31 protein-coding genes and 47 pseudogenes (1 of these 78 running past the window's edge) are annotated in these 57671 nt (G+C 70.5%); 9 read left to right on the plus strand and 69 right to left on the minus strand.

Annotated features, from left to right (window positions below; genetic code table 11):
• Positions 1-240, minus strand: a 240-nt coding sequence (locus tag FF86_RS21640) for a DUF3846 domain-containing protein (RefSeq protein ID WP_128423598.1), incomplete at its 3' end; no start/stop codon positions are given.
• Between the two features lie 259 nt (positions 241-499).
• Here FF86_RS21640 and FF86_RS21645 point away from each other — a divergent pair.
• The 3 genes from FF86_RS21645 to FF86_RS21655 all read left to right on the plus strand — a co-directional run bounded on the left by FF86_RS21645 (position 500) and on the right by FF86_RS21655 (position 2576).
• Entirely contained in the window at positions 500-1471 is a 972-nt protein-coding gene (locus FF86_RS21645) for a winged helix-turn-helix domain-containing protein (protein WP_128423599.1), read from the plus strand.
• A 5-nt stretch (positions 1472-1476) separates the two neighbouring features.
• Positions 1477-1884, plus strand: coding sequence for a hypothetical protein (locus FF86_RS21650; RefSeq protein WP_044888764.1), 408 nt, complete (start codon positions 1477-1479; stop codon positions 1882-1884).
• Positions 1885-2024: 140 nt separating this feature from the next.
• Positions 2025-2576 (plus strand): hypothetical protein, encoded by a 552-nt coding sequence (locus tag FF86_RS21655; RefSeq protein WP_044888765.1) that lies wholly within the window; start codon positions 2025-2027, stop codon positions 2574-2576.
• Positions 2577-2904: 328 nt separating this feature from the next.
• Here FF86_RS21655 and FF86_RS54460 read toward each other — a convergent pair whose 3' ends face one another.
• Entirely contained in the window at positions 2905-3645 is a 741-nt protein-coding gene (locus FF86_RS54460) for a hypothetical protein (RefSeq protein ID WP_242419249.1), read from the minus strand.
• Complete coding sequence (locus FF86_RS21665; RefSeq protein ID WP_052681680.1) at positions 3642-4265, minus strand: ATP-binding protein; 624 nt, start codon at positions 4263-4265, stop codon at positions 3642-3644. Before FF86_RS21665 ends, FF86_RS54460 begins: the two co-directional genes overlap by 4 nt.
• Before the next feature lie 205 nt (positions 4266-4470).
• On the opposite strand from FF86_RS21665, the gene FF86_RS67415 reads away from it, so the two are divergent.
• The 5 genes and pseudogenes from FF86_RS67415 to FF86_RS21675 all read left to right on the plus strand — a co-directional run.
• On the plus strand, positions 4471-4557 hold an 87-nt coding region (locus FF86_RS67415; RefSeq protein ID WP_396229999.1), incomplete at its 3' end, for a hypothetical protein.
• A gap of 1 nt (position 4558) precedes the next feature.
• Positions 4559-4664, plus strand: a pseudogene (locus FF86_RS54465) (hypothetical protein); the annotation flags it as partial.
• Position 4665: 1 nt separating this feature from the next.
• Positions 4666-4729, plus strand: a pseudogene (locus FF86_RS67420) (hypothetical protein); the annotation flags it as partial.
• Between the two features lie 31 nt (positions 4730-4760).
• Positions 4761-5328 (plus strand): annotated as a pseudogene (locus tag FF86_RS54470) (DUF5753 domain-containing protein); the annotation flags it as partial.
• 3 nt (positions 5329-5331) lie between these two features.
• Positions 5332-5571, plus strand: coding sequence for a DUF397 domain-containing protein (locus FF86_RS21675; RefSeq protein WP_044888671.1), 240 nt, complete (start codon positions 5332-5334; stop codon positions 5569-5571).
• 288 nt (positions 5572-5859) lie between these two features.
• Here the strand turns inward: FF86_RS21675 and FF86_RS54475 are convergent.
• From FF86_RS54475 to FF86_RS36240, 59 genes and pseudogenes are all read right to left on the minus strand, one after another.
• A partial coding sequence (locus tag FF86_RS54475) for a UDP-N-acetylglucosamine--N-acetylmuramyl-(pentapeptide) pyrophosphoryl-undecaprenol N-acetylglucosamine transferase (protein ID WP_396229995.1) occupies positions 5860-6493 on the minus strand: 634 nt, incomplete at its 5' end.
• A gap of 1 nt (position 6494) precedes the next feature.
• Positions 6495-6996 (minus strand): annotated as a pseudogene (locus FF86_RS54480) (UDP-N-acetylglucosamine--N-acetylmuramyl-(pentapeptide) pyrophosphoryl-undecaprenol N-acetylglucosamine transferase); the annotation flags it as partial.
• Positions 6997-7197: 201 nt separating this feature from the next.
• Positions 7198-8922: a BTAD domain-containing putative transcriptional regulator gene (locus FF86_RS67425; protein ID WP_396230000.1), complete on the minus strand. Its 1725-nt coding sequence runs from the start codon at positions 8920-8922 to the stop codon at positions 7198-7200.
• 1253 nt (positions 8923-10175) lie between these two features.
• Entirely contained in the window at positions 10176-10610 is a 435-nt protein-coding gene (locus tag FF86_RS21690) for a pilus assembly protein TadG-related protein (protein ID WP_044888674.1), read from the minus strand.
• Between the two features lie 113 nt (positions 10611-10723).
• Positions 10724-11056, minus strand: a pseudogene (locus tag FF86_RS67430) (TadE/TadG family type IV pilus assembly protein); the annotation flags it as partial.
• The coding region (locus FF86_RS62945) for a TadE/TadG family type IV pilus assembly protein (protein WP_206778989.1) at positions 11053-11624 on the minus strand (572 nt) is incomplete at its 5' end. The gene FF86_RS62945 and the pseudogene FF86_RS67430, both read right to left, overlap by 4 nt.
• A gap of 174 nt (positions 11625-11798) precedes the next feature.
• Positions 11799-12701 carry a type II secretion system F family protein gene (locus FF86_RS21710; protein ID WP_044888676.1) on the minus strand — a complete coding sequence of 301 codons (903 nt, stop codon included), beginning with the start codon at positions 12699-12701 and terminating at the stop codon, positions 11799-11801.
• Positions 12698-13558: a type II secretion system F family protein gene (locus FF86_RS21715; protein WP_242419251.1), complete on the minus strand. Its 861-nt coding sequence runs from the start codon at positions 13556-13558 to the stop codon at positions 12698-12700. The genes FF86_RS21710 and FF86_RS21715 overlap by 4 nt, the downstream gene beginning before the upstream one ends.
• A gap of 126 nt (positions 13559-13684) precedes the next feature.
• Positions 13685-14109: pseudogene (locus FF86_RS54495) on the minus strand (ATPase, T2SS/T4P/T4SS family); the annotation flags it as partial.
• A gap of 1 nt (position 14110) precedes the next feature.
• A pseudogene (locus tag FF86_RS54500) lies at positions 14111-14871 on the minus strand (ATPase, T2SS/T4P/T4SS family); the annotation flags it as partial.
• A gap of 1004 nt (positions 14872-15875) precedes the next feature.
• Positions 15876-16585: pseudogene (locus tag FF86_RS64285) on the minus strand (SAF domain-containing protein); the annotation flags it as partial.
• Positions 16586-17405: 820 nt separating this feature from the next.
• Positions 17406-17933 carry a hypothetical protein gene (locus FF86_RS32320; protein WP_242419252.1) on the minus strand — a complete coding sequence of 176 codons (528 nt, stop codon included), beginning with the start codon at positions 17931-17933 and terminating at the stop codon, positions 17406-17408.
• A gap of 829 nt (positions 17934-18762) precedes the next feature.
• A complete protein-coding gene (locus tag FF86_RS21745; RefSeq protein WP_044887132.1) occupies positions 18763-19044 on the minus strand; it encodes a hypothetical protein in 282 nt (93 codons plus the stop codon).
• 3 nt (positions 19045-19047) lie between these two features.
• Positions 19048-20013 (minus strand): ROK family protein, encoded by a 966-nt coding sequence (locus FF86_RS21750; RefSeq protein WP_044887131.1) that lies wholly within the window; start codon positions 20011-20013, stop codon positions 19048-19050.
• 621 nt (positions 20014-20634) lie between these two features.
• Positions 20635-21468, minus strand: a complete 834-nt coding sequence (locus FF86_RS21765) for a PHP domain-containing protein (protein WP_052681335.1) — start codon at positions 21466-21468, stop codon at positions 20635-20637.
• A gap of 1016 nt (positions 21469-22484) precedes the next feature.
• On the minus strand, positions 22485-23159 hold a 675-nt coding region (locus FF86_RS21780; protein WP_242419253.1), incomplete at its 5' end, for an SAM-dependent methyltransferase.
• An 18-nt stretch (positions 23160-23177) separates the two neighbouring features.
• Positions 23178-23291: pseudogene (locus FF86_RS54515) on the minus strand (SAM-dependent methyltransferase); the annotation flags it as partial.
• Positions 23292-23752: 461 nt separating this feature from the next.
• Positions 23753-24298, minus strand: a pseudogene (locus tag FF86_RS67435) (serine hydrolase); the annotation flags it as partial.
• Between the two features lies 1 nt (position 24299).
• Positions 24300-24357, minus strand: a pseudogene (locus FF86_RS67440) (hypothetical protein); the annotation flags it as partial.
• Between the two features lie 101 nt (positions 24358-24458).
• Positions 24459-25223, minus strand: a pseudogene (locus FF86_RS36210) (hypothetical protein); the annotation flags it as partial.
• Between the two features lies 1 nt (position 25224).
• Positions 25225-25499, minus strand: a pseudogene (locus FF86_RS67445) (hypothetical protein); the annotation flags it as partial.
• A gap of 1 nt (position 25500) precedes the next feature.
• Positions 25501-25631 (minus strand): annotated as a pseudogene (locus FF86_RS67450) (helix-turn-helix transcriptional regulator); the annotation flags it as partial.
• 124 nt (positions 25632-25755) lie between these two features.
• Positions 25756-26462 (minus strand): annotated as a pseudogene (locus tag FF86_RS21795) (methyltransferase, FxLD system); the annotation flags it as partial.
• A 376-nt stretch (positions 26463-26838) separates the two neighbouring features.
• Positions 26839-27080: pseudogene (locus tag FF86_RS63720) on the minus strand (hypothetical protein); the annotation flags it as partial.
• 1 nt (position 27081) lies between these two features.
• A pseudogene (locus FF86_RS63725) lies at positions 27082-27699 on the minus strand (TIGR02569 family protein); the annotation flags it as partial.
• A gap of 440 nt (positions 27700-28139) precedes the next feature.
• Positions 28140-28951 (minus strand): annotated as a pseudogene (locus FF86_RS67455) (tyrosine-type recombinase/integrase); the annotation flags it as partial.
• A 1169-nt stretch (positions 28952-30120) separates the two neighbouring features.
• On the minus strand, positions 30121-30921 hold the full coding sequence (locus FF86_RS67460) for a tyrosine-type recombinase/integrase (protein ID WP_396230001.1): 801 nt from the start codon (positions 30919-30921) through the stop codon (positions 30121-30123).
• Positions 30922-31684: 763 nt separating this feature from the next.
• Positions 31685-32558, minus strand: a pseudogene (locus tag FF86_RS54520) (tyrosine-type recombinase/integrase); the annotation flags it as partial.
• 1160 nt (positions 32559-33718) lie between these two features.
• The coding region (locus tag FF86_RS54525) for a site-specific integrase (protein ID WP_242419254.1) at positions 33719-34093 on the minus strand (375 nt) is incomplete at its 5' end.
• A 1-nt stretch (position 34094) separates the two neighbouring features.
• Positions 34095-34951, minus strand: a pseudogene (locus FF86_RS54530) (tyrosine-type recombinase/integrase); the annotation flags it as partial.
• Positions 34952-35067: 116 nt separating this feature from the next.
• Positions 35068-35545: pseudogene (locus FF86_RS67465) on the minus strand (methyltransferase domain-containing protein); the annotation flags it as partial.
• Positions 35546-35778: 233 nt separating this feature from the next.
• Positions 35779-36105, minus strand: coding sequence for a tRNA-binding protein (locus FF86_RS67470; RefSeq protein WP_396230002.1), 327 nt, complete (start codon positions 36103-36105; stop codon positions 35779-35781).
• Between the two features lie 147 nt (positions 36106-36252).
• Positions 36253-36553: His/Gly/Thr/Pro-type tRNA ligase C-terminal domain-containing protein (locus FF86_RS54535; protein ID WP_242419255.1), on the minus strand; the 301-nt coding region annotated here is incomplete at its 5' end.
• 1 nt (position 36554) lies between these two features.
• Positions 36555-37051: pseudogene (locus tag FF86_RS54540) on the minus strand (aminoacyl--tRNA ligase-related protein); the annotation flags it as partial.
• 65 nt (positions 37052-37116) lie between these two features.
• Positions 37117-38244: pseudogene (gene thrS, locus FF86_RS54555) on the minus strand (threonine--tRNA ligase); the annotation flags it as partial.
• A 464-nt stretch (positions 38245-38708) separates the two neighbouring features.
• A partial coding sequence (locus tag FF86_RS54560; RefSeq protein WP_242419256.1) for a cation:proton antiporter occupies positions 38709-39389 on the minus strand: 681 nt, incomplete at its 5' end.
• Position 39390: 1 nt separating this feature from the next.
• Positions 39391-40229, minus strand: a pseudogene (locus FF86_RS67475) (cation:proton antiporter); the annotation flags it as partial.
• Positions 40230-40259: 30 nt separating this feature from the next.
• A partial coding sequence (locus FF86_RS67480; RefSeq protein ID WP_396229996.1) for a cytochrome P450 occupies positions 40260-40564 on the minus strand: 305 nt, incomplete at its 5' end.
• Position 40565: 1 nt separating this feature from the next.
• Positions 40566-40869: pseudogene (locus tag FF86_RS67485) on the minus strand (cytochrome P450); the annotation flags it as partial.
• Position 40870: 1 nt separating this feature from the next.
• Positions 40871-41537, minus strand: a pseudogene (locus tag FF86_RS67490) (hypothetical protein); the annotation flags it as partial.
• On the minus strand, positions 41527-41943 hold a 417-nt coding region (locus tag FF86_RS36225), incomplete at its 5' end, for a hypothetical protein (protein ID WP_206778992.1). The pseudogene FF86_RS67490 and the gene FF86_RS36225, both read right to left, overlap by 11 nt.
• A 515-nt stretch (positions 41944-42458) precedes the next feature.
• The coding region (locus FF86_RS67495) for a hypothetical protein (protein ID WP_396230003.1) at positions 42459-42534 on the minus strand (76 nt) is incomplete at its 5' end.
• Position 42535: 1 nt separating this feature from the next.
• Positions 42536-42683: pseudogene (locus FF86_RS67500) on the minus strand (peptide ligase PGM1-related protein); the annotation flags it as partial.
• 36 nt (positions 42684-42719) lie between these two features.
• Positions 42720-43778 (minus strand): annotated as a pseudogene (locus FF86_RS67505) (hypothetical protein); the annotation flags it as partial.
• 1584 nt (positions 43779-45362) lie between these two features.
• Positions 45363-45491, minus strand: a pseudogene (locus FF86_RS67510) (phytanoyl-CoA dioxygenase family protein); the annotation flags it as partial.
• 1 nt (position 45492) lies between these two features.
• Positions 45493-45669: pseudogene (locus FF86_RS67515) on the minus strand (phytanoyl-CoA dioxygenase family protein); the annotation flags it as partial.
• A 1-nt stretch (position 45670) separates the two neighbouring features.
• A pseudogene (locus tag FF86_RS67520) lies at positions 45671-45713 on the minus strand (hypothetical protein); the annotation flags it as partial.
• A 1-nt stretch (position 45714) separates the two neighbouring features.
• Positions 45715-46070 (minus strand): annotated as a pseudogene (locus tag FF86_RS67525) (phytanoyl-CoA dioxygenase family protein); the annotation flags it as partial.
• 533 nt (positions 46071-46603) lie between these two features.
• Positions 46604-47110, minus strand: a pseudogene (locus tag FF86_RS67530) (radical SAM protein); the annotation flags it as partial.
• 297 nt (positions 47111-47407) lie between these two features.
• Entirely contained in the window at positions 47408-47803 is a 396-nt protein-coding gene (locus FF86_RS21870; protein ID WP_044887113.1) for a GFA family protein, read from the minus strand.
• 42 nt (positions 47804-47845) lie between these two features.
• A partial coding sequence (locus FF86_RS67535; protein ID WP_396229997.1) for a fatty acid desaturase occupies positions 47846-48071 on the minus strand: 226 nt, incomplete at its 5' end.
• Position 48072: 1 nt separating this feature from the next.
• A pseudogene (locus tag FF86_RS67540) lies at positions 48073-48481 on the minus strand (fatty acid desaturase); the annotation flags it as partial.
• A 1-nt stretch (position 48482) separates the two neighbouring features.
• Positions 48483-48733 (minus strand): annotated as a pseudogene (locus tag FF86_RS67545) (hypothetical protein); the annotation flags it as partial.
• A gap of 211 nt (positions 48734-48944) precedes the next feature.
• On the minus strand, positions 48945-49307 hold the full coding sequence (locus FF86_RS21880) for an acyl carrier protein (RefSeq protein ID WP_157866970.1): 363 nt from the start codon (positions 49305-49307) through the stop codon (positions 48945-48947).
• A 115-nt stretch (positions 49308-49422) separates the two neighbouring features.
• Positions 49423-49596: pseudogene (locus tag FF86_RS67550) on the minus strand (hypothetical protein); the annotation flags it as partial.
• A gap of 1 nt (position 49597) precedes the next feature.
• A pseudogene (locus FF86_RS67555) lies at positions 49598-50329 on the minus strand (tryptophan 7-halogenase); the annotation flags it as partial.
• Between the two features lies 1 nt (position 50330).
• Positions 50331-50570: pseudogene (locus FF86_RS67560) on the minus strand (hypothetical protein); the annotation flags it as partial.
• A gap of 1 nt (position 50571) precedes the next feature.
• A pseudogene (locus FF86_RS67565) lies at positions 50572-50707 on the minus strand (tryptophan 7-halogenase); the annotation flags it as partial.
• A gap of 275 nt (positions 50708-50982) precedes the next feature.
• A pseudogene (locus tag FF86_RS36240) lies at positions 50983-51192 on the minus strand (hypothetical protein); the annotation flags it as partial.
• Positions 51193-53248: 2056 nt separating this feature from the next.
• Between FF86_RS36240 and FF86_RS36245 the strand changes: the two are divergent.
• A partial coding sequence (locus FF86_RS36245) for a class I SAM-dependent methyltransferase (RefSeq protein WP_206778994.1) occupies positions 53249-53674 on the plus strand: 426 nt, incomplete at its 3' end.
• Between the two features lie 402 nt (positions 53675-54076).
• Here FF86_RS36245 and FF86_RS54565 read toward each other — a convergent pair.
• The 7 pseudogenes from FF86_RS54565 to FF86_RS67595 all read right to left on the minus strand — a co-directional run.
• A pseudogene (locus FF86_RS54565) lies at positions 54077-54307 on the minus strand (hypothetical protein); the annotation flags it as partial.
• 1 nt (position 54308) lies between these two features.
• A pseudogene (locus FF86_RS67570) lies at positions 54309-55258 on the minus strand (aminotransferase class I/II-fold pyridoxal phosphate-dependent enzyme); the annotation flags it as partial.
• Positions 55259-55384: 126 nt separating this feature from the next.
• Positions 55385-55504: pseudogene (locus tag FF86_RS67575) on the minus strand (hypothetical protein); the annotation flags it as partial.
• A gap of 1 nt (position 55505) precedes the next feature.
• Positions 55506-56608 (minus strand): annotated as a pseudogene (locus FF86_RS67580) (acyl-CoA dehydrogenase family protein); the annotation flags it as partial.
• 147 nt (positions 56609-56755) lie between these two features.
• Positions 56756-57170: pseudogene (locus tag FF86_RS67585) on the minus strand (MFS transporter); the annotation flags it as partial.
• A 1-nt stretch (position 57171) separates the two neighbouring features.
• Positions 57172-57508, minus strand: a pseudogene (locus FF86_RS67590) (MFS transporter); the annotation flags it as partial.
• A gap of 1 nt (position 57509) precedes the next feature.
• Positions 57510-57671 (minus strand): annotated as a pseudogene (locus tag FF86_RS67595) (MFS transporter); its annotated part runs 1 nt beyond the window's last position; the annotation flags it as partial.

Genomic DNA, 57671 nt, shown 5'->3' on the forward strand with positions numbered 1-57671 from the left:
CCGCCATAGGGGATTGGCTGCTGCCGCGAGTAGCGTCGCCCGCGGGTTCATCGGCAGCCTCAGATCTAGGCCGCCTTCGTTCACGTACACCGACCCGGCAGGCTCGAGAAGATGGACGGGCTCGATGTTCCCACCGACAACCCCGTGGTAGAACGCAAGATTGTCCGCGTGGAACGTCACGGCTTCCGGGGGGCGGGTGACCTCGGCGCGCAGCAGCACGCCGGTCAGCGATGCGCTCATACGGACTCCAGAAGAAAAGAACAAGAAAAGGTGGGTGGGGTTGTCCGTGCGGCCGGTCGCCGACGGTTTCCCCGATGCGCCGGTGGATGGCGGGCACAGGGACCGTAACTTGATCGTTTACCGGTCAGCAACCGAAACCCGTAAACAGTCATGAAAACATGCGCAGTGATGTATGTCACTGGGAATATCGCTGGCTGTCCGTGCCGATCAGGAGTTACCCCTGGAAACGCAACCGGAAATGCTACCCAGGGAGCGTCGAATGCCATCGAACAATGCGGACACCGCGACGGCGGATACGACACGGGTGTTGACCGCGCTCGTGGACGGCCCGCTGTCCGCCCCCGACATCGCCACCCGCACCGGCATCGAGGTGCGCACCGTGCGGAACCTGTTGGCCTCCCTCGCCGACGCGGGGCGCATCCGCCAGCTTCCCCCCGAGCCCACCCCCGGCCGGGCCGGACGGCACGCCGCCCGCTGGGCCCTGCCGGCCACCGGGACCACGGACCGCCCGGCACGCGGCGAGCCCGAGGGCGCCTCCCCGGCACCCGCTCCCGAGACCTCCACCCCGGACCCGGACACCACCGCCCCGACCACCCCCGAGGCGGATCCGGCGATCGGCGGCGCGGACAGCCCGGCCGACGACGAGACGGACCACCCGGCCGCCGACCTCCCGACCGTCTCCGAGCCGACCTCGGAGCCGCAGACCGGAGCGGAGGAGCCGCTCGACGGCGGTCCCGACGACACACCGACCGGCGCGGACGCCGCCGTCGCCCCGACGACGGCGCACCTGGACGCGGCGACCGGCAGCGCGGACGGCGGTCCCGGGGACGTGGCGTCCCCCGACCCCGCCACCGTGCCCGAGCCCGCCGCCGTGTCCGCGCCGGTGTGCGCGGCGTTGGCCTGCCCGCTCGCGGCCTGCCCGGCCCGGACGGGCGTCACACCGCCGGCCCCGCGTCGCCGCGCCCGGGCCCCGCGCGCGGCCACCGGCACAGCGCAGCTCAACGCGAGCGGATCGGTACGGCTGCGGCCCGGCCAGCTCGGCGGGCTCATCGGCGACCTGCTGCGAGACAACCCGACGGCGCAGCTGTCCTCCGGGGAGATCGCCCGCGAGCTGGAGCGCTCCAGCGGCGCGGTCGCCGCCGCCATGCCCGGCCTGATCAACGCCGGACGCGTCCGGCAGGTCAACCCCGGCGAACGGCCGGCCCGCTACCAGACGACCGGGAAGAGCTGACGGCCATGCCCGCGCCCCGCACCGCAGCCGCCATCAATACCGCGCTCCTCGACGCGGTCGCCCGCAGCCAGACCTGGCTGACCAGCGTCCTCGACCACGTCGGCTGGTGCGACGCCCTTCCCCCCTGGCCGAGGACGATCCTGACCGCACCGGCCGACATCTACCTCCTGCAGGCCCACGCCCTCGCCGTCCACTACCAGATCCTCGCGTCGGCGTGCCCGTGCCACCGTGGCTGGCGCGGGGAGATCACCACGGAGGCCATCCTGCGGTGGCGGATGGTCGTGGACCACGCGATCTCCTTCGCGGTGCTTTGCCCGTCCGGCAGGACCGAGGACCTGCACGCCTACCGCGACCGGTACCGCGCCGTGGAAGCCGCGTTCCGTCACTGGGTCGGCGTCGTCGTCAACGGCTAGCCGCCCCCAGACCCGCCAGCCCCGGGGGCCGCGACGCCAGCGGCCCCTCACCGCCCTCTGCGGCGGGGGTTCCCATCCGCCCGGAACGGAGCCCCCGCCGCGCCACGCCCATCACCGCTGCGGACTTCGAAGGCGACACCATGCTGCACGATCTGATACGCACGATCGCCCGCGAACTGGGCCCATCCTGGACCGCGAGCATCCAGTCCACGGACACCTTCTCCCTGCACACCCCCGACCTGGATTTCCTCCGGATCCGCCACGACCCACGCGGCGACCGGCTCACTGTCGACGGCGCCGCCGTCGGTGGCCTCGGCCCACACTGGCCCCGCACGGGCCGAGGCCCGCTCCACCACCGCATCACCATCAGCGCAGGTAAAACCCCGGCGCGTATCGCCGGCGAGATCAACCGCCGGCTCCTTCCCGACTACCGGGCCGCCCGCGCGATCGCCGCCACCAGCCTCGAGGCAGCCAGACGTGAACACACGGAGGCGACGAGGGCCATCACCTCGGTCACACGGCTGCTGGGCGGCACGGTCGAGGACCGCACCATCCGTGTGGACGGGCCACCCAGCCACCTCACCGGCACGATCACCATCGCCGACGGCGACATCGCCCTGCGCCTACGACTGCCGGCCCACCACGCCACGAGCCTCGCCCAGGCGCTACGGCGCTTCCGCGCCGCGCACTGACATCCCCGTCGGCCGGGCCGCCACGGCCCGGCCGGCCTCCACCCCCGGGAGGCACCCACGATGCATCCACGCACCTCGACCCGCGCACGCCTGCGGCGCATGCTGACCCGCCGACGGACAAGGACGAGCAGGCCCATGCTGGGAATCGCGTTCCTCGCCGTCACGATGGTGGTCTGCTACTCGACGATCGCCTGCGCCGCCGCGGCGGTGCTGTGGATCCTCGTCTGCGCAGCGCTGGACAGAGCGGATCGTCGCCNAGGACAGGGCGACACACGCGCGCATGCCACCAGCAGGGATCGCACCCGCACACGGCATGGACGCGGCGCGGTCAGGTCCGGTTCCCCTCGGCATCGCGCGAGCTCGCCAGCAGACGCCAGAAGCCCGCGTCGCGCTCGAAGCTCTCGACCGGCAGGGTGAGCCCGGGCAGGTGGAGCTCGGGGAGGTCGGCTAGGGACGGGTGGAGTGTCGGGTCTCGCAGCGCGTGCGCGACCAGCCAGACCGTGGGGTCGGCGAGGGGGTGGGTGCGGTTGCGGTCGGCGGAGTCCGCGAGCAGACCCAGAACCCGTCCGACGATCTCGTCGACCAGGCCCTGGTCGGCGTGGGGCATGTCCGCGCCGACGCGGACCGCGAGCGCGGCCCGCAGGCGCTCGAGGAAACGTGCCGGCTCGGCCCGGTTGTCCTGGGCGGTCATGCCTGCCTGCCGGATCTGGTCCCCGCCGGGGCCTGCGGCGCGGATGATCCGCGCCGGTGAGGTGCGCTCATGTCGGTGTCTCCGTGGGCTCGGGATAGCGGCCGGATGAGTCGGCGGGGTCGGCGGTGCGGTGGGACCGGTCGGACGGAGCACGGCGGCAGCCGCGACGTTGATACGCCACCGGGCGGCGCTGAGGTCTGCCGGGGCGGTGGTGTCGTAGGCGTCGACGGCCTGGCATAGGGCGTGCCAGGCAGCGCCGTCGGGGTCGATCGGCGGATCGAAGAACAGCAACGCGGCGAGGACCCGCTCCGGTGGCAGTTCCGTGCGCATGCGAGCGAGCAGGACGACGGGCCGCAGGTGCTCGGGTACGGCGTTCACCGGCCGGCACCTCCCGGTCGGACCGGGCCCACGCCCGCCGGGTCACCTCGACCTCGCGCGACGTCCGGGGGACGGTGCCAGTCATCCAGCGCACGCAGCCCGTCGACCACCCGCTGGAGCAGGGCGAGATCGTCGGCCGCCCCGAGGGGCAGCACGGGGATCTGACGAGGCAGGGGCCCGCGTCGCGCCAGCGTGTCCGCGTGCCCGACGGGGCGCAGCGCCGGGATGTGCGCGGGCAGCTGGGCCCACACCACCTTGCCTCCGCCACGCGTCCGGTACCACGCCGTGCGGGTGCTCAGCGCGGCGACGATGGCCAGCCCACGTCCCCCCTCGGCATCGGCATCGGCGGCGTCGGACGCCGGGCCGTCGGCGGGTACAGGCGGAAGATCACTGCCGTCCCACACCTCGATCACGAGCCCGGCGCCCAAGGTGAGGCGTAGCGCGACGTGCCCGTCGGCGGCGCGCTGCGCGTTCGTGATCAGCTCGGAGACGATCAGGCCGGCGCTGTCGCGGGCCGCCTCGTCGACCGCCCACCGCCGCAACGTCGCCGCCGCCATATGCCGTGCCGCCGGTACCGACGCGGCCCCGGCGGGAAACGTGTCGAACGCGACGCAGGTCACCGGCCCGCACTCCCCGCCGTGATCATCAGTATCGCCCGCCCTCCGCACTCGATCACTTACGCCAGCGATTGCCACTATGCGCCATGCACCAAGCAGACGCAATACGCAGAATGCAAAGAGCAGAAATCTCTGGCAGAGTGCTTGAGAGNCTGATCGGCTGGCAGACTGTGCGCGGGGATCTCCCGGCGATGCGGAGGTACGCGTGATGGACAGCGAGGCGGCCGGCGGCGTCACGGCCCTACGGATGATCCTCGGCCGCCAGCTCCAGGACCTTCGCGAGAAGGCGGGCCTGNCCTATGAGCAGGCAGCCGAGGCGATCTACGCCTCGCACTGGACGATCCGCCGGATGGAACGCGGCGAGTCTCTCAAACTCAACAGCGTCAAGGGCCTGCTCGCCCGNTACGGCGTCCATGGCGACGACATCGACGTCTTCCTCGAGCTCGCCCGTGACGCCGGCAGGCGCGNCTGGTGGCACACCTACGGCGACGTCCTGCNCACCTGGTTCCGGTCCTACGTCGGGCTGGAGGAGTCCGCCAGCCTCATCCGCCCGTACGAACCCCAGTCCGTGCCCGGCCTGCTCCAGACTCCCGACTACGCCCGCGCCCTGACCAGGGCCGGTTTCCCCCGCGGCAGCGACGAGGAGGTCGAGCGACGCGTCGCGCTGCGCACGGGACGCCAGGCACTCCTGACCCGCCCCGAACCACCCCGCCTCTGGGCGGTCATCGAGGAAGCCGCGCTGCGCCGCCACGTCGGCGGCACCACCGTGATGCGCGCCCAACTCGACCGGCTCCTCGACGCCTGCGCGCTGCCCAACGTCACCCTGCAGATCCTCCCGCTCGCCGGTGACGCGCACGCGGCGATGTACGGGCCGTTCACCCTCCTGCGCTTCCCCGTGCCCGAACTCCCCGACCTCGTCTACGGCGAGAACATGACCAGCGCGTTCTACCTCGACAAACCCGGCGACGTCGCCGCCTACCTTGAGACCATCGACCGGATCTGCGCCGACGCCCCACCCGCGCACCTCACTCCCGACATCATCAGCGCCATCCGCGAGGAGACCTGACCCATGACCACCATCCGCAACGGCATGCCCGCCACCGACCTCGGGCCCACCGGCTGGCAAAAGCCGTGGAGCGGCCCCAACGGCGGCAGCTGTGTTGAAGCAAAAAGACTGGCCGACGGCCGCGTCGCCCTGCGCCAGTCCACCGACCCGGCAGGCCCGGCACTCGTTTTCGACGCCGACGAGATCCGGGCCTTCATCGACGGCGCCAAAGCAGGCAAGGCAGACGGACTCCTGAGCGGATAGCAAGACGAACCCGGGGAAGGGGATGCTCGCACCTCCACCTCGCGCGAGTGCCTGATCGGATACGCCTGGCACATCCCGTTCCTGGTCTCCGCGCAGGCCGCGGCACAGATCCTCAGCCTGCCTGAGTTTCNCCAGGTCTGTTGGTCCCACTTCGGCCATGTGGGGCCAGTTGACCTGACCGAAGACAGGCCTGCCGTGCCACCCCCCCGCCCTCGCCCACGGCGATGTCCGGCGGGTGACGGGCCTCCTGCGTCAGGCGCTTGCGGTGGGCACAGCCCGCCGCCTGCCCTAACGGCGGCCGGCGGCGTCCAGGATCACGTCCGTGAGGCGTTCGGCCGCGTCCGGTCGGCCGAACGCCCGCGCCCGCCGCGCCATCAGGCTGCGGGCCGCCGGGTCGGCCAGCAGCGGCTCCACCGCCTCTCGCAGCCGCTCTGGCGGCACCTCACCTTCCAACGCCACCGCCGCGCCCGCGTCCTGCAGGTAGCGGGCATTGTGGGCCTGCTCGTTGCCCGCCGAGGACGCCAGCGGGATCAGCACGGCAGCCTTTCCGAGAGCGGTCAGTTCGGCGATCGTCCCTGCCCCGCTGCGCGACACCACCACATCCGCGAGGGCGAGAACGTCGGCGACCTCCTCGCGCAGGAACCCCGTCAGGAAGTACCGCCCCGGCGCCGCAAGGCCCGCCGCGCGTCCGCGCAGGGAATCGACGTTGCCGGGGCCGCACTGGTGGATCACGTTCGCGTGCTCCACCAGCCAGGGGAGCGCCCCGGCGACGGCGGTGTTGATCTGCATCGATCCCTGCGCGCCGCCGGTCACGTACACCGTCGGCAACGCCGGATCGTGGCCCGCCCAGCCCAGCGACGCCACCGCCCGGGATGCCTGCCCGGTCAGGATTTCGGCGCGCACAGGGTTGCCGGTCACCACGNCCGTGGCGCGGATCGCGTCCGGCAGCAGTTCCAACGACGGGGCGCTGGACACCGCCACGCGTGCGGCCACCCGTGCCAGTGTCCGGTTCGCCAGGCCCAGCCGGACCGTCTGCTCATGCACCACCAGCGGACGGCGGCACATCCGCGCCGCGAGCCCGACCGGCACCGCGACGTACCCGCCGGTCGCGAGCACCACGTCCGGCTCCCACGAGGCGACCAGCGAGCGGGCCTGGGCCACGCCGAGCGGCACCCGGCCCATGTCCCGCACGTTCGCGGGTGACGCCATCTTCAACGGGTTGCCCGAACGGCGAATCTTGCCTGTGGCGACTGGCCGGAACCCGATACCTTCGTCGTCGGCGACCCGCTTCTCCAGGCTGCGTTCCGCGCCGACCCACAGCACCTCGACCCCGCAGTCGCCCAGGCGGGCCTGCAGAGTCCGGACCGTCGTCAGCGCCGGGAACACATGACCACCGGTCCCACCGCCTGTGACGATCAGACGCAACGCCTGGCCGAGACCAGGAGCGNCATCGCTCATCGCGGTATGTCCCTTCGACACGGCGGCCAGCTGATGCGAGGAGCCTGTCAGATCACACTGGCGCCGCGGATCAGGCCGGCGCGCCGCGATGTGATCTTCTGTGCGGTCCGGCCGAGTCGGGGCCCGCTGATCGGATGCCGGCGCGGCGCTGCCCACGTCTGTGGCTTCTCACACTGGTGGCGGGTCGTGGCGGGGGCGGGTGAGGCGGGCGAGGAGTCGGTCGGTTTCGGGGCTGGGGGTGGTGCCGAGGTCGGCGAGGCGGGTGAGTAGACGCCGGTAGGCGCGGTGGATATCGCCGGGGTGGCCGGCGGCGGCGTGCAGGCGCATGAGGTGGGTGTACAGCGTCTCGGTGTACGGGAACAGGGTGGTGGTGGCGTGCTCGAGGACGCGGGTGGCGGCGGTGGGGTCGTCGTCGGCGAGTAGGTCCGCGAGGTCGGCGGTGGCGTCGATCATGCGATGTTCTAGCTCGGTGGCGTGGGCGGTGGCCCATTCGCTGCCGTCGAGGAGACGGCCGGTGTAGAGGCTGGTGGCTGTGTGCAGCGCGGCGGCGCGGCCGGTGTCGTCGCTGGCCGTGTCGGCGGCGGAGAGGGCGCGGTCGATGTCCCACGCGTCGACCGCGAGGGTGTCGGTGAGCCGGTAGCCGTTGCGGTCGGAGAGCAGCACCCCGTCGGCGCCTGCCCGACGCAGCGCTTCGCGGAGACGGCGGATGGCCTGGTAGATCTGGTCTTTGGCCTTGTCGGGGTCGATGTCGGGCAGCAGCGCGGCCATGAGGGTGGCCGTGGTGGCGGGGCGGCGGTGCAGGGCAAGGAATCCGGCGATCTCCAGGCCGAGCCGGCCCTGGTAGACGGTGTCGCCGTCGCGGAGCAGGTGCGGCCGGTCCAGCAGGACCAGCAGCACCCCGCCGGTGTCGGCGGGTGCCTCGGCCGGAGCCGGCGGGGGTCGGTCGCCGTTCGCGTCGCGGGTCTCGGGCGTGGGTGTCACGGTCTCGTCGTGGGACGGGGAGAGGCTTGGGGACGCGGCATCCGCGGGGGCCAGGTCCTGCCTGACGGCCGCCGTCTCGATGCCCGGGTCCGCGGCGGCCGGAGTGTCCGCGGTGTCGGTGGAGTCCGCGAGGCCGACCGGGTCCGCTTCTGCTCGGGCCGGGGAGGGTGTGCTGTCCGCTGGCGTCGGGGTATCGGTGGGGGTGGCCTGGTCGAGGAGGCGGAGCAGGTCGGCGGCGGCGTCGGCGCGCAGCGACCAGGACGAGTCGGGATCGGTGCTGTCGGGGTCAGGCCAGCGGGGCTGACCGGGCCAGTCACCGAGGGCGGCGGTGTGGAGGTCGAGGGCCGCGCCGCGGCCGGCGAGCGCGTGCAGGCGCGGGTGCAGCGCCGGGTCGGCGGTGACGACGAGCAGCACGGGAGGCAGGTGTTCGTCGGGAGCGGCGGCACGGAGCGGGCCGATGGTCGCGGTGTCGTGCTCGGTGGCGAGCCGCTGACGGGTGAGGAGGTGCTGTTCGGCGCTGGTGACCGCGTCGAGGGCGCTGGGGGTGAGGGTGACGTGGCGGAGGCGGGCGAGGAGCTGCGCGGGGAGGTGCAGCGCGTCGGCCGCGTCGCGGGACAGGATCAGGTGGTGGGGGTCGTCGCCGGCGGGGGTGTGGTGGGCGGCGAGGACGGTGAGGATCAGGGCGCGGGCGGCGTCGGGATCCGGCAGGCTGACACCGCCGGTGATACGCAAGGCGGTGGGCAGCCGGGTCGGTGCGGTAGGGCCGCGCAGGCCGGCGCGGTGTGGCCGTGACACGGGCAACGTGGCACTGGCGCTGTCCGGGGCGGGTGATGGTCCCACCAGCGCGGGGACGGGCGGTGCGGCCGGGATGGCGGGCGCGTCCAGGTCGGGATAGGGCGGCGGCCACGCCATCGCCGGCGGGGCGAACGGCACGTCACCGGCCGGCGGATCGTCGTCGGGCGGAGGACCGGCCGCGGGAAGCAGGTCGTCGTCGAACGACGCGGTGTCCTCGGAGTCGGGGTCGGGGTCGGGGTCGTCGAGAGTACGGCCGCTGCGAAGGATCTCGCGGATGATCAGTGGGAGGGGTGGGTCGGCTGGCTGGCCGCGGTGCTGTCCGACCGGGCGGGTGCGGTGGCGCAGGAATCGGGCGACGGTGACCGCGATCGCGATGGCGGCGAGCAGGCTTACGGGCAGCACCGGCCCTGAGGGCAGTCGGATCGGATCGGGATGGGCAGGGTGAGCGGGCCGCGTGGCCGGAGTCGGGCTGGCGGTGGCGGGTGCGGCCGGTGTGGGCGTCGAGGCTGCTGGTCCGTCGGGCAGGGTAGGCAGCCAGGGAGTCGGCGGGGATGGCACGGCGGGTGTCGGCGGACCGGCGGGGTGAGTGCCCGGCGTCGGATTGGCGGGTGGCGGCGAGGGTGTGCTGGTGGTGGTGGCGGGTGCGGCCGGAGCGGCGTCGGCGGGGAGAAGCAGGGTCCAGCCGGGGCGGATCAGGTCGGGGCGGGTGAGACGATGCCCGTCGGGTTGTGGCCGGCCGTGGTTGAGATCGAACAGCTCGCGGTAGCGCAGGGGGTCACCGAGGTGGGTTTCGGCGAGGCTCCACAGGCTGTCGTGCGCCCGCACCGGCACGCTGCGCGCGGGCTGCTCGTCCGAGGTGGGGCTGGGTGCGNCGAGCGGCGCGGACGCGGGGTCGGCAGGGGCGGCGGCGGTGACGGTCGGGGCGCGCCAGGCTGCCAGCGCGACGGCGGGGCCGGGGGGTGCGGGTTTGCTGCGGCTGGCGGCGAGGATCAGCCCGGTGACGATCGTGCCGACCAGCGCGGTGGACAGTGTCTGGGTGAGCCCGGCGGTGGGCAGCCGTGGCCGGCGCCACCCGGTGGCCCGGCTGATCGTCTCGGTGACCGCCGACAGGACGAGGAGAAGGTAGAGGTACCAGAACAGGCAGCCGAGAACACCGGTGATGAGCCGCTGGTCCAGGGGGCGGGTGAGCGCGGCCGACACCTCGGCGCGGCTGGGTGGGTGGTGGGGCAGCGGCCAGCCGATCAGCCGCCACATCACAATCGGCGCGACGACCAGACACGCCAGCAGGACGGCGAGGGCGCCGAGAGCGCGCAGCAACGCGACGAACCGGCGGCCCACGCTGACACGGACTGCGCGTGCGGGTCGGGCGCTCATGGGACGGGTCCGCTGCGGGGGCTCGCGCTGGCGGTACCGGTGAGGTGCAGCGGGCCGACGCCGACGAGGGTGAGCAGCTGCGGCTGGTAGGTCGCGGTGACCGTGACGGTGACCGTCGTGAGGGTCGCGGACGCGGTGCCGTCGGCGTCGGCGCCGGCCAGGAAGGCCAACGCCCGGGCACGGGCCTGCTCAGGATCGAGCTGGCGAGTGCCGTCGGCACGGTAGACGGCGAGGTCGAGCGCCTGGGCGCCCGCGCGGGCGGCCTCGGCGGCGGTGCTGATCGCCCGCGTCTTCGCGTTCAACGCTCCGCCGCCGTCGAGGGCGAGTCCGGCCAAGGCGAACAGCGCGACGACGAGGATCGCGAAGAACGCGGTGACATACCCGTCGTCCGAGATGTCGGCGGGCGCAGGACGTCCGGGTAGCGAGGTCATGAGACTGCCCGGAACACGTCGAGTGGCGAGGTCGCGGTGGAGGNGAGGGTGCGGGTCGCGGGCAGACGCAACCCGCCGAGGTCGGCAAGATCAACACGGCAGGCGACGGTGGNGCGGGCCAGGCCGCCGCGGACGAAGGCGCTGGTGTCCACGGTGACGTGCATCGTGCGGCAGGCCGCGGACCCGACGGTGAGCCCGCCCTCAGCCGCCGCCTGAGCAGCGGCGGTGGCCTCGACGGGGGAGCGGGCGGCGCTGGCCGCCCGCGCCGCGGCTGCGGCAGCGGCGTCGACCTGCCCACGGGCATCGGTGCCACGTGCTGCCGCTGCGATGAACAGAAGGATCAGGACGACGAGGGGGGCGAGCAGGGTGAGCTCGACCGCGGCCGACCCCGCGTCCCACGTCCAGGGCGGGGGTGGGTGCGGGTCGTCGGCTGCGGGGTCGGTCACGGTGTGTAGATCTCTCGGGTGCCGGAGGCGCGGGCGGTGACGTGCAGTGCCAGACCCGGCAGGTAGCGGATCGCGGTTCCGGTGACCGTGACGGTGAGCAGGGTCGGGCTGGTGTGCGTGACGGTGATCTGTGGGTCGGTGAGGACCCCGCCGCCGATCTGGCTGGTGATCAGCCGGGCGGCGGTGGGGCCGTCGGCGGGGTCGGCGCCGGCGAGGCGGGCGGTGTCGGCACCGCGTCGCGCGGCGGCGGCGGCGACCTGCTGCGCCCACCCCCACACGGCGAGCTGGACCACGACCAGCAGCATGATCAGAATAAGGGGAGTCGCGACCACGAGTTCTGTCGACGCGCCGCCCTCGTCGCCCTCGGCAACGGCGCGCCGGGATCGTCGTACCGGCCGCCTAGTCTTCCGTGACGGCGGCTGGTCCCCCGCCGGCGGGACACGAAGGTGACGGGCTACAGGTTCAGGCCGTTGGCCTTGTCCATGACTTTCTTCGCGATGACCGCCACGATCGCGAGTGCCAACGCAACCAACATCGCGGTGATGACCATGAACTCGGTGGAGTAGCCNCCATCGCGATCCTCCTCGCGTCCGCGTTCCTCGAGCCGGCGCAGCCAGGCCCCGGTCACGGCTGGCAGGCACAGCAGCACTATGATCATGGTGGTTCCGAGGGTGGCCAGTCGGCCGCGTCCTCGGCGGAAGTGGGGCATCGGCGGTGCCTTTCGAGGGTCGAGACTGGAGGTTCACAGGCCGCTCAGGACACGCGAGACCGCCGGATACGCGATCATGATGAGGAAGCCGCCGGTGAGCAGGACGACGGGCAGGCTCATGCGTTCGGTGGCCGCGGCGGCGTCGGCGTCGGCGTCACTGAGGTCGTGCAGGCGGATCGTGTCGGCCTTCGCGGCGAGGCTGGCGCGGATGCGGGCGCCTTCACCGCCGGCGAGGTGCATCGCGCCGGCGGTCTGGACGATGTCGGGGATGTCGTACCGCTCGCCGAGGGCGGTGAGGGGTTCCCAGATCGGGGCGCGGGTCAGGGCGGCGTGATCGACGGTGGCGCGTAGCGCCGTGAACGCGTCGCCGGTGCCGGTCGCGGCGGCGTCGGTGACAGCCTGTTCGAGGCCGGCGCCGCCGGCCATGGCGATCACGGTGAGGTCGAGGAAGGCGGAGAAGGCGTGGCGCAGCTCGCGGCGTCGGCGGGCGGCGTCCGCGCGCACCGCGATATCCGGGCCGAGGAACAGGCCGGCGGCGACGGCGAACGCGGCAACGGCGGGCAGTGCGAGGGGCAGGCCGATCCCGGCGAGAGCGAGCAGTCCGGACAGCAGCGGTGGGAGCGCGAGACCGACGAGACCGGAGGTGATCTTCTCGGCGAGGTGGCTCGTCGGATCCCGGTCCATCACGACCAGGTCGCGGCGGATCGCCTGCGGCAGGAGCCGGAACGGGTCGAGCCGCGCGGCGAGTGGCCTCCCGGCGCGGGCCGCCCAGCCGTCCGCCTGCCCGGCAGCTGCCGCGGTGGGCGCGGGTGTGGGCGGGTTCGGGGACAGAGCGGACAGGAGGGCGGCGAGGTCGGGTTTGGCGGGCCGCAGCGCCGTCCACGTCAGCCACAATCCGGCTCCAACACCGGCACCGCAGGCCAGGGTGAGGATCATCCGCCGCTCCCAGCGGCGACGGTGAGGATGCGGGGTTCGCGGGTGATGCGGCCCATCCGGGCAAGCCACACGAACGCTCCCGCCCACAGGACGCCGACGGCGGCGAGGACCAGCTGCCCGGTGATCGTGCTGTAGGGGGCGACGAAGGCGGGGCTGAACAGGGTCAGCCCGAGCGCCATGGCCAGGGTGGTGACGACGATGACGCGGGTCGAGGTGCGGATCCGGGCCCTGGTCGCCGCCGCGCGTAGCCGCACGGCCGCCTGCCCGCGGGCGGCGGTGGCGAGACGGTCGAGCAGGTCGGCGAGGTGACGGCCCTGACCGGCCGCGGCGAACCGCAACGCGGCCACGATCAGATCGGCGGCCGGGTCATCGACCCGGTCGGCGAAGGCGTCGAGCGCGTCGACGAGCCGGGCGCCGTCCTGCACTGCGGCGGCGAGGGTGAGCACGTCGACGCGGATCGGGTCGGGGGCGATCGGGGCGGTCGCCCGGATCGTCTGCTCCAGCCCCGCACCCGCGGACAGGGTGTCGCGGAGCATGTCCGCCCAGGACGCGAGCGCCTCCACCCGCGCTGTTTCGGCCGCACCGGCCCGTCCTTCGGCGAGCAGGGTCGGGGCGGCCATCACGGCGAGGGCGGCCAGGGCGGCGGCGACCGGCCAGCCGGTCAGCACCCCCACGGCAAGCCCGGCGCCGACCGCGGCGCCCAGACGCACGGTGCGTACCTGTGGTGACAGACGGCGACCCGACTGTTCTCGGGCGCGTAGCCGCGTCCACACCGGCGTGCCCGCCGAACCCAGCAGCCACAGCCCGACGGCCACACCCAGCCCGCAGCCCGCCGCGAGCACCACCTGGGCCGACATCACGCTCACCATGCGCCGGTGCCCGCCGCCGGGGCGGTGTAGTAGCCGGCCAGCGCGGCGTCCACGGCGGCGGCGGTCTCCGCCCGCAACGGAACCGCCGGCACCGCCGCCCCGTCCGCACCCGGNCGCCACACCTCGTTGCTCGTGACCAGCAGCCCGTCGGCGCCGGTCACCTCCCGCACGCTGGACACGACTCGGCGGCCCTGCGTGACGGTCATGTGCACGACGACGTGCACCGCGGCGGCGGTCAGCAGGGTCGTCGCCTCCATCGCCAGGCCGTCCGCCTGCGCCGCATAGGCTGCGATCTTCGCGAACACGCCTGCGGAGGAGGAGGCGTGGATGGTGGCGAGGCTGCCGTCGGTGCCCTGGCTCATCGCCATGAGCATCGGGACGACCTCGCCGCCGCGGACCTCCCCGACGATCACCCGGTCCGGGCTCATCCGCAGCGCCCACCGCACCAGCTCCGCCAGGCCGATCTCCCCTTCGCCTTCCACGTTGGCTTCACGGGCCTGCATCGCGACCACGTCCTGGTGCAGGCCGTCGCGGTCGAGNCCGAGTTCGAGGGAGTCCTCGATCGTGATGATCCGCTCGTCGGCCGGGACGTCCGCGGCCAACGCCCGGATCAGCGTTGTCTTGCCCACCCCGGTCTCCCCGGCGACGAGGATGTTGCGCCGGGCCAGGACCAGACCACGCAGGACCGTCCGGAGCTCAGCCGAGAGCGTGCCCATCTCCACGAGGTGATCGAGGGAGACCCGCGGGTAGCGGTGACGGCGGATCGAGACAACCGGCCGGGCGGTGACCGCCATCGCCGCGAACAACCTGGACCCGTCGGGCAGCTGCATGTTCAACCGGGGCGACGCCCGATCGAAACGTCGTTCCTCCACCCCCGCGCGGGCCGCCACCGTGCGTACGAGCTCGATCAGATCCTCGTCGGACGCGGCGACCGGAGGCATCCGCCGCCGCTGCCCGTCGGCGTAGCGCACCCACACCACGTCACAGCCGTTGACGTTGATGTTCTCGATCTGTGGGTCGTCCAGCAACGGTTGAAGCCCACCCAGCGCGAACAGCCCGTCGAGCACCCCTCGGGCGACCTGTTCCTCCTCGGCCGCGGTCAGCGTCCGCCGGCCGGCGGCAATGGACTGCTCGGCGTGCAATCGCAGCATGTCCGCAATCAGCCCCGCGGCGTACGCCCGCTGATCCGCCACCGACCATGCGGCGCCGCCCTGCCCCGCGCGCGTGCGCGCCGAGAGTTCCACGGCGACCCGCTCCCGCAGCGCGGCCATCAACCCGGACAGCGCGTACCCGGGCCCCATCACCGCCGCCCCACCCGGCCACGGCGGACAGTGGTCGAGGGCACCCACCCCGATGCCTCACGATCCCGCCCCGCGCGAGGCGACGAGGCCCCCGGCACCAACACCGTCGTCTTCTGTCCCGCCGTCGCCCGGGCGTTCCCCGCCGGCAACGCCGGCACCCCGGCGATAGGCGGGGGCAAGGGAACCCGGCGCCTGTCGAGCTGGTCAGCGAGCCCGCGCGCGACCAAGCCGTAGGCGCGTGCCAACGGCCCGGGCGCACGTCGCCCCCCAGGCCGGNCCGCGATCACGCCGGCGCCCCGCGGATCCCACGGCAACACTCCGGCCACCGGCAGGCCCACCGACTCCGCGACCCGCTCCACCGGCCACGCCGGCTCCCCGACCAGCAGCAGCACACACTCCCTGCGGCCCGCCGCGGTCAGATCAGCCTCCCGCCCGACGACCCGCGCCAGCTCCACCGGCACCGGACGGGCCACTACCACCAGCAGATCGCACACGGCCACCACCGGCGCCGCCGCGGACCACAGGTCCACCCGGCCGACATCGGCCACCACCGTCACCGTGTCCGCCGCCGCCCGCACCGCCCCCGCCCCGGCGAGAACCTCCACCGCCCCCCGGGCCGCCGTCGCCTCCACCGGAGCGGCCACCACCTCCACACCGCCGGGAAGCTGCTGCACATGCCCCGACAGGCCCAGGCGGCCCGACCGCGCCTGCGCCGCCCACGACACCAACCCGACCGCCGCCGGCAGCTCATACCAGCCCAGCACATCCCCACCACTCGGATCAGCCTCCACCCCCACCACCGGCGCACCGCCCGGACGCATCGGCCAGCCCGCCGCCAACCCCAACGCCGCCGTCGTCACCCCCGGCGACCCCTTCACCGAACCCACCGCCACCAGCCCGCTCACCGCGCACCCCGCAGCACCAGCGCGACCTGCCCGGCCGCCGCCGCCCGCGCCACCGCGTCCGCGTCCGCGGCGTCGACCTGCACCGACNCCNCCAGCCCNCCCGAACCCGCCGGCCCCGGCTCGACCGAGACCACCACCCCCTCCGCCGACGAACTCCTCGCCACCGACGGCACCCCGACGTCACCCGGAGTCGAGGATGGCGTGGCCCCTGCCACCGCCGCGCCCTGCTCGGTACCCCCGGTCAGCAACACCACGACCTGATCACCGGCGCTCACCCCCGGCGGATAGGAACCCGGCTTCAGACTCGCGCCCACCAGCCGCACCCCCGCCGGCAGACCACGCCGGCCCACCGCGGAGAACGACAGCAAACTGCCCGCCGCAAGCGGCGCCGCCGCCGGCCGGCCCACCACCTGCCCCGCCGACCCAGCCGGCACCACCTCCACCGCCGGATCCACGACCACCGACACCGCCCGCACATCCCCCGCCGCCAGCAGCTGCCCCACCGGCACCGGCCGCGTCACCACCAGCACCTCCCGCCGGCCATCCAGCCGCCCACCCACCACCACGAACACCGCCACACACACCACCACCAGCACCACCCCCACCAACGCCCGCCGCCCACCCCGCCACGACCGGCCCCGGCCCTCCAACCGGAACCCCTCACCGTCAGACCGGCGGACCGCCGTCGCCGTACTCACCGCGCACCCCCCGACGGCACAGCCAGCGCCTGCGACTCGGCCACGACCACGGCCGACGTCGCCTGCGACGTCAACCCAGCCGCCGCCCCCTGCTGACCAGCCCCCACCCACCCCACCTGCCAGCGCACCGTCACCGTCACCGGAAAGCGGCCGTCCGACTGCCCCGCCGAGGACCGGACGAACACCACACCGCAGTCCGGCGAGCCCGCAGCCGGGTCATCGACCCCCACCCGGAACGGCGTCCCCGGCCCCCNGCACGACACCGCGCCCCCCGCGCCGAAGTCCCACACCACCTCCTGCGGGCGCGCCGTCGCCGTCACCGACACGCCCGGCACCGTCGCCGTCACCGACACCGGCCCCCACACCCCGCCCAGCCACAACCACACCGGCACCCCCACCAGCTGCGGCACCCCCACCCCCGGCGACATCATCACGCTTGGCGCCGGCAACCTCAGCTTCTTCACCGCCACCTGCGCCAACGTCGCAGGTGAGAGCACGGCCCCTGCCGTCACCGCGTCCGGCAGCCACACCGCCTCGAAGCTGGCACCGCCGCACGACCGCCAATACCAGGACCCTTTCTCGCCTGGCGTCGCCCGCTCGGCCTCCACCNCCGCGGACGGGACGAAATCCGTCGCCGCCTGGTAACGGCAGCCATCACTGCCCGACCAGCCCCGCATCGTGTCCAAACAGGGCAACGCGCCTGTGCCCACGGTCGGGCAGGTCACGGACTCCGCCTCCGACGACGTCGACGGACGGGCCCCCGAGAGCACCGAGGGCTTCTCGGGATGGCCAGACGTTCCCGCCCACAGATCACAGCCCNCCTGACCCGAGGAGCAGACGGCCGCGCCGAAAGCGTCGCCTGCGAACGCGGCGCCTTGTCCCAGCATGACGCAGGTAAGGATCATCACGCTGAGGGCGGCACCCCCGGCCTTCAGCATGTGCCGACCGGCTGAATGACGAGTTCATCAACCTTCCATACTCCCGCGGTTCTCAGCGCGAGAGCCTGCACGCGATGCCGGCCGCCGGGAACATCATCCTCCAGTTTTCCGGAGGCATTGTCGTAGTGAAGCCACGTGCTGGCATCCGCGCAATCGTCGATAGTGACCCGGGTGGGATCATCGCTCGGTGAGAAAGCCGATACGCGGGGCGAGAAGGTCGGCGTACCGTGGGAGACGAGACCTCTATGCCGATCGGCGGCGACGGCGCGATAGATCGTGGACAGGGCCCGGCCGCTGACATGCCGCGTCAAGCGGGGATTCTGGTAGTCCGAGGTCGCCGCGATCGCGACCCAGTCCTCCCACATACCTCGATACGCGGCGAGCGCCGCCGCCTCTGGCGTCGCCTCGGTCGGCGTCGCCGCAGGTGAGGCCGTGGCCGAGGTCCTGCTCGCAGGCGGCGACGGCAGCCGCCGCGCATCACGCGCACCGCCGCCGCATCCACCCAAGGCGACGCCGGCCACGGCAATGATCGCTACTCGCCGCATCCGTCCTGCCGATTGATTCACCTGGCACGCTGCCCGTCCGTGACCTGTTCCGACCGCAGTGTTGTAACCCCATCACGGGGGGCTGTCGCAAGTGAGACAAACATCTCGCGGCGAGCGAGATACGCAGTCTCTACAATGCGCGATTCGNGGTGAAAGGGTCACGGAAAGCGATAATTTTTGATCTCGGGTGCGACGACATCGTTCACAGCGCCTCGGGCTGAGTAGTTGCGTGGCCGCAAAGGGATACGGCAGGTCTCGTCGTCCCCCGGAGCCGGGAAGGCCGACGTCCGCGACAGCGATCCGTGCACGGAGAGCATCAGGTGGAGACCACGATCTCGTCGTGGTCTCCACGTCACTGGACGCAACAGACGAAAAATTCTCCCGCCCGCCTCCATCGCCACCGATCGCGCTCAGACTTCGCTGGCCAGCACAAAAACGCCCGAGGCAGATCCATCTCGGGTCGTCGCTCCCAGCCTCGTCGATGACCGGGAGTGGGTCCGCCGGCCCCGAGGCAGCGGACACCAGGCTGACCCCGCGCCGCGCCGTGGAAGCGAGGCGGACCCCACCGATGTACGGTCAGCGGTTGGCGTCATCCCACCCGGTCGGCACAGAAACGCCGGGGCAGNCTGGGCACCATGACCAGCAGCGGTAGCAGGTCCGGCCGGAGAACGACGAGCAGCGGGAGGTCGGCACGAACCGGGTTCATACCGCGAGCGCAGTCCACAGCCGCACGGAACCCAGGCCCGGCCAAATTCTGGCTGATCACCATCAGCATGCCGCTGCTCGCGATCAGCACCACCGGCCATCAACGCTGAGGCAGCGGAACGACCTTCGCCATGCCGACGACGGATTCATATTTGGCCATGATCCGGTCGGTCGGGACACGGGCGGGGAAGCACATCACCTTTCCGGACATTTTTTCGATCACCCGTCCGAGGGAACCGACGAAATCGGCGTCGAGGTAGCCGGTCTCGTTGATGATCCATCCCTGGGAGAACTCGACAAGGCTCCAGGGCCGCTCCTGATCATTGTCCAGCCGCCGGAGCAGGGCTCTGGCGATCTCCCGTGCCTGTGACTCGTCGATCACCTGTCACCCGTCGCCTTCTGAGGTGGCGGCGAGGAGGGCGGCGCCGATCAGGGGCCCGTTCGCCCCGTAGGGCGAGGGTGTGAGGACGGCCCGGTCGGCCAGGCGGGGTACCGCGCGTTCCCGCATGGCGCGCTGCGCGGCGGCGAGGTAGCCGCCGTCGGGGCCGGCGGCGCTTTCGGCGGCCTGTGCGAGCCCCCCACCGACGGTGATCACATCGGGCGCCAGGATGTTCAGGACGGTCGCGGCGGCAATCCCGAGCCAGTAGCCGGCGGCCTCGAACGCCCGTCGGGCCGCGGGGTCCCCGTTCCGCGTCTTGTGGACGAGTTCGAGCAGGGTCGGGACCCTGGTCCGAACAGGCGGGGAGGTGCGCGGCGAGGCGGCGGGTTGTGGGGGTTGGTAGCCGCGGAGGACCGCCCGCACCGACGCGAGGGTCTCCACGCAGCCGGTGCGGGTGCAGGAGCAGCGCACCGTGCTGGTGGGGTGGACGAGGATGTGCCCGAGGCCGGCCGGGCCGGGGGGTGTGCCGTGGGCGAGCCGTCCACCGATCGCGATGCCGCCGCCGATCCCGGAGCCGAGGGCGAAGTGGACGTGGGTCCCGGTGCGCCCGCGCCGCTCGTATTCCGCCCACGTCGCGGCCAGGCCGTCGTTGACTACCCGTACCCGCCCCCGCAGGCCGGGGAAGAAGCCGGCGAGCAGGGTGGGCCAGTGGATGCGGGAGTACCCCTGGATCGCCCCGGCCCGCACGACCGTCCCGTCGGTGTCGACGGCGCCGGCGGTGGCGATCGCGACCAGCTCGACGTCGGCCGCGCTGGTCAGCGCCGCGAGGATCCGTTCCTGCACCACGTGAAAGGTCGGGGTTGGGGGGAGCCGCAGCACGGGCAGCCTGGTGACGAGCTGGCTGGGCGGGCCGGTGTCGACGATCCCCTGTTTGATCGTCGACGCTCCGATGTCGAAGGCGTGGACCTTCATCGGACCACCAGCGTCCAGATACCCACCCCGAGCATCCATATGATCAGCGCGTTTCTCGTTCCCGTGATCATGGCGAGGCGGATCTCGTGGTGGTGCCCCTGCCGCATGGCCTGGNGGATCAGGTCCGCGTACCACGCGAGGAGCAGGCCCATCGCCACACCTACGGCGATCACGATTCCCGCACCGGTGAGCGTCATCCCGGTTCCTCCTCTCGTTCCCCCACGCGGCGTTCGTCTCCCGTGGTCGCGAGCGCCGCGCAGTACCTCTCGTAGAGGTGGCCGGCCCGCAGACTGCGCCGCCGCGAACGTCGGCAGCGGTATGGCCCCGGTCCAGGCCCTCGAGCCGCGTCCACCCGTGCGTGTCGATGTCCGTCACCACCCCGCCCCTTGTCCGACGTGAAGCCGCTCTGCCCGCAGGGGCGACAGGCAGAGCGGCGGTCCCGCTACCGGCACACGATCATGGAAAGGAGTAGGGCGGCGCCCAGGCCAGCCGACACGCAGACCAGCCCCCACCCCGCTCGGCCCGCTTCCTCGACCTCCCTGCGTACGGCCGGGTCCATCACCTCCCATCGCGCGTCGTCGTCCAGGTCGACGACCCGCCTTCGGCGTCTCCACGGGAGGTTCACGCTCGGATCGGTGTCGCGCCGGCGGCCTGGGCGATCAGCCGCTGGTAGGTGGCGTATGGCGTGGTGTCGGATCCGAGCTGTCCTGGGGGGCCGTCGTAGCCGCTGCCGCCGATCGGCAGCAGACGCAGCTCGGCAGCCACGTCGCGCAGGCGAAGGCGGGTGTCGGCGTCGTGCCCGGGGTGATCGACCTCGATACCGGCCAGGCCGCGCGCCGCCAAGTCCCTCAGAAGTTCTACGGGCAGTGAAGCGCAGGGGTGGCCGAGTACCGCGACGCCCCCGGCGCCGCGCACCACGGTCAGCGCCGCGGCGACGTCCGGCTGCCGTGACGCGATGTGGAACGGGCCACCGACACCAAGCCACGCCGGCCCGAGCGCGACGTCGACGGTGGGCACGACGCCCGCCGCGACCAGGGCCGCCGCGATGTGCCCGCGGCTGACCGGCGCGCCCCGGGCCTCGTCGGCCGCCTGCGGCCAGTCGACCGGGTAGCCCTCGACCCGCAGCAGCCGCACAGCGCGCCGCGCCCGCAGTTCCGCACTGTCACGGGCCCGGCCGAGCAGCTCGGACATCGCCCGATCGTCGCGATCGACCAGGTAGGCGAGCAGACGGACAGACCTCGGCCGCCCGCCGACGACCGCCCGGCAGGAGATCTCCGCGCCAGGCACGAGCGTCATCCCGGCCGGCAGCACAGCCGCCGCCGCATCGATCCCCGCAACCGTGTCCCGATCGGTGACCGCAACAACCCGCACGCCGACGATGGCGGCGTGCCCGATCAGCTCGTGCGGCATCAGGCCGCCGCCGGACTCGGTCGTATACGCGTGAAGATCAATCATCGTGCCGTGTCGCCCCGGTGACGGTCGGCGTGTCCACACGAAAGCGAAGGAAGCTCTCCCGCGTGATGGCGGTCGCCCGGCCGCTCTCGGCTTCCGCGATCCGTGGGCGGGTGCCGGGCCGGTTCCGGCCCGGCACCCAGAACAACCCACCGTCCTCCAGATCGTGGACGTCCACCCAGGTCGCGCCGCAGCCACGCGCCACCGCCACGGCCGTCCGGATCCAGGTCGCCGCGCGTACCGCGGCCGTCGCCAACGCGGCACGCAGCTCGATCCGGCTGTAGGGCCTTCGCGCCGGCCCTACCGTTCGACGGCCGTCGCCGCTGCTCATGCGGCCCGCCCGGTACGCAGACACATCACCGGGGTGCGTAGCCGTAGCGCGCCGTGCACGTCGACGGCCCGATGGCAGGCCGCCGCGTACCGGCGTGCCGCCCGCGCGTCGAGGCCAGCCCGCACCGCCGTGACCGGCGCTGGCGCCACGGGTGTCGGCGTGTGCAGGTAGTCGTCGACACCGCGATGGTCAAGCTCGGTGGTCAGCCTCATCACGTCAACATCGGCGGGATGCAACCCCGGACGGCCGGTCGACATCACCTCCACCAGCGCATCCCACGGGTGCGGAGCCGGTCTCACCNCCGCGTCCACGGCCCGCTCGATCCGGTGCGCGTCATCGTCGGTGAGACCGGGCAGGGCGCAGACGGGTTGGCCCAGATGCGCCATCACCACGGTAAACACGACCTGCCCCGACCGGGCGAGGACCCGACACACCTCGTCGAGCAGCCGTGCCGGCTCCTTCGGCGCTATGCCGTAGCCAGCCACCATCTCAACCGCCCCGTCCGCGACCGGTAGCCTCGACGCCAGGTCCGCCACGACCCGACCGGCACCACCGCACTCCGCCTCGCCGATGGCAAGCGACGGCACCAGCGCCACGATCCGCGCGGCCTGGCCCATCCCGGCGACGATGCCCGCGACCAGCGACAGGCCACCGTCCGGCAGCACGATCAACACCCGAGGTGCGCGGGTCATGGTTTGACGGCGACCGCGCCGTAGGTGCCGACCTGCGCGTCGGGCACCGCCGCGAAACCAGGATCGTCCGGAAGCCAGCGCTGCACGGGCACCAGTCCGGGTCCGACCAGCTCCAACCCATCGAAGAACCGCTTGATGTCGGCGTGTGACCGGGCGTGGATATCAACGCCGCGCTGCCGGTACACCTCCGCCGCCCGTTCCACATCCGGATTCAGATCGCTCGCCACATGACTGATCGTGAGATGACTGCCCGAGGGCAACCGCTCGACCAGCCGCCGCACAATGCCATACGGATCGTCGTCGTCCCCCACGAAATGCAGGATCGCGATCAGCGACAGAGCGACCGGCTGGGTGAGATCCAACGTGTCAATGAGCTCCGGCGCGGTCAGGATCCGGTCGACGTCCCGCAGGTCCGCGTCCAGATAGGCGATGCGGCCCTGCGGGCTGCCCGTCAGCAGCGCCCGCGCATGGACCAACACGATCGGGTCGTTATCCACATAAACGACCCGAGACTCCGGCGCGGCGGCCTGGACCACCTCGTGCAGATTCGGCGACGTCGGAATACCCGTCCCCACATCCAAGAACTGCCGCACCCCGAACTCCGCGACCAGCCGCGCCGCCCGGTGCAGAAACGACCGGTTCTGCCGGGCCGCCGACGGCAGGTGCGGGAANGCCGCCACCGCCGCCTNGACCGCCTCCCGATCCGCGGGAAAATTGTCCTTGCCGCCCAGGAGACAGTCGTACATTCGCGCCGAGTGCGCCTGATCGACCGCCAGATCCGTCGGGGACACCGCCCCGGACACGNAGAACACCGTACCCGGATCTGTCACAGCAAGCCACCATGCTTGGACCGAGATCCACCGTGCTGCGCGGGGTTTCGACGTCTGTGCCTGATCCTGTATGCCACAATGTGTCAGTCTGGCGCACGATCAGGACCTAGAATCGTGATCGACTGTCGGAACGATTGTTTTGACAGTCAGCTCCCAGTGATGTGAGGCGCTTCCAGGACGAGAGCCTGGTGCTGCTCACCGACAGCGCGGTGCACTCGCTCTAGACGCCACGCATCATCCAGTGCTTGAGCGCTGTTGACGACTGGCCGAGCTACGAGCGGGCCGACGACACTGGCCGGGAGGCGCTGGCCTCGGAGACGTACGACGGTCCGAAGCGCCTGTCAGTCGGCAAGTTCGGTGAGTGCGGACCAGATCGTGGCGACGGTGTCCGCGATCGCGATGCTGGTGCGGGCGCTATCGGATTCGCCGTCGGNGAGGAATGCCACCGCGACGTCGGTGTGCTGCCCATAAATGATCCCTGCGTCGCAGACGACGCCGTCGAGGCTGCCGGTCTTGTGCGCGACCGGCGTGCGGTCAGGGAGCCTGGCGGGTATCCGCGTGTTCCGCAGGTTGTTTCTCATGGAAGCCAAGACCGGCCGATAGCGCTCGTGCCCGGCAAGTCCCCTCAAGATCAAGTTCAGGTCGCCGGCGGTGGTGGTGTTGCGTCGGCCGGCAGCCCCGAGCTGCTCATCGCGGAAGTCGACAGCCAGTGTGGTCGCCGTCGCTCCAAGGCGCCGGGCGGTGGCGTTCACTGTGTCGTGCCCGACGCGGTCGAGGAGTGCGTCAGCGGCCGCATTGTCGCTGGTGATGAGCATGAGGGCGCACAGCTGTCGGAGAGCGAGTTGATCGCCGTCGTCGAACGCCGCCATGACCGTCGGGAAGATGGTCGGGTGCAGGTCGCGGCAGTTGACGCGCTCTGACAGGTCAATCTGGCCGGCGTCGGCAGCATCGTGGACCGCCGCCGCAACGATCAGCTTCAGNGTGCTCGCCCCGGGCTGAGGGGTGTGTGCGTTCACCTCGACGCGAACCGCTGGGCCGCNCAGCGCCTCGACGGCCACCGCGCGCCGTCCGCCGGCCTGAGTGAAAGTGTTCACCGCGTCCCGCACCCGGGTGGCCGCGGTGGCATCGGCGGGCTGATACTCAGCTGGCGAACAGGAGGTACTCATCAAGGTCCATTACACCCCGATGGCTGGGGTTAGCCGCGAGGAGGGGGTGTCGACGGACGTCACGGACCGCACGAAGGCCACGAACCGTGCCAGTAGCCGAGGCGACTTCGGCTGCTTGGTGGGCGTGTCGACATGCCTGCTCGAGTTCGTCGAGGTCGGCGAGTGCGTGGGCGAGCTGCGCCTCGTAGAGGGCGCGGCTGCGCACGAACGTTCCGTCAAGCCCAGCGAGGGTGTCCTCAAGAAGCCGCTGCGCGTCACGGGCCTGGCCAAGCAGGACCAGACTCGTGCCCCGGTATCCGGTGTAGGCGGCGCTACCGAAGAAGTACCAGGCCGCCCGCCGGTCCGGGGCGTCAGGCAGCAACCGTTCGGCTTCGCCGAGGGAATGCAGAGCCTGCTCGCGGTCGCCGACGTGAGCGTGGGCACGTCCCGCCACCGCGGCCAGCCAGGCGCGCAGCGAGGCTGGTCCACCCGCACCACGCGCGACGGCCATCCGGGCCAGGACCACGGCGTCGCGTGGATCGTCGCCGCACGCGGCGAATGACAGCCAGCCGATCATGTAGCTGGCCAGGGCATCGTCCCCGGCACGCCGCGCCGCGCGGACCGCACGCGCATAGAAGTCGCGGGCACGAGCGGGCTTGTCCAGGTCCAGCCACAACCAGGCCAGGAGCTGGCAGGTCTCGGCTTCCAGCCGATCCACCTCGGTCGCGGTCGCGACCTCCGCCCGCCCGACTTGCTCGAGNAGACCAAGGTGCGCCGTCACTGGACCCACCAGACCGGACGCGCCCAGAAGGTCGTCCAGCCGGCGGTAGTGATCAAGAACATCGCGAAGGCGCGCCACGCTCTCTCCCGGGCCGCCCGGCCGAACCGCCGCGGCAGTCGAGTTGTCCGCCGTTGCCGGCGGCGTCGATGGCTCGGACGAGGAGGTGATCCTGTCGAAGTCGGCTGTGAGCGCGCCGCCGGTTCCTAGAGCGGCGTCTGCGTCAGCCCAGAACGAGCGAGGTGGACACTGGCGCCCNCTCTCAGTGTTGGCGATGGTGCTGCGACTGTATGAGACGCGGTGGGCCAGCTCCTGCTGAGTCAAATCGGCCTGCTTCCGGGCCCTGGCGAGCCTGGCGCCGAGGTCCGACTGGGCCTGGATATAGGTCATCGAGATCACCCGGACACCCCAATCGTCAACAGCCCGCCCAGTCAACNCATTGTCGCACTGTCAGTCGCCGGCGCGGCCGGGCCTGCCGGAAAGCGCCNAGCTTGACCGTCAGGATGTGATGACNAGACGCACGTGAGACTTGTCGATCACTATGCCCGCGGGGCGAGTTTCCTCAGCTCTGTCCGCAGGGTATGAGGTGATGATGGGCTGGGCGCTGCGGTCGCGGTCAAAGCGGCGGATCTGGCTGACTATCCGCTCGGCGAGGCGGGCGGCGGCGGGACCATGGCCGGTGGCGCCGAGTTCGTAGCGGCGTTCGCCGTGCGGTCCTGGCTGGTCGGCGGGACGGGGCTTGGTGAGGTAGGCCAGGGATTCGCCTTCTACGATCGTGGGCGTGCGGTAGGCGAAGGCGGGCCGGCAGACGCCGGCTTCGATGGCCTGGTCTTCAGCGTCGATGCGGCAGGTGCCGGGTTCTGTGGCGGTCAGCCAGAGCCAGATGTGGTCGAAGGGCTCGTTGGCGACCACGAACACGCCGGACCAGATGGTGATCTCGGGCCCGGAGAACACGTCCTGCAGCTCGGCGGCGTCGATGTTCTGGTCGGCGTCCCAGTACAGCGCGACGTCCTTTGTGACGGTGCCGGTCTGTTCACCGGTCGGCACGATGCCGATCATGGGGATGAATCCGCAGAGTTGGCTGTTCTCCGCGCGGAGATGTGTGTCGTGGCGGGTGAAGGCGATGCTTCGGGCCTGGCCGCGCCAGTGCAGGGGCACGACAAGCGTTCCGCCAGGCGCGAGTTGGTCAAACCAGGCTGGGGGCAGGTCCCATGGCCCCACTTATCCGGATTTTGATCATGGAGTTTTGGGTGGGATTGACGGCATTCCGAGTGGCGCTGGTCTGGGGGTGTTGCGGGCGGCGCGGTCGAGGGTGGCGAGCTTGTTCTGGGCGGCGTGGAGGCTGACTTTGAGGCCCTCGACTTCGCCCTGCCAGCCGTTGGTTCTGGCTTCGTCGGTGCGTTCACCGAGGTTTCGGATGATCTGTTCGAGGCGAGTGCGTTGGCGGGGGTCGACGCGGAGCATGGGGCAGCGGACGCAGGCTTAACCGAAATGATCTTGCTATCCGCGTAACCCGTCTTCCCTGGGAGGGGGGGTCACGGAGAGTACTCACATCGGCTTGCGGTCGCTGGGGCTTCGGGCGTGTCGCGGGAGCGGCTCATGGATCGTGGCGGTTGCCCGAGCTCGGATCGTGGTTGGCGTAGGTCACCGCGAGGTTGACCGCGGGTCGGCAGGCCTCGACCTGGTCCGGTGTCCACCCGGTGGGTCCGAAGGCCGCCTCGTGGGTGGCGATCCGGTAGATCAGGGCTCGGACGAGCATCTGACCCCAGGCTGGCAGGTGCGCCCATCGGGCAGCGAGGTCGGGTGAGGCTCCGTACCAGCACAACGCGTCGGCGACCGNGACGGCCGACGCCCAGGACGCGGGGCGCCAGTACGCGGGCCAGTCGATGATCGCCGGTGGCAGTCCGGCGGCGAACAGTACGTTGCCCGGCAGATCGCCGTGCACCACCTGCGGGGTGAGGTCGACCGGACGGCGGCTGCGTGCCAGTGGTGCCAGCAGGTCCAGGGCCGCCGGGCAGCCACGGACCGGGAGTTCTTCCCACGCGACCCTGTCCCCATAAGCCCACGGGTCGTCGCGGAGGTCCAGGAACGCCGGTCGGGGCAGGTCCGCGATTGCCGCGTGGAAGGCGGTGCCGGCGCGGAGCACGTCGTCTTGCCGGCTGACGTCTGGCTCGCCCGCGACGAGTTGGCACGCCTCCCAGCCGTGGGCCACCCATGCCCCGTCCAGCGTCTGGACGGGGCGGGCAACGCGGAACTCGGTGGCGTCCGGCAGGCCGGTGAGCACCTCGGCTCGCCAGAGCGTTTCCGTCAGGAGCTCCACCGGTTTGAGGACGAGCTGGCCAGCTCGCCACGTCCCGCCTTGGCCGCCGGGCAGTACGACCGGGTCGTCCGCGACGCCGAATGCCGCCAGCACGGCATCTGACGGGCCCGCGACCGGAGGGTTCACACCCAAGATCATAATCTGATGGGTGGTGCCTCTGGGGTCAGGCCCTTGTCTGCTCCGCTCGTCCGGCGGCCGAACGCAGGTCGGGCATGCCCAGATGGACGGCGGCACCGCGGGCAGTCTCGCGCATGGTCGCGAGTTTCTGCTCTGCGGCTGCCAGGGTGGTCTGGATCGCGGCGACCTCACCGAACCATCCCTGTTCTTTGGCCTCTTGGAGCCGGTCGAGGAGATTGGCGCGGATCCCTTCCAGTCGCGGCATCTGGTCGGGGTCGACCCGGAGCAGCGGACACCTGACACACGCGTTTTCGTGCGCGCAGGGGGTTCCGTGGTCACGGCCGCAGGTCCCGAGGGCGACTTTCCGTAGTTCGAAATGGGCGAGGAACTCGTCCCATTCCTGGGTGGTGATGTCGCGGTATTCCTCGCTGGGTCGCTCGGCGCGGCGGCGGNCGATGAANGCCCGGTGGTGGGATATCACGTCCTCGGGGTAGATCGCGGCGTATCCCATCGTCGTGTCCACCGTGGAGTGGCCGCAGACCTTGGCGGCGATGTGCGGAGGCAGTCCGGAGCGGATGGCGTCGGTGACGAAGATCCTGCGGAAGTCGTGGGGCCGCCATTCCAACGGCTGGTCTCCTGCGGTGATCTGTGCGGCCTGCGAGGTTGCGACGAGGCACTCTCGGATGTAGCTGCGGGTGAGAGGACGGTCTTCGGTGCCGTACCGCCGTTGGAACAGGAACGGCATCGGCGGGCTCCAGGTCTGCTCGAACACGTCGTAGGCGCAGACCAGCGGCAGAGCCGCTTTCCCGCCACGGACCCGGAAGATGACCGTGGTCAGGACGTCGGCGAGCTCGGGCGAAACCAGAAGCAGCCGCTCTGCATCGGTCTTGGACGGGGCGACCTGCAGCATCGGCACGACCTCGCCGGTGGTGGGCAGCGTGTAGGCGACGAAACTGTGGTGGGTGAGCTCGAGCATCTCCTCGATGCGGATCCCGGTGTGCCGCAAGACTTCCACCGTCGCCCACGACCAGAACGCCGCCGACTCCTCGTGGGTGAGGTCCCGCCGCCTGCCCGTGGCCAGGTCCACGGCGTAGACCCGGCCGGACTCGCCCTGGCGGCAACGTCGGAACTGCTGGCCGCCCGCGTTGAACCGCCCCTCGGCGGCGGTCGCCTTGGCCGTGTTCACACGCTGCTCGGCGTCCCTCCGTTGCTGTTCGACGGCCCGTAGCAGCGCCGGCAGCAGGGGCAGTTGGGTCCTGGTGCGCTGGTCCATCCGCGACTTGACCCGTGACTTGAATTTCTTCTGCGTCACCTCGGCCGCTTTGATCGGGCACGGCGCGACCCACGTCGCCCACCGGGCGGGGTCGTCGGCGGCCNATCGGGCGATGTCCTCGTAGAAGGCCCGGACGAATACCAGCTCGCTGCGGTAGTTCACGCGGGGGCGCACCGGCTGGCCGTCGGCGTCCCGGATGTGGGCCAGCCGTTCTTTCCATGCCTGCGCGACCTCGGGTGCCAGCCGTAGCGAGTCGATGCCCGGATTGTGGATCTCCAGGTCGCGCCAGAACAGTCGGCAAAGGTTACGGGCGATGGAGCGCAGCGAGGTGTGGTCGAGTTCGGGTGCCCGCTCGGTGAGGTACTCGACCAACAGGTCGCGGACGGGCCGGCACTCGATGCCGTAGGCCTCCACGATCTGCTCTATGCTGCGACGGCCGTCCAGCCGCAGAACTCGCAACCGCTCCGGTGCCGCGGCCGGAAGCACGCCGGTCTTTTTCAGCAACGCGTAGAACAGCGGCCTTCCCGCGCTGCCACGGAAATGGTGCTCCTGCAGAGCTCTGGTCAGCTCGACGCAGTCGCCGAGAGTGATGTCGCTGACGAGGCCGCCCTTGCGGACCAGGATCCAGGTGATCTTGTTCAGGGCGTCCGACCTGGCCCAGCCGGCCGCGTGGTCGGCGCGGAGACCGAGGCGCTGGAAGCCGTCGGGGTCGATCGCCGCCCGAGCCTCGGCGAGCATCAGCGCCTGGCGTTGCCGCAGCAACCACGGGTAGCCGGGCCGGACGATCTGCCCGGCGACCAGGAGCGCCACCCCGCAGCACAGTTCGTCACGATGATGGCGTCGAGCCGGGGCGCGCCCCTTCAGCGGCAGGTCAGCCCAGCTAGAACCGGCGGTGTCCGCCCCGCTGGCCAGCCACCGCTCCTGCCAACTGTCCCCGGGCTGGCCCTCGAGCCAATCCAAGATCTTGTTCAGGCCACGCCGCCGGGTCTTGTCGCGGGTGCGGCCCGCGCTCGGTTCGGTGAACAAGCCAAGCAGCCGCTCGACCAGGGCCTCCCGGCTCTGGCGGGTCTGCCACCANCTCTGCTCGCAGGGCCGCGGGTCCAGTTCAGCTGGCTGTCCCACCTCGACGGTGCTGGTCTTCGCGGCCGTGGCGGCAGGCGCCGCGACGGTCATCGGGTTCCCCCGCCGGCGGCCGTCGTGCCGAACAACGTCGCGAGCACCTCGGGCCGGTAGCCAGGCGCCGGGGGCGCCGGTGGCCGCTCCCGCTGGGCGCGCTGCCGCTCGTGATGGGCCAGGACATGAGCGATGACCTCGTCAGGGGTCGGCGCGATGTAGATCTCAGTGGTGGAGATGTGGGCGTGCCCGAGGACCCATTGGACGTCGGCCAAGGTCAGGTTCGGGTCGCGGACCATCCGCTTGGCGGCGCTGTGCCGCAGGTCGTGCAACGTCCAGTTCGCACCGAGAACACGGTTGGCTCGGGTGAACAGCATCCGGGCCGCGTCGTAGGCCAGCGGCCGGAACGGGCGGCGCAGCGTCCACCACAACGGCTCGTCCGGCCCCCAGGGGACCATGTTCCGCATCTGTTGCTGGTAGAGCCGCAACCACACGAACGCGTCCGACGACGCTGGGAGCCGCTGCAGTGCCCGACTGCCCTTGCGGACCACGCCAATCACCTGGTCCTCCGGGGTCACCTGCCCCTGACAGACGCCGAGCAGCTCCGAGGCGCGGGCCCCGGTGGAGACGTAGAACGCGACCAGAGCCCGGTCCCGGTTGCACGACAGGGCCGCGAACAGGTCGTTGAACGCCTGGTCGGGGATGCTTCGCGGGGCCGGTTTGGGCTCCTTGGGCTGGTAGACGGCTCGCCGCGACGGCCGCGGGAACGGCTCCATCGGATTGCGGTGGGCGCCCAGCCGTCCGTCCTCCACGCCCCCGGCCTGCGGGAACGGGTTGACCAGCGGCCGGCCGTGCATCTCCCGGTGATACTCGTAGAACGACCGGATCACCGCACGCGCGTGCCGCCTGGTCCGGGCAGCGTAGTTCTCCCCGGGCGTCGCCTTCCCGGTCACCGGGTTCACCCAGCCCGGAACAGGCGCATCACCGCGACGCGGCCGCGGCGGCTTCTTGACGGTCTTCAGCCACAGGGCGAAGTCCNGCGCCTCGGCACGGCCGGCACGATCCCACGGCACTTCCAGCGCCTGCAAGAACCGGAACCACGTCAACAGCTCGTAGGCATAGGACCGCAGCGACGCCGGGCTGGCGTCGTCGGCGAGCATGTGACGCAGAAACTCGGCGACCGCGGGCACCTCGATGCCCTTGCCATCCACAACGCGGAACGGCAGCAGTGGATCAGCGGTCTCCTCAACCCCGCCAACCCTCGCAATCGCCAGCGATGCAACATTTCGGACCGTCGTGCTGCGTTCCGACACCCGTACCTCCGCGAGTCGCCATAGTCGACGACACGCGATGACAGCAGATCGACGCGATCACAGGGAGTAGCCGCGGACCGACGCCAAGGCCCAGACCAGCCGACAGAGCCCCTGTCCGTCGCCCTCGGCAGGAGTGCAGGAAGCCTCCCAGTTAGTTCGGTCAACGGGACGTGCTCGTGGATGCAGGGGGTGCCGTAGGGGCGTCCGCAGTCGCCGAGCTCGAGTTTGCGCAGGTGGAAGTGCTGCTGGAACTCGGCCCATTCGTCGTCGGTGGGGTCGCGGTATTCCTCGCCGGGTCGCAGGGCGNGGCGTTCGTCGACGAAGGCGCGGTAGGTCCGGATGAGCTGGTCCTGGAAGACGGCGGTGTAGGCCTGGGTGGTGTTGACGCTGGCGTGGCCGAGGATCTTCGCGGCGATGTGGACGGGCAGGCCGCCGGTGACGGCTTCGGTCGCGAACATGCGGCGGAAGTCGTGCGGGGTGTAGTGGAGGGGCTGGCCGGCGGCGTCGGTCAGGCCGGTTCGGGTGATCGCCCGGTTGAGCAGGTGCCGGACCGTGTTGGTGCCGAGAACGTCGTTGCGCCAGCCGTTCTTGTGCATGAAGCCGTCGGGGTGCTGGAAGAGGTGCGGCAACGCGGGGCTGGTGACGCGTTCGTGGCTGTCGTAACGGCCGGCGAGCGGGATGGTGCCGTCGGGGGTGCGGATCCGGCTGATGACGGCCGCGAGGACGCTGGCGAGCTCGGGTGTGACGAGCAGGAGCCGTTCCTCGTCGCTCTTGGACGGGACGATCTGCAGGAGCGGGACGAGTTCCCCGGTGTCGGGCATCCGGTGTGAGACGAGCGCGAAGTGCGTCAGTTCCAGCAGTTCCTCGATGCGGACACCGGTGTGGCGCAGGGTCTCGATGACCGCCCAGGCCCAGAACGCCTCGTCCTCGGTGATCGTGACGTCGGTGCGGGCGCCGGTCGCGGCGTCCTCGACGACGAGGTGTGACGGCCGGTGGTTGGGGGCGGCCGGGCGGCTGCCGGTGCCGACCCGCCGGTAGCGGGTTCCGGCGTGCTCGAAGACCGTCCCGGGTTCGGTGCGGCTCGAGGCGTGCAGCAGCGCGGCCTGGTCGTTCTTCCAGCTTTCGGCCGTGTCGACGAGGCGCGGTAGCCGCGGCAGGCGCTCCCGGGTCCGCTGATGCATTCGCGCGGTCGTGGCCTGGCGCTGTTTGACGACTCCCGCGGTGTCGGTCTTGCGCACCGGGCTGGGGAACGCCCACGGCGCCCACGAAGGGTCGGACAGCGCCCACTCGGCGATGTCGAGGTAGAACGCACGGACGGTGATCAGAATATCGATGTGTCGCTGCGGGGTCGGGCGGCTGCCGCCGCCCTGGGGGAAGCGCAGCCGTTCCTTCCAGGCGTCCGTCACGTCGCGCGGCAGGTTGAGGGTGCCGATGCCGGGGTGGTGACGCTCGATGTCNGCCCAGAACGCCCCTGCGAGGCGGCCGGCGAGCCCACGGAAGGTGCTGTGGTCGAGCGCGGGGCGTCGCTCGTCGAGATAGCGGACCAGCAGCGCGCGGATCTGCCGGTCGGTGATGCCGTGGCGGTCCACGAGTTCGGCGGTGGTCTGCGGGCCGGGCTGCAGCGCGGCGCGCAGCGTCGAGTGCGGCGGGAAGACACCCAGGTCGACCATCATCTGCCAGGCCGGGTGGGAGCCGTCGGTGGCTCGGTTGCGGCGACGCGCGGTGGCCGGCTGGAACGCCACGAGGTCGCCGGTGGTGACCTCCTCAAGGCCACCGCCGGTGTGGATGACGATCGCGGTCAGGACGTTCAACGCGTGTGTAATCGCGTTGTCGGACTGGCCCCGGCGGCGCGCGACGTCAGCCGCGCGGACGAACAGCTCGGGGCTCACCGACGCGCGGACCACCGCGAACGTGGTGGTCGCGCCGTATTTCCTCAGGAACGGGTAGCTCGGCCGGACGAGCCTCATCCGCAGCAGGCAGGCCAGACCCCGGGTCAGTACCACGCGATGGCTTTCCCCGCAGGACGTGACCGGTTCGGGAACCGCAGCCGACCAGGTCGCCCACCTGGAGCCGAGTGTCGCCTCGGCGTGCTCCCACCGCTCCTGCCAGCCGCCGCCAGGCAGCTGGCCCAGCCAGTCCAGCAGCCGGCGGACACCGGCAGCCGACCGCGACGCCTGCTGCTGCTTCCCTGGCCACCACGGGAACGCCGGCAGGGCCTCGAGCACGCTGGCCAGCGACACCGTGTCCCAGGGACCCGGCGGACGCGTGGCCGGCTCCCGGCCCGGAGCCGGGGCGGCGCAGGCCAGCTCCGCGGCAGCCGAGACCGAGACCGTGGCGGGCGTCACCGCGGGTTCCCGAACAGGACCGCGAGGTCGGCCGGGTCGTAACCGAGGGCCGCCGGCGGCGGCGCGGGGCGGGGCCTTTCTCGTGCCGCCAGATGCTCCCGAACCCGGGCGAAGACCTCCTCGTCGTCCTGGTCCAGGTAGAGCTGGGTCGTGGACAGGTGCGCGTGCCCGAGGATCGTCTGCGCGTCCCGCAGCGACAACCGTCCGTCGCGCACCATCCGGATCGCGCAGGTGTGTCGCAGGTCGTGCATCGTCCAGTTCGCGCCCAGCCTGCCGTTCGCCCGGCGGAACACCGCCCGCAGCGCGTCGTAGTTCAACGGCTCGTGGACCCCGCCGCGTCGATAGACCGTCCGCCAGACCGGATCGCCCGANCCCAGCACACCGCCACCGACGTCGGCCAGGTAGAGCCGCAACCACACGAACGCCTCCGGGCTGGCCGGCAGCCACTGCTCCGCGCGCGTCCCCTTGCGCACCACCTGGACCAGCTGCTCACCCCAGTCCAGGTCCGCGCCGCGCATACCGAGCAGCTCGGCCGCGCGCGCCCCGGTGCTCACCGCCACTGCCAGGATCGCCCGGTCCCGGTTGCGGCCCATCGCCGCGAACAGCGCATCCCACTGCTCGTCCGGCATCGCCCGGGGCTTCCGCTTCGGCAGGCGGGGGTTGTAACGCAGCCGCCCTTCCGGACGGAACACCTCCAACGGATTGTGATGCGCATGCGCCCGGCCCCGCGCCGCCCGGGCCAGCACAACCGGGTTCACCAGCGGCCCCTCGCCGCGCTCCAGCCAGAACTCGTAGAACGTCCGCAGCACGGCGTTGCTATGCCGCACCGTCGCCGGCCCGTAACCGTCTCCGAGATGGCGTTTACGGGTCACCGGATTGACCTGGCCCACAGTCGCCCGTGACGCGACCCGCGCCGCCGCCACCGGCTTGGCCGCCTGCCCAAGCCACAGCACAAAGTCCCGGACCTCCGCCGAGGTCACCCGGTCCCAGGCCACCCCGACCGCGACCAGAAACCTCCACCACCGCAGCAACGCCAGCGCATAGCTGCGCACCGAGTTCGCCGACCGTCCCTGCGCAACGAAGTCCCGCAGGAACACCTCGACCGGCCCGACCGGCTCGCCGAGCCCGTCGACCAGCCTCCACGGCACCACATCGCCGGATGCGACCACGCTTCCCCACACCGGAAGCCGGATCGCCTCGATCACCCGATGATCGCTGTCGTCAACCACCTCAGCACCCCTCCAAGATCAGAGAGGCGCAGACTCTTCCGCCGCGACCAAGCCCGCCCTACGACACGCCGCGGGAGGTCAGGAAAGTCCGGTCAACAGTTCGGTCACGATGATCNTGTTGTAGGGGGCGTGCTCCGCCTCGCCGAGGGCGCCGTCCGCGGTGACCACGCGCACCCCGCTGTAGCCGGTCTCGGCAAGGGCGTGGCGGGCGTGATCGGTGACGTCGGGGTGGATGTCGACGGTAGTGACGCTTCCGGTGTCACCGACGAGTTCCGCGAGAAGCGCCGCGTTGTATCCGGTTCCGGCGCCGATCTCCAGGACGTGGTCACCGGGCTGCGGATCGAGCTGGCCGAGCATCATCGCCACGACGGTGGGCACGGAGATGCAGCTGGCGGGCCGGTCCTTCCCGGGCTTGATGGTGATCGCCCTGTTCTGGTACGCCTCCTCGACCGACGCCGCAGGTACGAACCGGTGCCGGGGAACGGCGCGGAACGCCTGCTCGATGCGTGCGGAGGACAGGTGACCAGCAGCGCGAATACGGCTGATCATCTCCTCACGCAGGTCCTCGGGTCGGGTGCTGGTGGCGTGGGTCATCNGGTTCCTTTCGTTGCCAGGTCGGGTGTGCTGAGCGGCACGCCCACGGGTGGGGCGGTGAGCAGGCAGGCATCCCATCCGAGATGTGGCGGCAGGTTAAGTCGGGGCCGCCACCCGAACGATCTTGCTACGTCCGGCCAGCGGCTCGACGGAGCGGCGCCGCCGCGCGTCGGGATGGACGCCGGTCCCGTTTCGTCCTCGTCGCGGGTCCCGGCGCCGCGTGGAAGGGTCGGTCAGAGGAGGCGGGTGCCGTCCGGGACCGGGTGTTCAAAGCCGGCCAGAACCACCGCGCCGTCCTTGTCGTGCGCGCCCGTGACCAGGACCTCGGACTTGACCCCCGCGACGCGCTTCGGCTCGAAGTTGCACACGCACAGCACCTGGCGGCCGATCAGATCCTCGGGCGCGTAGCGGTCGAGGATCTGGGCGCTGGAGGTGCGGATCCCCGCGTCGCCGAGGTCGATCGTGAGCACGTACGCGGGCTTGCGCGCCTTGGGGTTCAGCTCGGCTGTGAGGACCGTGCCGACCCGCAGCTCGACCCGCTCGAAGTCGGTCCACGTGATGGTCNCCACCGGCTCACTCCTTCGCTGCGGCCTTCCGTCGAGCATCGCGCGCTGTCACCCGACCGAGAGCGGCCGCGGCCTTTGACAACCGGTGTGCCCGCACCGCTTGGGGGCGGCCTCGGTGATGCGGGCGGGGCCGGACTTGACTCAGGACGCGAAGGCCGGCAGGTCCACCCGGTCCGCGACGGCCTGAGCCACCTGGGCGACGAAGTCGTCGAGCGCCAGCGAGGTCAGCGTGCGCTCGCCCCGGCGGCGGACGCTGACCGTCCCGTCCTCGGCCTCACGCGCGCCCAGGACGAGCATCATCGGCACCTTCTGCTGCTGCGCCATCCGGACCCGGTTGCCGAGCGTCTCGTTGCGGGCGTCGACCTCGACCTTCACGCCCGCGGCGCGCAGCGCGGCGGCGACCTGGTCCGCGTACCCGGCGTGCTCCTGCGCCACCGGGATTNCGATGACCTGAACTGGCGAGATCCACAGCGGGAACGCGCCGCCGGTGTGCTCGATGTAGATACCGAGGAAACGCTCCATCGAGCCATAGATGACCCGGTGGATGACCACAGGCGTCTGTCGGGCGCCGTTCTCGTCCACATAGACGCAGCCGAAGCGGCGGGGCAGCTGGACGTCGAGCTGGATCGTGCCCATCTGCCAGGACCGGCCAAGCACGTCCGACATCAGAATGTCGATCTTCGGACCGTAGAAGGCGCCGCCGCCCTCTTCCTGCTCGTAGTCGCCGCCGGTGCGGGCGTCGAGAATCCTGCGGAGCGTCGCCTCAGCCTCGTCCCAGGTCGCCACGTCGCCGATGAACTTCTCGGGCCGGGTACCGAGCCGGAACCGGTAGCCCAGGCCGAAGATCGAGTAGAAGCGCTCACAGATGTCGAAGATCCGCTCGTACTCGTCGGCGATCTGCTCCGGCCTGACGAAGATATGGGCGTCGTCCTGCTGGAAGNGTTGCACACGCAGCAGGCCGTGNAGCGTGCCGGACCGCTCGCTGCGGTGCAGCGGGTCGCAGTNGCTCAGCCGCAGCGGCAGGTCCCGGTAGCTGCGGGTCTTCAGATTGTAGACCACCATGGCGTTCGGGCAGTTCATCGGCTTGACCGCGAAGGTGTTCTCACCATCGCTCTCGAGGATGAACATGTCCTCCCGGAAGTGCTCCCAGTGCCCGGAGGTCTCCCAGAGCTTCTTGTTATTGATGAGCGGCGAGGAGATCTCCTCGTAGCCTCGCGCCTCGTGCTCGTCCCGCCAGAAGGCGAGCAAGTTGTTCAGCAGCCGCATTCCCTTCGGCAGCCAGTACGGCATCCCGGGCGCGGTCGGGTCTAGGTGGAACAGCTCCAAGTCCTTGCCGATACGCCGGTGGTCGCGGCGCTCGGCCTCGGCGAGGAATTCCAGATACTCGGCGAGGAGCTGCTTACTGTCCCAGGCGGTCCCGTAGATCCGCTGCAGCTGCGGGTTCTTCTCCGAGCCCCGCCAGTACGCCGCGGCGGACCGCATCAGCTTGAAGGCCGGAATGTAGCGGGTGCTCGGCACGTGCGGGCCGCGGCAGAGATCCTTCCAGACCAGGTTTCCATCGCGGGTGACGTTGTCGTAGATCGTCAGCTCGCCGGCACCGACCTCGACGCCGGCGTCGGCCGCGCTGTCCACCGCCGAGCCCTTCAGGCCGATCAGCTCCAGCTTGAACGGCTCGTCCTTCAGCTCGATAGACGCCTCGTCGTCGGCGACGACGCGCCGGACGAACACCTGGTCCGACTTGATGATGGCCTTCATCTTGGTCTCGATGAGGGCCAAGTCGTCCGGCTGGAACGGCCGGGCGACCTGGAAGTCGTAATAAAAGCCGTCCTTGATCGGCGGGCCGATACCGAGATGGGCCTCGGTGAAAGCGTCCTGGACGGCCTGCGCGAGCACATGCGCGCAGGAATGCCGAATAATGGCGAGCCCGTCGTCGGAAGAAGCGAGAACCGGCTCGACGATGTCCGACTCGGCGACCGGGTGGCTCAGGTCCCGCAGCACGCCGTTGACCCGCGCCGCGACCACGCCTTTCCCGCGCCCCACAACGCTGGCTGCCGTCGTCGTTCCGACCCCAGGACCCTGAGCACTTCCACTTGCGGAGGCAGGAACACTGAGGTCAGACACGGCGGTCTCCATCGGACGATGACTACGAATGCTTGCTGAGATGCCTGGGCGAGAACGGTCTCATCATACAGCGTGCCCAGGAGCATAGCCGGGCCAAGAGCGGCGCCGCGCGTTGCCCGGCCGGTGCCCCCGACTGGCCGACGACCAGGCCCAGTTGGCCGACGATCGGGCCCGGCGTCGCGGGCCGTGGCCCAATGGAGCCCGACAGCGCCTGTGCGCCTATGCCGTTCGTGAGCGGGGCAGTCCGATCATCGATGTCGGGCTCGCCCGAGCGCGGCGCCGTCTTCCCGGGCACCGTGACGGCGATGGGCCACCACGTCGGGCGGCGGCCGATGCGACGTCGCCATCTCTGGCGACCGGCCGAGCGGCCTGGGACCGAGCCGGCCCCCCGCCGGCCGACGCGCCTGGTCAGCGCGCCGGGCGGGCAGGGCCGGCAATGTCGCCAAGGCTCCGGTCGGTGCGGGCCGACCGAATATCTACGCCGACGTGGGAGAGACCTCGTTCCCGACCACGAGCGAGCCACCGCGGGAGGCGGCCGGGACGGTCTCGACGTCGGCCGCTGGGGCCCGGGCCGCGGCGCGCTCGTTCTCCTCCAGCCAGTCGGGCATCGAGACGCGGTAGACCGGCAAGGCCATCGCCGTCGTGACGATCGCGGCGATGACAAGAATGGAGAACGTCTCGGAGGACACGAGGTCGTAGGACATGCTGATGTTGATGAAGATCAGGATCATCAGCCCTCGGGCATTCATGAGCCCGCCGATCGCCGAGGCCTGGCGCCACGAAGTGCCCTGCGATCGGGCGCCGAGCAGGCAGCCGCCGTACTTGCCCACCACGGCGACCGCGACGACCAACAGGAGCATGGCCGCCATCGTCCAGCTGTCGAGCCCTCCGAGCCTTGTGTTCAGGCCGGAATAGGCGAAGAAGACCGGCAGCAGCAGGATCGAGTTGACGTCGGTGAGCCGGGTCCGCAGCTCCCTGCGCAGCATCGGTCGGTCGGGCATCGCGAGGCCCGTGATGAACCCTCCGAACACCGTGAAGATCCCGATCTCCTCGGTGAAGTAGCCGGCCGCCAGCACGAGCAGCAGCACGATCGCCATCTTTTCCCGACGCAGCGTCCCGTCACGCTCGACGCTTCTGGCGAACACCGTCAGCAGCCGNGTTCCGACGGTCAGCATCACCAGTGCGAATGCCGCCGCGCCGCCGATGGTCAGTGCCACGTCCGCCGGGCCGCCGGCCGATGCCACCGCGACGACGACGGCGAGGACTCCCCAGGCCGCGGCGTCATCGATTGCCGCGGCGACGAGGGTGAGCCCGCCCAGGGGCGTGCGCGTGATGCCCCGTTCCTCGAGGATGCGCGCCAGCATCGGGAAAGCGGTGATGGACAGCGCGCCGCCCAGGAACAGCATGAAATTCCAGCGGCTCACGTCCGGCCGGGACAGCGTGTGGTAGAAGATAAACGCGGAGCCGGCGCCGAGGGCGAAGCTCGGCACGATTCCCGAGACAGCCAGGACACCGGCCCGCCGGGTCGTTCGCCGGTCGAGGGTTCCGTGGTCGACCTCGGTGCCGACGAGGAACATGTAGAACGTGAGCCCGATCATGCTGAGCACGTAGAGCACGCTCTTCACGTTCGTGTTGAAGAGGTGGTGCTGCAGACCCGGCGCGACGGCGCCGAAGAATGAAGGGCCCAGGAGCACACCGGCCACCATCTCGCCGACCACGGTGGGCTGCCTGATCAGCCGCGCCAGCCGGCCGCACAGTGTCGTGGCCGCGAGCACGACGAACATCGCCCCGAATGCGTGGACCGTGAGGTCGAGATTCGCTTTCACGCCGACTCCAATCTCTGGTGTGAATACCTCACCCGTCGTCTCGGCGACGGTAGATACAACAGCGAGCCGGGTTAACTGGTGGGAAGCCGGGCAGCTCAGTCGAATCGATCCGCGATGAGCGCGCCGACCTGACAGCTGACCGCCGCATAACTCGACTCGACGGTCAGCCATCGCGTCAGCCGCGCCGCCGCGCGGGGCGTTTCAGCAGGTTACGAGGATGCGCGTCGGGCAGCGGTGTTCAAGTCCGATGATCCGGGGCGGCGGGCCGGAATCCTTCAGGCGGAGTTTGGGCAGCCGATCGAAGAGGATCGTCGCCGCCAGTTGCAGCTGGGCGCGGGCCACATGGGTGCCCAGACAAGTATGTGGTCCGGCGCTGAATCCCACATGCCGCCGCTGTACTCGGTCGAGGTCGAAAAGATCGGGCGCGTCCCAGCGCTCTGGATCCCGGTTCGCCGCCGCCAGATTCAGCTCCAACACGGCACCCGTGGGCAGGGCGGTTCCGCCGANAACAGTATCCCGGGTCACCAGTCGGCGCAATACCGGGTCGGTGGGTTCCCAACGGATGACTTCCTCGATGGCCCTGGAGAGGGCCTCCGGGTCCTCTCGGACCCGGACGGCAATCTCCGGCTCGCTTAGCACGACAGCCAACAGGATGCCGAGCTGGCGCCAGACCGTCCCCAGACCGGCCACCATGAGAAGCAACAGAAGGCTTTCAATCTCGGCGGCGCTGAGGGACCGGTCGTCATTGTGCTCCCCCGCCAGTCTGCTGGCGACGAGGACGCTCATGAGGTCATCGCCCTCCTGGTTGCGGNGATCCTCAGCGATGCGATGAATCACCGCCTTCAACCGGGCCCGGCGGCGCGTCTCGCTCTCCGGATCCGGGTTGGCGCGCTGGTACAGCCCGCTGAACTCGTTGGCCTCGGCGGCGCTCAGCCCAAGGCTGGACGTAATCGTGCGCAGAGGCACGGCGTGACACAGCTCGCCGCTCAGCTCCCCTTCGCCGGCGGCCGCCAGCCTGTCGACGGCCTCCTCGACGGCGGGCGTGATCCACCGCTCGACCCACCACGGCACCCGGCCGGGGCCAAAGGCGGGCTGGATCAGCGCGCGATGGCGCCGATGCTCGTCGCCCACCATCTCCAGGATCGACCTCCCGAAGACGTCGGTGGTGACGCCTTCGTAGTAGGAGTTGGAAAAGGTCTCGTGATCCTGCAGGGCGGCGTGGACCGTCTCGTAGCTGAACGCGGAGAAATGCGGGGCCTCGTGCCGGAGCCGCGGTCGGCGAGAAAGGCCCTCGGGGACTCCGATCAAGGCCGCCACGGTTCCCTCATGTACGGGGCGTTGGGAACGCAGGCGGGCGAAGTCGTGGTGCGGATCATCGACCACCACGCCGCTCTGAAAGCTGGCTGCGTAGGCCTCGGGATCGAAGACCGGGGACGGCCCGTTGGACGTCAACATCTGCGACACCTCTTCAGCTGGCATGCGGGTCTCCCGACAGGACGGCGGCTCTGCGGCCGGGCGTGGCAAGACTCCACCCGGCCCAGTTCCACGGGTTTCCGGTCAGCGCCTCCTCGTACCCTTGGGCGACGGCCGCGAGATACGGAGCCTGATCGCCAGGGCTTTCCGGCGGGCGAATTCCCGGACCGAAATGACAGACGAACCCGTCGGAGCCCTTCGATTCGACCCAGACCGGAATCGACGTTGCCCGGGTGCGCGAGGCCAGCATCGAGCAGCCGTCCGAGGTCAGGAAGTCCGCGCCGGCCAGGGTGAAGGGCGTACGGGCCGCGCCGGTCCCGAAATACACGTCGGGGAAGAACACTGTCGCGCCGCCCCGGCGGGCGTGGCGGACCAGCTCCAGAAGCGCGGTCGGCGACAGCATCACGACCTCNGGCAGGATCTGGTCGAGATGCTTCGAGCCCGCCTCGAGCACCAGGNCCATCAGGGCGTGCAACGGGAGGTCGCGGCCGGCAGCGAACGACGCCAGCGCTGGCAGGACCGTCATGTAGCTGCCGATGTGGAAGGGCACGAACACAACAGCCCCCTCGGCGAGGGCAGCGTCGGCGTGTTCGGTTCCCTCGAAGGTGATCAGACTGGCGAGCTCGCCGCCGAAGGCCAGGACGTACATCCAGTCGAGGCTGACCCGCTGGCGCCACCGAAGATGGTGGTCGAAGAACGACTCGAATTCGATCTCGGCGCTCAGGGCGCTGCCCTCGAAACGCCGCGCGACCTCCGGCCNCAGCCGCTCCTGGTCGCCCAGCGGAGCCCTCGTCCGCTGCCCGAAGGCGCTCTGCAGGTCGGCGAGAAGGGCCCAGGCACGCTCCCGGCCCAGATGGGGAAGGCAGTCCAGCAGCGGGCCGTAGGTCCGTATGGGATCAGGTTGGGAGCGGTCGAACAGGCTGGGCATCATGGCGGTGTCACCCCCGCTTCGAACACGGAACGAGTGGTCGCCTCAAGCTCGCGGGTTCTGGCGCGGGTGCCGNCGAGTACCAGCATTTCCGTCGTCGGCCCCGCGTCCGGGCCGGCCCCGAGCACCACGACCCCCTCGCCGGTGGCGTGGGAGAAGGCGAGCCCGGACTGGCGTAGCCGCGAGACGGCGGCATCGAGCCCCGTTCCGGGTACGTCCCGCAGGGAGCTGACGGCGGCGCGGTCCGCATAGTCGTCGCNGAGCAGCGCCGCCGCGACCGAGTGCAGGACCAGGCCACCGCCCCATCGCGCGTTGATCTCGTTCAGCAGCACCTCGCCGCCGTCGGCCCGCACGGCATCTACGTTCAGGAACCCGCGGTAGCCGAGTCGGGCGACGGCATCCGCCAGCCGGCCCGCGGCGCCGGACGTCACAGTCAACGCCGCCAGCGGAAGGTCGAGCGGCAGGTCCAGACCGACCCACACCAGCGACCGGGTCCGGGGATCGGTGTCACGCCTCAGGCGGATGTTTCCGCCGTCCACGAAACGAGCCCAGCCGTCGGGGCCGACCTCGTATTCGAAATAGCACTGGTGGGTCGTCGAATAATATGCCTCGACGGTGACCGGTTTCCGGCCGCCGGAGCTGAGGTCGTCCCATAGGCTGGCGCTCAGGCCGGCGATGTCGGAGGCATGGATCGTCTCCCGGCAGCCCGGCAGGACGTCGGCCTCCTTCAGGCTCAGGGCCACATTGCCGAATCCACCGGCGCCGTCGTCGCTCTTGAGAATCACCGTGCCCGTCTCGGCGAGCAGGCGCTCTATCGACGGCCCGAGCCGGGGCGCGCTCGCGACCACCGCGCCCGGGGCGATGGGCAGGTCGAGGCCGGCGGCTAGCTGCCGGAAGTGCGACTTCCGGTTGAACAGCTCCATCCCGCGCTGGCGGAAGAAGGCGGCCCCGGCCAGCGCGACGCCCAGTTCCTCCGCCAGGTCGGTCACCCCGATGCTGGCGAAACAGGGCAACAGGCGCCAGGACGACGTTCCGGCGAGGTGGGACCGAATCTCCTCCAGCAGGTCCGGCGAGACGAGGACCTCGTCGTCGAGCAGCCGCGGTCGGCTCACCACCGACACGGTCGACGCATCGAAGCCGAGGACGGACCCAATGTAGTCCATCAGCTCCTGGGGCATCGGCACCGGGCTGACGATGACGTCGCCGGGGCGGGCGAACCAGGCATGGCGCAGGCAGGTCATGGTGACGTCCCGGCCCACCTCGCGCTCACCGGGAAATCGATGTTCCGTTCCGACGTTCAGGATTATTACCTTGGCCATCAGCACCCGCTCCGGCCACTGGACGACGCGCGATTCTTCATCGCCTCACTCCCCTGGGCCGAAGAAGTTCACGGCCGGAAGGCTGCCATCGGTCTGTTCGGNCCACCCGATGTTCAACATCTTGGTGCGCAGTTCAGGCGGGCGTTCGGTCTGAATGAGCACGAGCCACGGCTGCTGTTCGGCCAGCAGAACCCCCTGCTGCGCATACGCGGCGAACTTGTGGCGCAAAATCTCGCGCATGACGGTCTCGTCGGGCTCGGGCAGCGCCTCGTAGTAGCTGCCCGGCCGCCACAGCCGCCGCATCGTCTCGATCTCTGCCCGCCAGTCCTCGGCGTCGAAATAGCGGTCCGGCTCCCGCAGGACCCGCTGATGGACGGCCGCTGACAACGGCGACCACGACGCCGCGGACAGATTCGTGACATGCAGCATGTTCTCGGGCAGCACCCGTGGCTGCGGGCGCCCGTCCTTGGGCGCGGCCCGTTGCTCGGTCAGATAGCGATGGGCACCGGCCAAGAGGAGCCGCCGTCGTTCGGTGAGCGCGTCCTCGTCCAGCGGGCGCGGCTGTGGGAGGAACCGCCACAGGTAGTCGTCCTCGTCGGTGTCGGCGACGACGGCCCAGACCCTCGTCGGGATGTCCGCCGCCTCGAGCCCCCGGAACAGGTCCCGCAGCCGTCGCACCTGCCGGCTCAGCACACTGCCGTTCAGGTGCGTCAGCAGATAACGCTCCGGCTCCGCCGTACCCAACCTCCGGTAGTCGGTCGGCGGACACACAAAGAAGGCCAGCCGCAAAAAGCCGTCCCGCGCGATGCTCGCGAGCACCGCGGCGGCCACACCCGCTGGGTGGTCAATGGCCTCGTCCGCCGCCCGCGGTGCCGGGGCGGCGTCACCCGCGTGCCATTCCCCGAGGATGGCCAGACTCACCGCGGCTCTTCGATACTCCTCCGTGGTCAGACCGGGATAGTGGTCCGCCAGCCGCGCCGCCCGCTCCCGGACCTGATGGAAGTGGGGCAGAAAGCCATCGACGGCCTCGCGCAGGCGTTTGTACGCCTTGTCCAGCCGCTTGCGCTCGGGGGCCGCGGCCGGGCCGGACGGGTGAGCGGTCGTCGTGCCATGGGACTCCCGGCACGCCTGGAGCAACCGTTCCNCCTCCTGAACGAAACGGTCATTCTGACTTTCCACCAAGGTCACAGCCGCCGGTGCGCCGTCGGACGAGGCCGATTCCGGCCGCTGGGACGGCGGACGGGGCCCGACCACGCGCCTCGCCTCGTGAATCCGCGTTTCAAGCAGCGACCGGGTCCGCCCCACGCGGTCGCCGAATCCCTCAGACGGAGCCATCGGACGGCACCCGCTCGCGACCGTCACCGCCGACCACGAACGTCAAGGTCTCCCCGCCTTGGTCGTGCCCGCCTGGAGGCGGTCCATCATGCGTGCGGTCATCTCGGCGACGTCGGTGTCCCCGGTCGGCCTGGCCACTCCGACCTGGCTGTTCACGGCCTGGCACCGGGCGTCCCACGTTTCTCGGCCCCGGAAATCCATCGAGGTCTTGGGGTCGTAGGCGGGCCACGGCCGGTAGCGGTTGACGCNGGGCACGGGCCGCCCGCGGGCCACGATCGGGTCGACGTAGAGGCCGGTGTCCCCGAGCTGGGTCGTCGTCCGGATGTAACCGATGTCGAGGCCCCGGCGCCAGCGGCCCGATTCGTTGCCCTCGGAGCCNTGAATGATGGCGGGATGATGCACGGACACGTCCCCTGGCCGCAGTATCACGTCCACGGCAGCCTCGTCTCGGACATACCGCGCATCGATCGACGAACACAACATGTTGGGAACGTCGTCGCGCAGCACAATGTCGGCCAGGTCCAGCTGGTGAGTGCCGGGGATCATGCGTAGACAGNCGTTCGCGGGGTCGCAGTCGTCGAGGGCCAGCCACACAGTCAGNGCCTCCATGGGCCGCAGGTTCCAGTAGGCCCCGTCCTGGTGCCAGAGCACCGCCTGGCCGTCTCCGGGCGGCTTGCAGATGTAGTGGGCCGTGAAGCAGGCGATGTCGGGGCCGAGAAACGACTCCGCCAGGTCGAGCAGCCGCTCATCGGTCACCAGGCGAACCCAGAAGGCGTCGTCGCGCATCAGCGGGTGATGCAGGTGCTCGGGTCGAAAATTGGGGAATCGATGAAGGAGCCAGTCCACATGATCTCGGGCCTCGGCGACCAGGTCGGTATCAAGGATGCCAGGGAAGATGGCGAAGCCGTCCCGTTCATAGGAATCCAGTGCCCGGGTGTCGAGCGACGTGGTTGACACGCGCTACCTCTCTGTATGAATGAACACAGCCAATCGGCGGCTACCCGTCAGGTAGCGGACTACTTCCGTCTGGCTATGCGCAGCTGGTCGGCCGCCGAGCCATACTGGCGGTCCAGAACTCTCGTCACCCGAGCCCAGTCCTCCAGGGTGTGGATGGAGAGGATCTGCTCTACCACAAAGGGGTCGTTACGCCAGGCCAGCGCGCGTTCCCAAAGCGCGGTAAGCGGTTCTTCCCTGACATTTCCGACCTTGGCCTCGAAGTTGGTGNAGGCGCGCAGCTGGCCGTCCGGCTCCAGATGGGCCAGACCCCCGTCTTCCTCGACCAGCGCGGATCCCGGCAGGAACGACCGGGCATCGGAGACTGACACCGAGACCCCGTTCACGGCCGCGGCGGCCAGGGCATCCGCGGAGTCGAGCAGTTCCTGGAGCATCGGCTCGGCCAGCAGTTCCGCCGCCTCGAACCGTTCCTCCTGCGCCAGGCCCTCGGGGATGACGCCACCGAAGCGGATGGTGTCGAGGGTCGGGAAACGCGNGGCCATCTCCCTGACGAACTGGTCCAGCCCGTTCCGGCCGGTCCGGGTCACCGTGTATTCCAGCCCGAACTGGAATGCTCGGTCGCCGGCCGCCTGTCGCTGCCGCTTGACGCGGTCAAGCACCTCAAGGGACCGCATCGCCCGCTCGAACGAGCCGGGACGGCCGCGGATCTGGTCGTGCACCTCGGGCCAGGCCCCGTCGATGCTGATCGCCACTCCGGAGGAACAGTCGGCGAGCCTGACCGCGGTCTCGACATCCATGAGCCAGCCGCTGGTGAAGACGGTCACGGGCACCCCCGCCTGTTCGAGGGCGGCGGCGGCCTCGCTCCACCACGGCACCAGCAACGGCTCACCGCCGCCGAACGACACCCGGTCCGGGCCGGCGGCGAGGATGGCGCTGACCACCTCCCACATGCCCGCGGTGTCGAGGACCCGGGCCGGGCGTCGCCCCGACTCCGAGTAGCAGTGGGCGCAGCGCAGCGGACAGGCGTAGGTGACGTCCCACACNACCCGCTTCAGCGGAGCCATGAACCAGGTGGTCGACGCCGCAGCCCGGCGCGGGAGGTCCTCGTGGTGCGGATCACCGGCTCCACTGGCCACCGCACCCCTTGTCGGTGCAGCAAGGTCTGTTTTCACCAGATACCTCATTCCTTGGCGAGTAGCCGTGCGCGCCGAGCGATGGAGCGCGCTTGATCTCGGCTCCTCGGCCTTTCGCCCCGGTCTTCTCCCGAGGGATCGCCCACCCGGTCGTTCCGTCGCATTGGAGCCGTCCGTCGACGCCCGTCGGGCAGCGCGGAGCGATTGTTATTCGGTCAGGACGTGCTTTCCGGCCGCGATGCTGGCCTCCCAGTTCTGCCCGTCGAACTCGACGTAGTCGATGGAGGCGGCCGCCGACAGGTCGAGGCATCGGGCGTTGACACTCATGTGTGTCTCCGGATGCGACCGCGGCCGGTAGAACGGCATGATGCCGCACACCGCACAGAACGTGTGGTCGGCCACCCGGTTACCGAAGCGGTAGGGCTTCAGAAATTCCTGGCCCTCGTGCAGCTCGAAACGATCATTGGGGACCATTAGCTCCTGGTGGCCGGACATGAAACAGATCCGACAGTTGCACAACGTGATGGTCAGCGACCGGCTGGCCGCGGCCCGAAAGCGCAGGTGGCCGCAGTGGCACTGGCCATCGTACCAAAGGCGTTCCATTTCAGCTCCTCGTTCCCCACGTGGGCAGACCTTCCTCGCTGGCTACTCCCGTGCGTGCCCGGCTCCGCGCAGGGACCTGAGGAGGCCGAGGTGGAACGCAAGGTAGGAACGTTCCCGCCGGTACTCGACGCCCCGCATGGCCTTGTGTAGAAGGGGCAGGTTGACGGCGGCCACCCAGGGCACAGCATGGTGCTCCGCGTGGTAGTTGGCATTCCAGATGACGAAGCGGATGAGGGGGTTCGACCGCACGGACCGGCTGTTGCTGGCCNAGTCGGGGCTGCCCCGGAGCCCGTAGTGCTCGGGCAGGCTCAGCAGCAGCGTCGCGGGCCCCGACACCACCAGCGGGAGCCAATAGCAGAGCAGCAGCGGCATCGGGGCCAGCACCGTGGCGGCGATGACGACGGCCAGCCACGCGCAGATCACCTGGCTGTCGGCGACCGTGGCGGACCACCGGTCGGGGCGCTGGACGCTCCGCGGGAGCCGGTCGCGCCGCCGCAGCGCGCCCGCCACCGAGATCGACAGGACGAACCGCCAGTAGCCGACCGCCAGCAGGCCTGCCAGATACTGGCGTACTCCCGCGTAGCTCGACCCAGACTCGGTATCGCCATTCACGCCGGCGAACCGGTGATGCAGCAGATGCTGGTACCGATAGACCGAGAAGTTCAGGAGGACCGGTGTNCACCAGGCGGCGCCGAGGATCCGGTTCCCGCGCGCCGAGCGGACATGTGTGCGGTGGACGCAGTCGTGGGCGGCATTCAGGAAGCCGGCCAGAATGAAGCTCTGCGCGCAGACCGCGACCAGCGTCAGTCCCCAGTTCCCGACGACCAGCGTCAGCGCGCAACAGGCCGCATAGCCGCCAAGGATTGCCACCGCGCGCAGCGGCACATGGCCGGCCTTCGGCTGCCTGAGCTCGAAGGGAACCGACGGCACGNCCGTCGCCGCCGGACGCGGCGGGTCCGGGGCTTGGCCGAGGTCGGCCTGGGCGCCGCCGCTCACCATCGCTGAAGCCTCGATTGTGGGTCGCTGTGCGTTGCCAGGTTCCGCGGTCAGGCTGATCTCCCCTCACTGCCGTCAGCGGAAAGCCGGGTCGATGGCCCCGGACCGAGGAGGTGATTCGATCACGTGCGGACCACGCAGGCGCCTAGTCGCGGGCGGCCACGTCGACATCACGGGGTTTCTCGCCCAGGCTGGCTGTCTCCTTCGGCCGGGTCGCCAGGACGATGGCGTCGACCACGTCCTGGAGGGTCCTGATGCGCCCCATGTCCACCTCGGGGGGAACAGCGCAGGCGAACTCCTCCTCAAGGGCCGCGATCAGGCTCACGGTGTCCAGCGAGTCGAGCCCCAGCGCCGTGCCCTCCCCGCCGCTCCCCTCGTCGAAAAGCCGAGTGGCGGGGGTGAGCCCGACCGGGGGGTTCAGCTGTAGCTCCGCGCCTTTGCCTTCCAGGAGCTTGACCACCTCCCGCTGGACAGCGATGAAGACGACATCATCTGGAGGTCCGCTCACTTTGCTCCTTCCGTACGACCAGGTCTGGTTAATCCCGCCGGACGATGAACGCTCGGCCGCTATGGGCCGGGCCGTCCGAGTACGACGCCGAGCCGCTAACGAACACCGGTCTCCNGCCACGGCACGCGCATGCCGAGCAAGATGGCCAGATGGCCGTCCACGCCGAACATAGAGTTACGCTGGCCCATCAGAACCGGACCGCTCCGCTTATACTCCTCGATATAGGGTTCGAGGTTGCCGAGCGGCGTGTCGTTGCGGGCCATCTTCCAGAACGGCGTGTTCAGCCGGGNGTTGAACCGGTAGTGCATGGCCAGGAAGTCCTGGATGTCGATCCACTGTTCCGTGACGGCCTCGTTGTAGGCGTCGATCGCCTCGGCACCCGACGGGCCGGAGGTGGCGACCGTCTCGGCCAGCCGCATGGCCTGCTGGCAGATGAGCTGCAGGTTGGTCGCCTCCAGCGGCTCGATGAAGCCGCAGGAGTTGCCGACGGCGACGACGTTGCCCACCCACGACCGACGGATGCGCCGGGTCTCGAATCGGATCACCCGGAGGGTGGCCGGGGCGACCAGCGGGTTCTTGCGCAGGAACTCGGCGGAGGCCTCCTCGTCGTCCGCGAAGGCACTGCAGTAGACGTACCCCCGGTTGACCAGGTGCTCGTGCTCGATTTGCCAGGCCCAGCCCGAGTCCATGGTCTCGACGGTCGTGTAGAGCTGGATCGGCTCGTCGCCGCGCTGCCAGCCGCCGACCACAGCGCGGTCGCAGAACAGGTGATCCCGCATGGAGACGTAGGGTTCGCCCAGCGTGCGGTGGATGAGCTCCCCCCGGAACCCGGAGGCGTCCACGTACAGGTCGGCCGACATGCGCGCGCCGCCCTCGATCAGCACACAGTCGAGCCCGGCGTCACTGCGCTCGGCGCCGATCACCTTCCCCTCGACCAGGTCACCGCCGAGCTGCTCGAAGAAGCCCTCGAGGTACTCCACGAAGCGCTGGTTCTCGACGTGGTACCCCACCCGAGTCCGGCGNGTGGTGGCCGGGAAGGGTGACTCGTCCCGCGCGTCGGTCAGGTGGTAGTAGCCCCAGGGCTTGTCCGGGCCCGGCAGGATCTGGTTGTCGAAATCCTCCTCGAAGGGATAGTCAAAGTAGGGCCGCGGCCCCCACTCGAAGCGGATGCCCAGCTTCACCGTCGGGTTGGTCGAGGCCAGGAACTCGTCGCGAGGCACTCCGAGCGGGCCGTGCAGCATCCGGGGAGTGTCGGCGAAGGTGNCCTCGCCGACCATGATGTGCGAGAGCGCGCTGGATCGGACGACGGTCACCTCGGCGCCGGGAGCCAGCTGGAGGAGAGCTATCCCGGAGAGGAGGCCCGCAGTTCCGCCGCCCAGCACCAGCACTTTCTGCGTCATCTGTTCTCCTCTACCGTCAGCGCCATCGCGAGGCGATTCGCGCCGCCCGCTCCGCGTTTCCTGAGCCGCTCATGCACTGGCGGTAGGCGGCGAGAGACTGGTTGATCCCGTCGGCGGGGCCCCGTCCGTCAGATCGGTCGGGGCCCGTTGGTCCGGGCGTTGGTGCACGTGTGGCTTCATCCCCGGGGCCGGCGAACCGCGCGACCTGACCGTCCGCGGCCGTTTCTCGCCCGCGTGGGTTGCGCGGCACGCCGTCTGACGAGCCCACGGACCCCCTAGAGCGAGCTCGCGCCCTGCTGGGCAGGAATCCCGGCGATGGCTCCGCACCAGTCGCTGTGCAGGTGATACGCATCGACGACTGCGCGGCACAGCTCCGGAAGGTCCGTGACCTCCAGCGTCCGAGTGATCATGGAGCCGGTCATGGCCACGTGGTACTGCTCCGCGGGGTCGTCCCCGCCGACGTGGGCATGGAAGTAGGCCAGCTCNCTCCGGTCAACCGTGAAGACCTCGGCGAGGCGCTCCCAGAGGCCGTTGATCATGCGCTCCGCGTGTGCCTCGAAGCTCACCATGGTCGCCACCCGCGTCACCATGTCCATGCTCGACAGGCCGTCCAGCAGCCGGTGCAGGTAGAACTTGGTGTCGTCGGAGAACCTCGGGTCGGTCGCCTCGCCGAGTAGACGCTGGATGTCCTGGCGCAACAGCGCCGAATGGAACCGCCGCCGCGTCTGGAGGATGTCCGGCAGACCCCGCGGCCCCGACGCCATCAGGGTGCTGTTTACCGCGGTCTCGTCGGCGACCAGGAAGGATCCCACGACCAGGGTGATCTCTTCCGCCTCGGTGAAGTCCATCCCCGCGTGGATGTGGTGCAGGGCAAGGTCGCGCTGGGCCGCCGCCTGGAGATAGGGAAACGCGATCGACATGGCCAGGTACTCCGGCAGCAGGCGCTCGAGAACCTGGCGGTCGAGGGGCCGCTCGAAGGGATGGATCGGCACCGCCTCGACCATGATCGCGTCGAGCTGCTCGCGGATAAGGGCGGGGTCATACGTCAGTCGGCTGCTCTGCTGGACCATTCATCACCAATCAGTCTCGCGCCGCTACTCGGACCGGTCGTGTTGNTCGTCTCGGATTGTTTCGGACTATTTCTGGCCCTGGCTCGCGCTGCCTCGACCGCGCCGGGCCCTCGTGGTCCGGGCTGGGAGGGCCGCCCCGCGACCGCCTCTCGGTGCCAGACGGCTCTCAGGCACGGAGAGGGCCGTGGGACGAGGAGAACCGACCCGGGGCACGTCATATCGACCGCGTTCTCAGATCGGACGCCAACCTGAACACGGTGGAGCGACGCCGATACGTAGAATAGGCCCGGCGTTGGGTATCAAAAGAACGCAGCCACGAAGACGGCCACTCGACAGAAATGACAGGAAAGAAGTCGGTCTCGGCGGCGATCTGAGGGTGAACGCCCGCCGCGTTTCGCTGAGGGCACGGCGCAGAGTACCGCGTGATTCTTCTCGTCAGGGTTGAGCGCGACACGAAGACTTCGCCAGTTTTTCGCATGGTTCACCCACCTCCGCGTTCAGTAGCACAGTCGCGACTGCCGCGATCAACCTATGTATCAGCGGGCCGACCTGGAATTATTGACTGATCNCCAGTCCGGCTCGGCGCTCTTTCGGCAGGTCGCCGTTGATGCGGCGAGAAGCACCGCTGTAACATTAGGCCGAAAACCGAAGCACCTGCAGACTATGTTATCGACTGACATCCGTCAAGGTATTCGATCGACCCTGGTCGCGCGACCATACACCGCCCCCAGATTACTTAGCGTCACCTTTCGGCGATTTGTTCGCCTTTCCCATGGAAGATCGTTAGCGGGGCGTCATAGATAGCAGAGCGCTGCTGAGCTGNGGAGACCGGGGTCGCCGGGAAGCCAAATCCGGGCGCGGCGCGGAGAACGTTCATGCCGCAAGGTTCCGGTGAGTATCCGAACGCGCGCCTACCCCGCGAAACCGAGTGTTACCCAGATCACTGTCAACCGGATGAGGTGCGGATGAGTCCGCGCAGCGGTCAGTGGCGCCCCGAAAGATCATCGGAGTGCGCCAGACCATGGGTAGGCGACTGCCTCATCGCGCTCTGACCTGGCCGACCGCCGTGGCCAACCCTCGCCTCATCGATGCCGGCCAATTTTCCGAACGGTGAGCCAAGGCCCTTGCATGCCCCCCGCGACGAGGCGATGATTGGCGTCGGGATCGTCGTTGCTTGACCGTTGTTGACAGTAGGTGCGGCCGATGCCCTGGCACCAGGCGCCACGGTCGTCTGATNGTCCGGGCCCGTTTGATGGAATCTCTGCTTCGGGTCGGGCCCCTGGCGGGGAGGCGCCGCCGCTCTCGCCGCGTGGTTGTCGTAGAGTGCCAGCCACCCGTGCCCAGCCCCAGCTCAGTCGTCGACGGCGGCGAGTTCGGCCAGCGCCGCTTCACGATGCGCGCGCCGCGAACGCGGCTCAGCCGCGGGTGATGATCCCGAGACGCCTAAGGATTCCCAGGTCGGAGGTTACGGATGAGCAAGGCCACGCTCGTGAGCCGGCACTACGAGACCTTCAGCGAAGGTCCCCGACTGCGGGCGTCGCGGTTGCGTCGGCTGGAGTTCCAGACCACAGTCCGGACGCTGCACCGCTGGCTGCCGCCGACCGCCACCGTGCTGGAGCTGGGCGCCGGCCACGGCGCGTACTCGTTCCTCCTGGACCGGATGGGCCATCGGGTGACGGCCACCGACCTGCTGGCGGACAACGTGCGGGCCATGGCCGAAAAGGCCGAGCGCCACGGCCGTCCGTCGATCCGCGTCGAGCAGGTCGACGCCAGCTCCCTTGCCGGCTTTCCGACGGCCAGCTACCAGGCGGTGCTCTGCCTCGGGCCCTATTACCACCTGCGCACCTGGGAGCGGCGCCGCAACTGTCTGGAGGAGTGCCGCCGGGTGGCCGACGCCNCGGGATTCGTGGCGGTGTCGTACATCAACCGGGTGCTGGCGGTCGACTTCCTGCTGCGCAGCGGGCGGCCCCTGTCGCCGGCGCAGTACCGGTCGATCGTCGATCCCGACGACATGCGGACCGACTACCCGGACGAGTTTTTCAACATAACGCACTTCGCCGTCCCGGACACCNTCGAGGCGGAGCTGCGGTCCTGCGGCCTGACGGTGGTCGACCATGTGGGAACCGACGGGGTCGCCGGGTTCTTTGCCCCGTCCGTCGAGACGCTTACCCGCGAGCAGTTCGCCGCCTTCCGGGACTACCACCTCGCGAACTGCGGCCAGCCGGCGCACCTGTACGCGAGCGCCCACGGCCTGGTAATCGCGCGGCCGGCCTGACCGCGAGCCGCCGGGCCGGGGACGCTATCCGGCGTCGGCGACGGCGGTGGCCATGCGGCGGAGCGCCTCGACGAGGACCCACGGCTCGGTCGCGAAGTTGAAGCGCGCGAACCCGCGTCCAGGGGAGCCGCAGTCCGACCCTTCGAGGAGCGACACCCCGGCCAGCGCGGAGAAGAAGGCGGCGGGCTCGGTCCCGCCCAACGTGAGCCTGCGGCAGTCGAGCCAGGCGAGGTAGGTCGCTTCCGGCGGCCGGTANGTCACCTCCGGCAGGAATTCGGCGAGCAGGTCGCCGAACGCCCGACGGTTGGTCGCGAGGCCGGCCAGGACGCGGCGCAGCCAGGGAACGCCGTCGCGGAACGCGGCCGTGCTGGCGATCGCGCCGAGCACGGAGGGCGTCTCCCGATCGAACCGCCCGAGGCCTCGCCACTGCGCCAGGTCGTCGTCATGGCTGGTGATGAGCAGGGCACAGCGCAGCCCAGCGATGTTCCACCCCTTAGACGCGGAGGTGGCCGTCAGGGTGTGGCTGGCGGTCAGCGGCGAGAGGGCGGCGTAGGGCTGATGCCGCCGTCCCGGATAGACGAATGGGGCATGTATCTCGTCGGCGAAGACTCGGCCACCGCGGGCGTTGACGACGGCGGACAGCGCCAGCAGCTCGGCCGGCGTGAACACCCGGCCCACCGGGTTGTGGGGATTGCACAGCACCACTAGGCCGCCGCCCCGCCGGAACGCGCCGTCGATCCCGTCGAGGTCGAGCTCGGGACGCCCGTTCACGTCGACGAGTGGAACGGGAAGCACCTGGCGGCCGAGGAGGCCCGGCACGGCCAGGAACGGCGGGTACGCGGGGACCGGCACGATCACGGCGGATCCGGGTGGGGTGTACCGCTCGATCGTCACCCGCAGGCCGTGCAGCACGCTGGGCACCGGCTGGATGAGCGCCGGGTCGACCGCCCAGCCCTGGCTGGACCACAGCCAGCCGGCGCAGGCTTCCCGCAGCCGCGCGTCGAGGGCCGCCGGCAGGTATCCCACCAGCCCGTCCGTGACCGCCCGCCGCAGCGCCTCCAGGACCGGCGGGGCCGTGCCGACGTCCATCTCCGCGGTGCCCGCCCCGATGGCGCCGGCCCCGGCCTCCTCCCACTTCAGCGCGCCGGAGCCCTGCCCCCCGGCCGGTGGGGTCACGCGGGTTCGGATCTCCACAGGCGGCAGCATCCCTTCTGAGCGGCCCCCGGATGACGTCGTTCACCTTCGAGCCTGCGAGCAGGGGCTCCGCCGGTCAGCCGAGCGCGCGGGACCGCGGCGCGGACCGGCTCAGGTCTGGATGGCGGGCGGCAGACNGAGGGCGACTTGGCCGATGTACTCGTAGACCTCGTTCGGCGAGTACGGCTGCATGAACGGCCCCGCGCGCACATCGCGATACATCCGAGACAGCGGGCTGGAGCTGAAGTACCCGCTGCCNCCCGAGATCTGGAGCGCCTTGTCCACCACATCGATGGCCTTGCGATTCACCACGAGCTTGGAGCACTGGAACTGGCCCTGGATCGCGTAGAGGTCCTGGATGTTGAGATCCTGAGGCGCGACGTTCGCGACCCGCTCGTCCAGCAGCCGCCCGGCCCAGGACAGGTGCGCGCGGCAGGTGGCCAAGTCGGCCTCCATCTCCGCCACCGCGTGCTGGATGCCGTACCGGTGGGCGACGGGGGCGCCGCTCGGCTGCTTCGTGCGCGTCCTAGCCAGGTCGATGGCCAGGTCCCGGGCCGCCTCCGCGATGCCGACGAAGGCCGCGATCAGCCCGAGGTTGGTGACGGCGCCAAGCGAGACGCCCATGACGCCACCGCTGTCCCCCCAGCTGGCGCCGGACATCATCGACGACTCCGGCAGCAGGCAGCCATCGTACACGGCCCCGTTGCTGCCCGACGAGCGCATCCCGAGGGTGTCCCAGTCGTCGAGGAACGTCATTCCTGGAGCGCCGCCGGGCACGATGGCGAAGCCCGACTCGTAGGTGCCGTCACCGCGGGCCGTGCGGCACGAGACCAGCACCAGGTCGGCCGCAGGGGAGAGAGTGCCGAAGGTCTTGCGACCACTGAGCGACCACCCCTCGTCGACCTTGGTGGCCTCGGTCATCGGCCAGCCCATGGTCGTCCCGGGCTCGGTGTTGCTCGCGGCGGCGATGAGACCACTGGCCATCTGCTGCAGGAGCCCTGCCATGGCCTCCGTCTGGGCCGCGTTGTCGGTCCCCTTTGCCAGGCGGTGCAGGAAGTCCGCGGCCCAGACGATCGAGAGGTGCATGTTGATGGCGATGGCCGTCGACGGATCGGTCCGGCCGAGCCGGTTCATTCCCAGCGCCAGGTCGTGGACCGAGCGAACGCCGAGGCCGCCGAACTCCACGGGGACCGGCGCGCTGGTGAAACCGCTTGCCTTCATCTCGTCGAGGTTCTGCGTCTGGAACGTGGCGGTGCGGTCCGCCTCAGGCACCCGTGGCGCGAAGTCGGCGGCGTGCTTCTCGGCCAGTTCCACGAACCGCGTTCCGGCGGCGGTGACGGGCAGCAGCTCAAACTCCGGCACAGCGAAACCTCCCTATGGGTTGTGGACGCCAGATCGACTCGGCGGCCCGCGGATATCTCCCGAGCGGTCAGATCGGGCCACCCGGTTGACGGTGTCGAACACGCGGACCAGACCCGAGGCCGCCGGCCGCGGCGGCGAGCGTCTGGCTCAAGCGGCGACCTCGCGCAACGGCTCGGGGACCGCGGCCTGCGCCCGCAGCGGGCGCACGACGGCGACCGAGATGAGCACGGTCAGTCCGACCAGGCCGGTGGCGATGAGGAATGAGCGGTCATAGCCGTGGACGACCGCGGCGTGTTGCAGCGCAACGGTGAGCTGGCCGTGGTGGTCGTCGGCGAGCTGCCGGGCGCGGCTGTGCGACACGTGCGCGGCCACCGTGGACAGGAGGGCGAGCCCGGTCGAGCCACCGATCTGCTGGCAGGTGTTGAGCAGGGCCGCGGCCAACCCCGACTCTCCGGGGCGCACCCCCGCCACAGCGGTGAGGGTCAGCGGGACGAACGAGAAGCCGAGCCCGGCGGCCATCAACAGCAGGGCCGGGAGCGTGCCGCCATACCCGCTGCCGGGGNTGAGCCGCGACAGCCACAGCAGGCCACCGGCCGCGCAGACCGGACCGATCAACAGCGCGGCCCGGATTCCGATCCGTCCCACCAGCCGCGCGGCGACCTGGGACATGATCACAATCGTGGCGGACATCGGCAGGAAACCGAGCCCGGCCATGATCGAGCTGTAGCCGAGGACGTCCTGCAGGTACTGGGTCATGAAGTACAGCGAGGCGAACATCGCCGCGCCGAAGCAGAGCATCATTCCATAGGCCGCGCAGCGGTTCCGGCTGGTGAAGATGTCCAGCGGCATGAGCGGCCTGCGGGCGCGGGTCTCGATGACGACGAAGACGGCGAGCAACGCNGCGGCAGCGACGAGGCAGCCGACCGTGCCGGGGCTGGTCCAGCCATGGTTCGAGGCGTTGGTCAGGCCGTAGACGAGCAGGACCATCCCCGAGGTGACGGTGACGGCTCCCGGCACGTCCAGCCGGCCGCCGGCCTGGCCCTCGGACTCTGCCAGCACGCGT

It is taken from the genome of Frankia sp. CpI1-P (genome assembly GCF_001421075.1).
In the GTDB taxonomy this organism is placed as follows: Bacteria; Actinomycetota; Actinomycetes; order Frankiales; family Frankiaceae; genus Frankia; species Frankia torreyi.

Bases quoted from the DNA above. Each gene is read 5' to 3' on its own strand.
- FF86_RS21690 (WP_044888674.1), bottom strand. From the start codon at position 10,610: ATGACCTCGCTACCCGGACGTCCTGCGCCCGCCGACATCTCGGACGAC.
- FF86_RS21655 (WP_044888765.1), top strand. From the start codon at position 2,025: ATGCTGCACGATCTGATACGCACGATCGCCCGCGAACTGGGCCCATCC.
- FF86_RS67460 (WP_396230001.1), bottom strand. From the start codon at position 30,921: ATGCACGGCCGGCCGCTGGTCAACCCGTTCCCGCAGGCCGGGGGCGTG.
- FF86_RS21715 (WP_242419251.1), bottom strand. From the start codon at position 13,558: ATGTCGGCCCAGGTGGTGCTCGCGGCGGGCTGCGGGCTGGGTGTGGCC.
- FF86_RS21870 (WP_044887113.1), bottom strand. From the start codon at position 47,803: ATGGAACGCCTTTGGTACGATGGCCAGTGCCACTGCGGCCACCTGCGC.
- FF86_RS21710 (WP_044888676.1), bottom strand. From the start codon at position 12,701: ATGATCCTCACCCTGGCCTGCGGTGCCGGTGTTGGAGCCGGATTGTGG.
- FF86_RS21765 (WP_052681335.1), bottom strand. From the start codon at position 21,468: ATGATTGATCTTCACGCGTATACGACCGAGTCCGGCGGCGGCCTGATG.
- FF86_RS21650 (WP_044888764.1), top strand. From the start codon at position 1,477: ATGCCCGCGCCCCGCACCGCAGCCGCCATCAATACCGCGCTCCTCGAC.
- FF86_RS21675 (WP_044888671.1), top strand. From the start codon at position 5,332: ATGACCACCATCCGCAACGGCATGCCCGCCACCGACCTCGGGCCCACC.
- FF86_RS21645 (WP_128423599.1), top strand. From the start codon at position 500: ATGCCATCGAACAATGCGGACACCGCGACGGCGGATACGACACGGGTG.
- FF86_RS67425 (WP_396230000.1), bottom strand. From the start codon at position 8,922: ATGGCGTGGCCGCCGCCCTATCCCGACCTGGACGCGCCCGCCATCCCG.
- FF86_RS21750 (WP_044887131.1), bottom strand. From the start codon at position 20,013: ATGAAGGTCCACGCCTTCGACATCGGAGCGTCGACGATCAAACAGGGG.